At 69.1% G+C, this 57,671-nt stretch carries 45 protein-coding genes and 2 pseudogenes (2 of these 47 only partly in view); 22 read left to right on the forward strand and 25 right to left on the reverse strand.

What is annotated here, in order from left to right; all coding sequences use genetic code 11:
* The 3 genes from AB8810_RS07970 to AB8810_RS07980 all read left to right on the forward strand — a co-directional run.
* Nucleotides 1–56: the 3' portion of an aspartyl/asparaginyl beta-hydroxylase domain-containing protein gene (locus AB8810_RS07970; RefSeq protein WP_369916137.1), read on the forward strand. The gene continues 916 nt to the left of window position 1, outside the view; 56 of the gene's 972 nt are visible here — the last part of the coding sequence; its start codon lies off the left edge, out of view; the stop codon is at nt 54–56.
* 125 nt (nt 57–181) lie between these two features.
* Entirely contained in the window at nt 182–865 is a 684-nt protein-coding gene (locus AB8810_RS07975) for a response regulator transcription factor (RefSeq protein WP_369916642.1), read from the forward strand.
* Entirely contained in the window at nt 862–2,229 is a 1,368-nt protein-coding gene (locus AB8810_RS07980; protein WP_369916139.1) for a sensor histidine kinase, read from the forward strand. The genes AB8810_RS07975 and AB8810_RS07980 overlap by 4 nt, the downstream gene beginning before the upstream one ends.
* Before the next feature lie 77 nt (nt 2,230–2,306).
* Here the strand turns inward: AB8810_RS07980 and AB8810_RS07985 are convergent, their stop codons facing one another.
* On the reverse strand, nt 2,307–2,987 hold the full coding sequence (locus AB8810_RS07985) for a TetR/AcrR family transcriptional regulator (RefSeq protein ID WP_369916141.1): 681 nt from the start codon (nt 2,985–2,987) through the stop codon (nt 2,307–2,309).
* Between the two features lie 211 nt (nt 2,988–3,198).
* Between AB8810_RS07985 and AB8810_RS07990 the strand changes: the two genes are divergently transcribed.
* The 5 genes from AB8810_RS07990 (at nt 3,199) to AB8810_RS08010 (ending at nt 9,186) form a co-directional block, all read left to right on the forward strand.
* Nucleotides 3,199–3,861, forward strand: a complete 663-nt coding sequence (locus AB8810_RS07990; protein WP_369916143.1) for a DUF3313 domain-containing protein — start codon at nt 3,199–3,201, stop codon at nt 3,859–3,861.
* 55 nt (nt 3,862–3,916) lie between these two features.
* A complete protein-coding gene (locus AB8810_RS07995) occupies nt 3,917–4,942 on the forward strand; it encodes a MipA/OmpV family protein (protein ID WP_369916145.1) in 1,026 nt (341 codons plus the stop codon).
* Nucleotides 4,932–6,023, forward strand: a complete 1,092-nt coding sequence (locus tag AB8810_RS08000) for a lipid A deacylase LpxR family protein (RefSeq protein WP_369916147.1) — start codon at nt 4,932–4,934, stop codon at nt 6,021–6,023. Before AB8810_RS07995 ends, AB8810_RS08000 begins: the two co-directional genes overlap by 11 nt.
* 62 nt (nt 6,024–6,085) lie before the next feature.
* Nucleotides 6,086–7,081, forward strand: coding sequence for an NAD-dependent epimerase/dehydratase family protein (locus tag AB8810_RS08005; protein WP_369916149.1), 996 nt, complete (start codon nt 6,086–6,088; stop codon nt 7,079–7,081).
* Nucleotides 7,082–7,251: 170 nt separating this feature from the next.
* Complete coding sequence (locus tag AB8810_RS08010) at nt 7,252–9,186, forward strand: alpha/beta hydrolase family protein (protein WP_369916151.1); 1,935 nt, start codon at nt 7,252–7,254, stop codon at nt 9,184–9,186.
* 93 nt (nt 9,187–9,279) lie between these two features.
* On the opposite strand, the gene AB8810_RS08015 is transcribed toward AB8810_RS08010, so the two are convergent.
* Nucleotides 9,280–9,714: a hypothetical protein gene (locus AB8810_RS08015; protein WP_369916153.1), complete on the reverse strand. Its 435-nt coding sequence runs from the start codon at nt 9,712–9,714 to the stop codon at nt 9,280–9,282.
* A gap of 144 nt (nt 9,715–9,858) precedes the next feature.
* The gene (locus AB8810_RS08020; protein WP_369916155.1) at nt 9,859–11,625 is read right to left on the reverse strand and encodes a peptide MFS transporter; all 1,767 of its coding nucleotides are present in this window, start codon (nt 11,623–11,625) and stop codon (nt 9,859–9,861) included.
* A 706-nt stretch (nt 11,626–12,331) separates the two neighbouring features.
* On the opposite strand from AB8810_RS08020, the gene AB8810_RS08025 reads away from it, so the two are divergent.
* From AB8810_RS08025 to AB8810_RS08035, 3 genes are all read left to right on the forward strand, one after another.
* Entirely contained in the window at nt 12,332–14,296 is a 1,965-nt protein-coding gene (locus AB8810_RS08025) for an OPT family oligopeptide transporter (protein ID WP_179566105.1), read from the forward strand.
* Between the two features lie 206 nt (nt 14,297–14,502).
* Nucleotides 14,503–16,572: a prolyl oligopeptidase family serine peptidase gene (locus AB8810_RS08030; RefSeq protein ID WP_369916157.1), complete on the forward strand. Its 2,070-nt coding sequence runs from the start codon at nt 14,503–14,505 to the stop codon at nt 16,570–16,572.
* 199 nt (nt 16,573–16,771) lie between these two features.
* Entirely contained in the window at nt 16,772–18,016 is a 1,245-nt protein-coding gene (locus AB8810_RS08035; RefSeq protein ID WP_369916159.1) for a DUF819 domain-containing protein, read from the forward strand.
* A 100-nt stretch (nt 18,017–18,116) separates the two neighbouring features.
* On the opposite strand, the gene AB8810_RS08040 is transcribed toward AB8810_RS08035, so the two are convergent.
* Both AB8810_RS08040 and AB8810_RS08045 read right to left on the reverse strand, forming a co-directional pair.
* Complete coding sequence (locus tag AB8810_RS08040) at nt 18,117–19,313, reverse strand: XVIPCD domain-containing protein (protein WP_191825694.1); 1,197 nt, start codon at nt 19,311–19,313, stop codon at nt 18,117–18,119.
* 34 nt (nt 19,314–19,347) lie between these two features.
* Nucleotides 19,348–20,115, reverse strand: coding sequence for an ankyrin repeat domain-containing protein (locus tag AB8810_RS08045; RefSeq protein ID WP_369916161.1), 768 nt, complete (start codon nt 20,113–20,115; stop codon nt 19,348–19,350).
* A 290-nt stretch (nt 20,116–20,405) separates the two neighbouring features.
* On the opposite strand from AB8810_RS08045, the gene AB8810_RS08050 reads away from it, so the two are divergent.
* Nucleotides 20,406–21,092, forward strand: coding sequence for an HAD family hydrolase (locus AB8810_RS08050; protein WP_206229216.1), 687 nt, complete (start codon nt 20,406–20,408; stop codon nt 21,090–21,092).
* Nucleotides 21,093–21,442: 350 nt separating this feature from the next.
* On the opposite strand, the gene AB8810_RS08055 is transcribed toward AB8810_RS08050, so the two are convergent.
* Complete coding sequence (locus AB8810_RS08055) at nt 21,443–21,667, reverse strand: YbdD/YjiX family protein (RefSeq protein WP_064539465.1); 225 nt, start codon at nt 21,665–21,667, stop codon at nt 21,443–21,445.
* Entirely contained in the window at nt 21,667–23,739 is a 2,073-nt protein-coding gene (locus tag AB8810_RS08060) for a carbon starvation CstA family protein (protein WP_191825691.1), read from the reverse strand. The genes AB8810_RS08055 and AB8810_RS08060 overlap by 1 nt, the downstream gene beginning before the upstream one ends.
* Nucleotides 23,740–24,226: 487 nt before the next feature.
* Here AB8810_RS08060 and AB8810_RS08065 point away from each other — a divergent pair, with 487 nt between their 5' ends.
* On the forward strand, nt 24,227–25,087 hold the full coding sequence (locus AB8810_RS08065) for a pirin family protein (RefSeq protein WP_179566095.1): 861 nt from the start codon (nt 24,227–24,229) through the stop codon (nt 25,085–25,087).
* Between the two features lie 120 nt (nt 25,088–25,207).
* Here the strand turns inward: AB8810_RS08065 and AB8810_RS08070 are convergent, their stop codons facing one another.
* Nucleotides 25,208–25,678: a hypothetical protein gene (locus tag AB8810_RS08070; protein WP_179566093.1), complete on the reverse strand. Its 471-nt coding sequence runs from the start codon at nt 25,676–25,678 to the stop codon at nt 25,208–25,210.
* 374 nt (nt 25,679–26,052) lie between these two features.
* Here AB8810_RS08070 and AB8810_RS08075 point away from each other — a divergent pair, with 374 nt between their 5' ends.
* A complete protein-coding gene (locus AB8810_RS08075; protein ID WP_369916165.1) occupies nt 26,053–26,328 on the forward strand; it encodes a hypothetical protein in 276 nt (91 codons plus the stop codon).
* A 204-nt stretch (nt 26,329–26,532) separates the two neighbouring features.
* Here AB8810_RS08075 and AB8810_RS08080 read toward each other — a convergent pair whose 3' ends face one another.
* Complete coding sequence (locus tag AB8810_RS08080) at nt 26,533–27,402, reverse strand: pirin family protein (protein ID WP_369916167.1); 870 nt, start codon at nt 27,400–27,402, stop codon at nt 26,533–26,535.
* Nucleotides 27,403–27,757: 355 nt separating this feature from the next.
* On the opposite strand from AB8810_RS08080, the gene AB8810_RS08085 reads away from it, so the two are divergent.
* On the forward strand, nt 27,758–28,144 hold the full coding sequence (locus AB8810_RS08085; RefSeq protein WP_179566087.1) for a hypothetical protein: 387 nt from the start codon (nt 27,758–27,760) through the stop codon (nt 28,142–28,144).
* A gap of 138 nt (nt 28,145–28,282) precedes the next feature.
* Here AB8810_RS08085 and nfi read toward each other — a convergent pair whose 3' ends face one another.
* Complete coding sequence (gene nfi / locus AB8810_RS08090) at nt 28,283–28,999, reverse strand: deoxyribonuclease V (protein WP_179566085.1); 717 nt, start codon at nt 28,997–28,999, stop codon at nt 28,283–28,285.
* 347 nt (nt 29,000–29,346) lie between these two features.
* Here nfi and gpmA point away from each other — a divergent pair, with 347 nt between their 5' ends.
* Both gpmA and AB8810_RS08100 read left to right on the forward strand, forming a co-directional pair.
* Nucleotides 29,347–30,096 (forward strand): 2,3-diphosphoglycerate-dependent phosphoglycerate mutase, encoded by a 750-nt coding sequence (gpmA, locus tag AB8810_RS08095; protein WP_179566083.1) that lies wholly within the window; start codon nt 29,347–29,349, stop codon nt 30,094–30,096.
* A 63-nt stretch (nt 30,097–30,159) separates the two neighbouring features.
* Entirely contained in the window at nt 30,160–30,393 is a 234-nt protein-coding gene (locus AB8810_RS08100; RefSeq protein WP_372530421.1) for an SHOCT domain-containing protein, read from the forward strand.
* Nucleotides 30,394–30,418: 25 nt separating this feature from the next.
* Here AB8810_RS08100 and AB8810_RS08105 read toward each other — a convergent pair whose 3' ends face one another.
* Together AB8810_RS08105 and AB8810_RS08110 are read right to left on the reverse strand one after the other, a co-directional pair.
* Nucleotides 30,419–32,413, reverse strand: coding sequence for a glycoside hydrolase family 127 protein (locus AB8810_RS08105; RefSeq protein ID WP_369916170.1), 1,995 nt, complete (start codon nt 32,411–32,413; stop codon nt 30,419–30,421).
* 37 nt (nt 32,414–32,450) lie between these two features.
* Complete coding sequence (locus tag AB8810_RS08110; protein WP_191825686.1) at nt 32,451–33,851, reverse strand: MFS transporter; 1,401 nt, start codon at nt 33,849–33,851, stop codon at nt 32,451–32,453.
* A 192-nt stretch (nt 33,852–34,043) separates the two neighbouring features.
* On the opposite strand from AB8810_RS08110, the gene AB8810_RS08115 reads away from it, so the two are divergent.
* Both AB8810_RS08115 and AB8810_RS08120 read left to right on the forward strand, forming a co-directional pair.
* On the forward strand, nt 34,044–34,862 hold the full coding sequence (locus AB8810_RS08115; RefSeq protein WP_206259414.1) for an AraC family transcriptional regulator: 819 nt from the start codon (nt 34,044–34,046) through the stop codon (nt 34,860–34,862).
* Nucleotides 34,863–34,930: 68 nt separating this feature from the next.
* Nucleotides 34,931–36,487 (forward strand): phospholipase D family protein, encoded by a 1,557-nt coding sequence (locus AB8810_RS08120; RefSeq protein ID WP_369916173.1) that lies wholly within the window; start codon nt 34,931–34,933, stop codon nt 36,485–36,487.
* 131 nt (nt 36,488–36,618) lie between these two features.
* Here the strand turns inward: AB8810_RS08120 and AB8810_RS08125 are convergent, their stop codons facing one another.
* The 12 genes and pseudogenes from AB8810_RS08125 to AB8810_RS08180 form a co-directional block, all read right to left on the reverse strand.
* Nucleotides 36,619–37,698: a chemotaxis response regulator protein-glutamate methylesterase gene (locus tag AB8810_RS08125; RefSeq protein WP_191825683.1), complete on the reverse strand. Its 1,080-nt coding sequence runs from the start codon at nt 37,696–37,698 to the stop codon at nt 36,619–36,621.
* A gap of 31 nt (nt 37,699–37,729) precedes the next feature.
* Complete coding sequence (locus AB8810_RS08130; protein ID WP_191825682.1) at nt 37,730–38,536, reverse strand: protein-glutamate O-methyltransferase CheR; 807 nt, start codon at nt 38,534–38,536, stop codon at nt 37,730–37,732.
* Nucleotides 38,537–38,549: 13 nt separating this feature from the next.
* Entirely contained in the window at nt 38,550–39,809 is a 1,260-nt protein-coding gene (locus AB8810_RS08135) for an EAL domain-containing protein (protein ID WP_191825768.1), read from the reverse strand.
* A gap of 55 nt (nt 39,810–39,864) precedes the next feature.
* Entirely contained in the window at nt 39,865–40,398 is a 534-nt protein-coding gene (locus AB8810_RS08140; RefSeq protein WP_191825681.1) for a chemotaxis protein CheW, read from the reverse strand.
* Nucleotides 40,399–40,407: 9 nt separating this feature from the next.
* The gene (locus tag AB8810_RS08145; RefSeq protein ID WP_369916176.1) at nt 40,408–42,351 is read right to left on the reverse strand and encodes a methyl-accepting chemotaxis protein; all 1,944 of its coding nucleotides are present in this window, start codon (nt 42,349–42,351) and stop codon (nt 40,408–40,410) included.
* Between the two features lie 94 nt (nt 42,352–42,445).
* Nucleotides 42,446–44,443, reverse strand: coding sequence for a methyl-accepting chemotaxis protein (locus tag AB8810_RS08150; protein WP_369916178.1), 1,998 nt, complete (start codon nt 44,441–44,443; stop codon nt 42,446–42,448).
* A 70-nt stretch (nt 44,444–44,513) separates the two neighbouring features.
* Nucleotides 44,514–46,466: a methyl-accepting chemotaxis protein gene (locus AB8810_RS08155; protein WP_369916643.1), complete on the reverse strand. Its 1,953-nt coding sequence runs from the start codon at nt 46,464–46,466 to the stop codon at nt 44,514–44,516.
* A gap of 502 nt (nt 46,467–46,968) precedes the next feature.
* Nucleotides 46,969–49,044: a chemotaxis protein CheA gene (locus AB8810_RS08160; protein WP_369916180.1), complete on the reverse strand. Its 2,076-nt coding sequence runs from the start codon at nt 49,042–49,044 to the stop codon at nt 46,969–46,971.
* Between the two features lie 13 nt (nt 49,045–49,057).
* Nucleotides 49,058–49,378 carry a lipid asymmetry maintenance protein MlaB gene (locus AB8810_RS08165; protein WP_179566064.1) on the reverse strand — a complete coding sequence of 107 codons (321 nt, stop codon included), beginning with the start codon at nt 49,376–49,378 and terminating at the stop codon, nt 49,058–49,060.
* 393 nt (nt 49,379–49,771) lie between these two features.
* A pseudogene (mfd, locus tag AB8810_RS08170) lies at nt 49,772–51,946 on the reverse strand (transcription-repair coupling factor); the annotation flags it as partial.
* Nucleotides 51,947–52,123: 177 nt separating this feature from the next.
* A pseudogene (locus AB8810_RS08175) lies at nt 52,124–53,485 on the reverse strand (transcription-repair coupling factor); the annotation flags it as partial.
* A 227-nt stretch (nt 53,486–53,712) separates the two neighbouring features.
* On the reverse strand, nt 53,713–54,255 hold the full coding sequence (locus AB8810_RS08180; RefSeq protein ID WP_145707860.1) for a GNAT family N-acetyltransferase: 543 nt from the start codon (nt 54,253–54,255) through the stop codon (nt 53,713–53,715).
* Between the two features lie 115 nt (nt 54,256–54,370).
* On the opposite strand from AB8810_RS08180, the gene AB8810_RS08185 reads away from it, so the two are divergent.
* Both AB8810_RS08185 and AB8810_RS08190 read left to right on the forward strand, forming a co-directional pair.
* A complete protein-coding gene (locus AB8810_RS08185; protein ID WP_179566061.1) occupies nt 54,371–55,300 on the forward strand; it encodes a cation diffusion facilitator family transporter in 930 nt (309 codons plus the stop codon).
* 46 nt (nt 55,301–55,346) lie between these two features.
* Nucleotides 55,347–56,315: a YwqG family protein gene (locus AB8810_RS08190; RefSeq protein WP_369916183.1), complete on the forward strand. Its 969-nt coding sequence runs from the start codon at nt 55,347–55,349 to the stop codon at nt 56,313–56,315.
* 48 nt (nt 56,316–56,363) lie between these two features.
* Here the strand turns inward: AB8810_RS08190 and AB8810_RS08195 are convergent, their stop codons facing one another.
* The gene (locus AB8810_RS08195) at nt 56,364–57,221 is read right to left on the reverse strand and encodes a 23S rRNA (adenine(2030)-N(6))-methyltransferase RlmJ (protein ID WP_179566057.1); all 858 of its coding nucleotides are present in this window, start codon (nt 57,219–57,221) and stop codon (nt 56,364–56,366) included.
* Between the two features lie 202 nt (nt 57,222–57,423).
* Between AB8810_RS08195 and AB8810_RS08200 the strand changes: the two genes are divergently transcribed.
* A protein-coding gene (locus AB8810_RS08200) for a response regulator transcription factor (protein WP_179566055.1) crosses the window boundary here: on the forward strand, nt 57,424–57,671 show its 5' portion. Its footprint extends 415 nt past the window's final position; 248 of the gene's 663 nt are visible here — the first part of the coding sequence; its start codon is at nt 57,424–57,426; the stop codon falls past the right edge of the window.

Raw genomic sequence — 57,671 nt, forward strand, 5'->3', positions numbered from 1 at the left:
CGCTGGGCGTGCTGGCCGCTGTGCTCGCGGTGGGCGAGTGGTTGCTGCGTGCCTGAGCGGCGCGCCTCACGCGCCTGGTCTGCCAGTGGCCGCGGCGCGTCGAGCACGCGCCGGCTATGATCCTTCAACCCTTGGAAGCCTCCGTCCGATGAACGCCAGTTTCGTGTCCGACGCCCAGGTCCTGCAGGTCCTGATCATCGAGGACAACCGCGCGCTCGCGGCCAACATCTTCGATTACCTGGAGGCCTGCGGGCACAAGCCGGACGCCGCACCCGACGGCCACTCCGGGCTCAACCTGGCCCTGTGCAACCGCTACGACGCGATCGTCCTGGACTGGATGCTGCCCAGGATGGACGGCATGAGCGTGCTGCGTCGGTTGCGCGAGGAACACGGCTGCCGCACGCCGATCATCATGCTCACCGCCAAGGACCAGCTCGAGGGCAAACTGCAGGGGTTCGAGAACGGGGCCGACGACTACCTGGTCAAGCCGGTCGCGCTGCCCGAGCTGGAGATCCGCCTGCGGGTGATGGTGAGCCGCGCCAGGGCCAGCGCCGCGGCCGGCAACGTGCTGCGCGTGGGCGAGTTGAGCTACGACCTGGACAGCCTGCAGGTGACGCGCGGCGGCCGCGCCATCCTGTTGTCCGGCACCTTGCGCAACGTGCTGGAGCTGCTCATGCGCGAATCGCCGCGGATCGTGCGGCGCGATCGTCTGGAGCGCCTGATCTGGGGCGATGCGCAGCCCGAGGGCGACCTGCTGCGCTCGCATATGCATGTGCTGCGCCGCGCGCTGGATCAGGACGGCGAGGACAAGCTGCTGCATACGATCACCGGCGCGGGCTATCGCCTGGGTGGGACGTCCGGGTGAAAGGCAGCCGCTCGCGCAGCCTGCAGTGGCTGATCAGCGCCAGCCTGGTGGTGTCCGCGGCCATGCTCGCCGTTGCGCTCACGGTGCAAGGTCTGCTGAGCCAGGAGCTGATCGAACATCCGATCTGGAGGGAGTTGCTGGTATCGAGCACGCAGAGCGTGCTGCGCTCGCCGCAGCGCGACCTGCGCGACGCGCTGCCCACGGCCGGCGCGGTGAAGGGCTGGGTCGTCGGCGACAGCGCGGCGCCGCCGCCCGACATGCCGGCCCTGCTGGCCTCGCTCGCCCCCGGCTACTACCGCGAGGACCAGCTCGATGCGTACGGCGATTCCTCGCCCTGGGCCGGAGCCGTGTCGATTCTGACCCCGCACTGGGGGCCATTCGCCGGCGATGAGGCCACCCGCGACCGCAGCTATGCCGCGTTGGTCACGGCGATACCGCAGGGGCGACTGGTCATGAGCATCGACATGACCGAGCTGGAGGACAAGCAGAACGGAAGCGTCCAGTTCAGTGTGCTGTTCATGCTGTTGAACCTGGCGATGATCGGCCTGGTGATCTGGTGGCTGACGCTGAGTCTGGCGCGGCCGATCCGCGACCTGGCGCGGCGGATGCGCACGCTGGACCCGTTGCAGCCGCAGCAACGCTTGCCCACCACCTACCGTAAGAGCGAACTCAACACCATCGCCAGCGAGGCCAACGCGCACCTGGAGCGGGTGGAGCGGGCGATCGAGCGCGAGCGCAGGCTGCTGGACCAGGCCAGCCACGAGTTCCGCACGCCGCTGGCGGTCATTTCCGGCGCTGCCGACGTGCTGCACAAGCAGGTCTTGCCCGAGCGCGCGCAGCGGCCGCTGCAGCGCATCGATGAGGCGGTGGCCACCTTGACCCAGATCATGGAGGCGCTGTTGTACCTGTCGCGCGAGCCGACCCCGGCAGAAGGGCGGGAGGTCACGCTGCTGCATGGATTGCTGCCGGACCTGGTGCGCGATCACCTGTACCTGCTCGCCGCAAAGCCGGTGCAATGCGTGGTCGAGACGCTGGAACCGCTCACCTTGCGCGCACCCGAGTCGATGGTGCGCATCGCCGTCGGCAATCTGCTCAGGAACGCCGCCGAGCACACGCACGAGGGCGCGATCAGCGTCTCGCTGGCAGGCGGCAGGCTGTGCATCCGCGACTCGGGCGCAGGCTTCGATACGATCCAGGCCGCGCAGCGCTATACCGAGTCGTTGCAGCAACCGGGCACGCAGGGCGGTGGCTCGGGCCTGGGCCTGTTCCTGACGCGGCGCATCTGCGAACGCTTCGGCTGGCGATTGCAGCTGGAATCCTCGCTCACCGACGGCACCTCGGCGGTCATCGTGTTCGGGCCGTGAGCGTTCGTGCTCCGATGGCGTTGCGCGCTCAGGAGTACATTGCGGTGGCGCCGCAGCGCCGCGCGGCCGCGCAACGATCAGGCGCGGGCGCGCTTGCGCGCCGCGGGTTTGCCGGCCGTGCGCGACGCGGCGCTGGCTGCCTGCCGCGGTGCGGCGCCGAGCAGGAACAGCTCGACCGCGCGTTCCACCATCTTGCGCACCGCCGAGGGCGGCAGCGGCGGCGGATCGCGCTGGTAGATGCGCACTTCCACTTCCGCGGTCAGCAGCGCCAGGAAGTGCAGGGCGGCGATGGTCGGGTCGCTGTTGCGCAGCTCGCCGCGCGCCATCGCCGCTTCCAGCACCGCGGCCACCGCCACCACCGATTCGCTGGGGCCGGCCTGGTAGAACAGCTGCCCGACCTCGGAGCGGCCGGCCTCGGCCACCACCATGCGGTAGACCGCGATGGCGAGCGCATCGTTGGTCACCACCTGCAGCATGCATTCGCCGAAGTGCAGCAGCATCGACTGCAGGTCGGTCTCGCCGGCCAGGGGCGCCTGCAGGCGCCGGATCGCGTCGGATAGATGCGCGGTCGCCGCGGCGCGCACCACCGCGCTGAACAGTTCCTCCTTGGACGCGAAATAGCCGTACAGGGTGGCCTTGGAGCCGCCCAGCCGCTTGGCCAGTTCGTTCATCGAGGCGCGCTCGTAGCCCAGTTCCTGGAACAGTTTCGTCGCCGCCTCGACGATGGCCTCGCGTCGGGCCTCGGTTCGAACCTTCATTGCGCCTCCTAAAGTGAACTCAACTGTACATTTTTCTTGACAGTGGGGAAATTCGCTTCTAATAATAAACCGTACAGTACGGTTTCATTTCGAGGCGACGATGCCTCGGCCAGCGATCGGCGGCGTCGGTCGCGGCGATGCCGCACTGCGATGTTCCGTGCACCACCGCGCGAAGCGGCTGTCCCGTCGAATCTACGAAAAGGGCTCTCCCATGAAACGTTCTTCCTTGCTCTGCCCGCTGGCGCTGGCGATCTGCCTGGGTGCAGTCGGTTGCGCCAGCACGCGTCCGGTCGTCTACAGCGGGCTTGCTTCGTCGCAGCAGTTGCGGCCGAACCTCGGCGACCGCTCCGGCCGGGTTCCGTACGACTACGCGGCCGGCGCCGACTGGCGCGACTACGACAGCGCGGTGATCGAGCCGGTGGCGATCTATCAGGGGCCGGACAGCCAGTTCGACGAAAAGGTGACCGAGCAGGACAAGGCGGAGCTGGCGAATTTCATGCGCGCCACGTTCGGCGAAGCGCTGCAGGCGCGCTTTGCGCTGCTGGACCGGCCGCGGCCGGGTTCGCTGCGCGTGGCGGTGACCCTGACCGGCGCCAAGAAGACGCCGCAGGTGGCCGGCACGGTGACCAAGTTCGATCTGGCTGGCGGCCCGTACAACGTGGTGCAGTCGATCCGCGGCAAGGAAGGCGCCTTGTCCGGTTCGGTCAGCTACGCGGTGGAGATCTACGACGCCGGCAACAACCGCCTGCTCGGCGCCTACGTGTCCAAGCAGTATCCGAACGCGATGAACGTCAAGGCCAGCATCGGTGGCCTGGGCGCGGCGAAGGCGGGGATCCGCAAGGGCGCCGAGGATCTGGTCGCACGGTTGAACTAGTGCCGTCGCGGCAGGCGACAGGCCACGCCGCCGTGTCGCCAACGCCATCGCGCCCATGCAGTGCCGGCCGCCGCGCGCATGCCTGGATGTCGTTGCGGCGGCGGCTGCGTCCACCGTGTCGCCGCACGTTGCGCCGCCTCGCGCACAGCTGCTTTCCGTTCCGCTTCTCTCCGATCAGGACACCCCCATGCGCCCGCGTCGACCCACTCCGCCACGCCTTCCGCATAGCCTGCGTCCGGGATTGCAGGCGCTCTACGATCTTCCCGATATCCCGCCGCGTCGGCGTATGCCGGCGGCGTCGCTGTTCTGGCGCGGCGCGGTCGTGGCGGTCGTCCTGGCCGCGCTGCTGGTGCTGCCGATCCATGCAGCCTGGGCAGCGACGGCCGACGACGACAGCGCGCCGGCACGCGGCTCGCGCTGGGGCCTGGGCATGGCCGCACTGACGGTGCACAAGCCGTACCGCGGGGTCGAGCCGGACCTGATCGCGCTGCCCTTGCTGGTCTACGAGAGCAAATGGTGGAGCGTGTACGGGCCTTCGCTGAGCCTGAATCTGCCGTCGCTGGGGCCGGTGGCGTTGTCGTTGACCACGCGGCTGTCCCACGACGGCTACGAAGCATCCGATTCGCCGTCCCTGGACGGGATGCAGCAGCGCAAGGATCGGCTGTGGCTCGGCGGTTCTGGCACGTGGCGCACCGGCATCGCCAACACGACGCTGGAGTGGATGCACGACGTGTCCGGCTACAGCCGCGGGCAGCGCATCGGCCTTTCGGTCGAGCATGTCTTCGATCTCGGCCTGTTCGAACTGATTCCGCGGCTGGGTGCGGCATGGCTGGATCGCCGCTACGTGGACTATTACTACGGCGTGCGGCCGCAGGAAGCGCGTGCGCAGCGGCTGCCGTATCGCCCCGGCGCCAGCATCAATGTCGAGGCCGGTCTGCGCGCGGCCTACCGCGTCGCGCACCGCGACTCGTTATTCCTCGATGTGGGTGTGGATCGCCTCGGTGCGCAGATCCGCGACAGCCCGCTGGTCGACAGCGCGCTGCAGTCGCGCATCGTGCTGGGCTACGTGCATGTGTTTTGAGCGCGCGCCGCGCTCGGTGCATGCGCTGGATCGTCGGCGACGGCGCGGTGGCAGCTGTTGGCTGTGGCTGGCCGCGGCCTTGGCCGTGCCGGACCTGGCTGCGGCGCAGGCATGCGCGACGCCTGCGGCGCAACGCGGCCCGGCGCTGTTCGATCTGCGCCTGGACAACGATTTCCTCGGCCTGGCGCAGCAGGACCAGGGCTATACCAACGGTGCGGTGGCCAGCGTGGTACTGCCGGATCTGGTCGGCGCGGCGGCCGATCCCTGCCGCGCTCGTGTCGCGCGCTGGCTCAACGCGCGCACCGAGCAGTGGTTCCCCGGCCGCTTCACCCGCCAGCAGCTGACGGTCAGCCTCGGCCAGGGCCTGTTCACGCCGACCGACGGCAAGCGCGCCGATCCGATCCTCGACGATCGTCCGTATGCGGCGGTGGCGATGCTCGGTCTTGGCTACAACCTCGGCGATGCGCGCAGCCTGCGCAGCACGCAGTTGCGCATCGGCATGGTCGGTCCGTCGGCGCGCGGGCGCGAGGTGCAGGACGCGGTGCACGGCGTGTTCGGGCTGCAGCGCTTCCAGGGCTGGGACCGGCAGTTGCGTGATCGGCCGGTGCTGCAGCTGGTGCACGAACGCCTGCAGCGCTGGCCGGGATCGGCGCCGGGCGACGGGTGGGGTTGGGACGGCGTCGGCCATGTCGGCGCCAGCGTCGGCAATTTCGCCCGTTATGCCAACGCCGGATTCGAATGGCGCTGGGGCCGGCGCTTGCCGGACGATTTCGGCAGCGATCCGTTGCGCCCGGCCGGCGGGCACAGTGCGATGGCCGCGGCCGGATGGGCCGCGCGGCCGTGGGCCTGGCATCTGTTCGTCGGCATCGACGCGCGCTGGATGGCCCACGACCTGACGCTGCAGGGGCAGTCCGGGCAGCGCATCGATCCGCGCCCGTGGGTGGGCGATCTCGCCGCCGGCGCGGTGCTGCGGCGCGGCCGTTGGCAGGCGACGCTGGCGCAGTACCGGCGCACGCGCGAGTTCGACCAGCAGCGCGAGCCGGCGGTGTTCGGCAGCCTCAGTATCAGCCGCGCGTTCTAGCCATGGCCACGCTCTGCGATGACGTGACCAGGATGCGTGGGCGGCACCAGGAGTGCGTGCTGGTGACCGACGGTTTCGGCTACCTGGGACGCTGGATCGTCGTCGCGCTGTTGCGCGACGGCTACCGGGTGCGTGCGGCGGTGGCCGATCCGCGCTGGGAAGCGGAGATCCGCGGCGCGATCGCGCTGCACGCGAACGCCGCCGGCCGGTTCGACATCGTCGCCGCCGATGTCCAGTGCGACGCCGGCTGGGAGCGCGCGATCGCCGGTTGCGCGTTCGTGCTGCATAACGCCGCGCCGCTCGTGGCCGGCACGCCGCGGCGCACGGAGCTGGCGCAGCGCGCGCAGCAGGCGACGTGGCGTGTGCTGCACGCGGCCGACCGCGCCGGCGTGCAACGCGTGGTGATGACCGCGCCGGCGCTGGCGGCGCTGCCGCCGTGCGGAGCGACGCGCCATGCCGACGAGAGTTGCTGGACCCGGATGGAGGCGGTGCGGCTGGACGCGCGAACGCAGATGCGGATCCTCGCCGAGCGCGATGCGTGGGCGTTCGTCGAACGCCACCGCAGCCGCATGCAGTTGACCACGCTGCTGGCCGGTTCGGTGCATGGGCCGCTGCTGGGCGCCGACACCCCGGCCTCGGCGCAACTGCTCGCGTGCCTGCTCAACGGCCGCGTGCGGCGGCTGCCGCGGCTGGGGTTCGACGTGGCCGACGCGCGCGATCTGGCCGCGCTGCACCTGCGCGCGATGCGGCATCCGGACGCCGCCGATCAGCGCTTCCTGGCTGTCGGCGAGCATATGCAGATCGACGAGATCGTGACCTTGCTGCGCGCGCGTTTCCCGCAATACGCCGCACGCATGCCCACGCGCGTGGCGTCCGCCCTGAGCGCGTGCCTGGACCGGCTGTTCGACACCGGCGTGCAGCGCCTCGCGCCGGAGTTGTGCCGTTGCCGCGACTACGACACGTCCAAGGCGACGCGGGTGCTCGGCTGGTCGCCGCGTCCTGCGCGCGACAGCCTGATCGACGCGGCCAGGAGCCTGATCCTGGCGGGGCAGGTATAGCGTTGCACTCGGCCATTTTCTTGTCATGTCCGGCGGCGACCGCTTCCGCTACGTGCGCGCCGTATTACACTTCGCCCGCAAGCCAAACCAACACATGGATACAGGGGATAGGGATGAGCGGGAGACTGGGGGCAGTCGCGTTGTGCTGTTTGCTGGGGATGGGGATCGGAATGGGGAGCGCGCAGGCGCAGGTGAATCTGGCGCCGTTCCTGATGAAGGAACAGGTCGTCGAGCTGAAGCTGTCGCCGACCGGCGAGTATTACGCGGCCACCGTGCCGCTGGCGGACCGCACCGCGCTGGCGGTGATGCGCCGCTCCGACAACAAGATCGTCGGCAGTTTCTCGATGGAGAAGAACACCCATGTCGCCGACTTCGAGTGGGTCAACGACACGCGTGTGTTGTTCAGCATGGACATCAAGATCGGGGCGATGGATGAGCCACGTCCCACTGGCGAGCTGTTCGCGATCAATGCCGACGGCAGCGCGGCCGAGCTGCTGGTGGGCCAGCGCGTTACCGGCAGCGGTCCGGGCACGCTGATCCAGACAAAGAAGGTGGAGGACGTCATCGCGCACATGGTCGGCCGATTGCCCGGCGACGACCGCAATGTGGTGATCCAGGTGCGTCCGTTCAGCGTCAACAAGGATCCGTACAGCCGCAGCGAGGTACTGGACGTGTACAGCGGCCGCCGGCGGCCGCTGGTCGGCTCGCCGAAGGTGCGTAGGGCCAAGTTCTACAGCGACGAGCAAGGCAAGGTGCGTTTTGCCTGGGGTGCCGATGCCGACAATGCCAACAAGCTGTTCTACCGCGACGCACAAGGCGGCGACTGGCGGCTGATCAACGACGAGAACCTCAGCCATCACGCCGAATGGCCGATCGGCCTTTCCGAAGACGGGCGCACCGCGTATCTGCAGGTCCAGCAGGACAAGGGCAGCGACGCGATCGTGGCCTGGAACGTGGACAGCAACGAGCGCAAGCAGGTGGCACGCGATGTCCTGGCCGATCCGTTCCGTGTCCTCTATCGCCACGATACCCGTGTCCCGGTGGGGATCCAGGTACTGGGCGACAAGCCGCGCAGCCTGTTCTTCGACCCGGCCTCGCCCGAGGCCAAGACCCAGCGCTCGCTGGAGGCGGCGTTCCCGGGGCAGGCGGTCTACGTGACCTCCAGCACCCGCGATGGCCGGCTCAACCTGGTGCAGGTGCTGTCCGGACGCAATCCCGGCGAGTTTTATCTGTTCGACACCGTGGCGAAGAAGGCGGATTTCGCATTCGCCAGCCGTGCCGCGTTGCAGCCGCCGAAGCTGGCCGAGGTGCGGCCGATCGCATTGCAGGCGCGCGACGGCCTGCCGCTGCACGGCTTCGTGACCCTGCCAGCGGCGGCTGCGGCCGGCAAGGTGCCGATGGTGGTGATGCCGCATGGCGGCCCGTTCGGCGTGTTCGACGACGGCCTGTTCGATCAGGATGCGCAGATCCTGGCCAGCGCCGGTTATGCGGTGCTGCAGGTCAACTACCGCGGTTCGGGCAACTACGGACGCGCCTTCCACCAGGCCGGCGGCGGGCAATGGGGCGGTGCGATGCAGGACGACGTGACCGACGCCACGCGTTGGGCCATCGCTCAGGGCATCGCCGATCCTGCGCGCATCTGCATGTACGGTGCCAGCTATGGTGCCTATGCGTCGCTGATGGGCGTGGCCAAGGAACCGGCGCTGTACCGCTGTGCGGCCGGCTATGTCGGCGTCTACGATTTGCCGATGATGTACGTCAGGGGCGACACCTACCAGAGCGACTCCGATCAGACATTTCTGCGCGAATGGGTGGGATCGAGCGCCGAACTGGCCGCGGTGTCGCCGGTCAATCTCGCCGACAAGATCAAGGTGCCGGTGTTCCTGGCGGCGGGCGGCGAGGACGAACGTGCGCCGATCCAGCATTCGAAGAAGATGGAAGCGGCGCTGAAGAAGGCCGGCGTACCAGTGGAGACGCTGTATGTCCCGACCGAGGGCCACGGCTTCTACACCGAGGAACACCGCCGTGAGTTCTACACCCGGCTGCTGGCGTTCCTGAGCCGCTCGCTGGGCGGTGCACAGGCGGCGCCGGCGCCTGCGCGCTAGTCGTTGCGAGGCTAGCGCTGCCATGCGCAGGCACCCGTAACCGGCGAAGACCGATCCGCGGCCCGACCCCATGGTCGGGCCGCAGGTCGCGCATCACTTCTGACTGGGGTAGGTCAGTGTCACCAGCTGGCACTTGGAGCTCTTGCCGCCATCGTAGTCGTAGATGACGTGCAGGTTGATGCCCTTCGAATTGACGATGGGCAGCACGATCTGCCAACGATTGGGCTTGCCTTCCGGTTCCTCGCGCACCTTCTTCCGGATTTCCGATTCCAGGTCCGACGGCGTGTTGATGCCGTCGGCAGGGCCGCGTTCGCGCACGCGGCTGTAGAAATGGAAACCGTTGTCGGTCCACTGCCGCGGCAGCATCTTGTTCCAGGCCGAATTGGTCACCTGTTTCCACTGCTGATCGATGTTGCCGCTCAGCTGAAACGGATACGGGCACGCGGCCTGCGCCGCCGTGGTGCCCAGGCACAGGGCCAGACAGGCCACTGTCTGCGCGGCGAAAATCTTCCACTTCATGGTCTTCATTGCGGTCCTCCGTTGCGATGCATGTGGTCCATGCGCCCGGCTCGGTGCCCGGCGCCTGCGCAGGCGGTGCCTGCGATCCGCATGACGTGCGCGCGGCCGCGTTGTGAAACGCCGGCACATTGCTGTGCCCGCGCCGGGATCCGCTCAACGCACCCCGTGCATCATCCGCCGCAGCAGCGGCGCGGCCAGGAAGGCCAGCACCGCGCAGCCCACGCCGATCCACAGCATCAGCCAGAACAGGTGCGCGTACTTGGCGGCGGCGTCGGCGACGTTCAGCGCTTCGCCTTCCGGTACGTCGATCGCGGCGAGCTTGCCGAACAGCGCGGCCAGCGCTTCGGAGAACGCCGTGGCCAGGAACCAGGTGCCCATCATCAGGCTGACCACGCGCGGCACCGCGAGCTGGGTCACCGCCGACAGGCCGACCGGCGACAGGCACATCTCGCCGGCTTCCAGCACCAGATAGGCCAGCACCAGCCACCACACGCTGGCCATCTGTCCGCTGGCGCCGACCTGCTGCGCGGCCAGCGCCAGCGGCACGAACGACACCCCGGCCAGCAACAGGCCCATCGCCGACTTGGCCGGCTTGGACGGCTCCAGGCCGCGCCGTTCCAGCCACGCCCACAGCGCGGCGAACAGCGGCGCCAGCAGCACCAGGAACAGCGCCCCCAGGTAGGTCAGCGAACCGGCGGTCTGCGGCAGCACCAGACAGTCGCGGACCAGGAGCAGCAGCATCAGCACGCTGACCGCGACGAACAGCAGGCGCGGCGCGGCCGAGGTCGGGTTGCGGTCGGACAGCGACGCCGCGGCGACGAAGCCCAGCGGCGCCAGCAGCAACGAAGCGATCGACCACGGCAGCGGCGTGCCAGTGCGGATCACCAGCGACGGCACGATGTCCTTGGTCATCAGCCGGTCGGTGAAGGTGACCCAGGAACCGTAGGTCTGCTCGTACAGGGTGAAGTACACCAGCGCCATCGCGATCAGCACCATCAGCGCGATCATCTGCTGGCGCTGTACCGGCGTGCACTGGGTGCCGGTGAACCAGGCGAACCACAGCAGCACGCCGCCGAGCACCACCAGCATCAGCAGCAAGGCCAGCGAGATCTCGCCGCCCAGGCTGAAGGCGCCATTGGCCGCGGCCCACATCAGCCAGGCCACCGGCAGCACGCCGAGCACCGCGACCAGATAGATCGCCCATTCGCGCGGCAGCCCGGCCACGCGCTGGCGCAGCAGCGCCGGTTGCGCCGGCTCGGCATGGCCGTGCAGGTATTTCTGGCCCCACAGGAACATGCCCAGGCCGAGCAGCATGCCGATCCCGGCGGCGCCGAAACCGTAGCGCCAGCCGTAGGCTTCGCCGAGGAAGCCGCACACCAGCGAGGCGAACAGCGCGCCGAGGTTGATGCCGGCATAGAACAGCGAGAAGCCGGAGTCGCGGCGCGGATCGTCCTGGGCGTACAGCTTGCCGACGATGGTGGAGATGTTGGGCTTGAGGAAGCCCACGCCCATGATGATCAGCGCCAGCGACAGGTAGGTCACGCCCAGCGACGCGGTATCGCGGACCACTTCGCCACCGACCCGCGTGGCGGCGTGGCCTTCGAAGGCCATGCCGACGTGGCCGAGCACCAGCAGGATGCCGCCGAATACCACCGCCTTGCGCATGCCCAGCCAGCGGTCGGCGAGCAGGCCCCCGATCACCGGCACGCAGTACACCAGCCCGCCATAGGCGCCGAGCAGGTCGAGCCCGGCCTTGTCGCCGAACAGGTGGTACTTGGTCAGGTACAACAGCAGCAGCGCCTTCATCCCGTAGAAGGAGAAGCGCTCCCACATCTCGGTGAAGAAACAGACGTAGACGCCCTTGGGGTGGCCGAGGAAATCGTCGCGCGCGTCGCGGGCGGGGAGGGCGGTGGCGGACACGGCTGGCCTGGGGCGGGAAGGGCAGCGGCGGAGTATAGGCGTGCCGGCGGCGCTTGGCTGAGTCGCGGCAGCGTGGCGATATTTCCTCCTTCGGGACCATGGCTCTTTTGGGGGAGAAGGTGCCCCGCCGGGGCGGATGAGGGTGCGGGCGCAGCCTCATGGGAGCGAAGCAGTGCGAGGCTTCGCCGCGTACCCTCACCCCAACCCCTCTCCCGATGGGAGAGGGGCGATCGCGGTTCCTTCTCCCGCCGGGACCATGGCCCCCTTTTCGGGGGAAGGTGCCCCGTAGGGGCGGATGAGGGTGCGAGCGCAGCTTCATGGAGGCGAAGCAGTGCGAGGCTTCGCACGGACCCTCACCCCAACCCCTCTCCCGATGGGAGAGGGGCGATCGCGGTTCCTTCTCCCACCGGGACCATGGCCCCCTTTTCGGGGAAGGTGCCCCGTAGGGGCGGATGAGGGTGCGGGCGCAGCTTCATGGGGGCGAAACAGCGCGAGGCTTCGCCCCGTACCCTCACCCCAACCCCTCTCTCGATGGGAGAGGGGCTGCCCATTGGCCGCCGGGGCGCCGCTGCATTTGCAAATCCCCAATCCCCAATCCCAAATCCCCGCCTCCCAGGCATGTGCCACAAGCTGGGCGCCGGGATGCTGGACTTGCCCAGCCCCAGACGCTAGCGTGGAAAACGTTTTTGTCGTTTCAGGGGTAACCATGAACAACGCTGCTGCGCCGCGTCAGCTCACTTTCCGCGCGGTCGTGCTGGCGATCGTGCTGGCCGTCGTGCTGTCGGCCGCCAACGCCTACCTGGGGCTGTTCGCCGGCCTGACCATCGCCACCGCGATCCCGGCGGCGGTGGTGTCGATGGGCGTGCTGCGCCTGCTCGGCGGCGGCACCATCCTGGAGAACAACATCGTGCAGACCGGCGCCTCGGCCGGTTCGTCGATCGCGGCGGGGGTGATCTTCACCATCCCGGCGCTGGTGATCATGGGCTACTGGCCGGACTTCAAGTACTGGTGGGTGCTCGGCATCGCCGGCATGGGCGGCCTGCTCGGGGTGCTGTTCTCGGTGCCGCTGCGGCGCTCGATGATCGTCGAGGATCCGCTGCCGTTCCCCGAGGGCAAGGCCGCGGCCGAAGTGCTCAAGGCCGGCGAGAATCCCGGACCGGGACTGAAGATCCTGGCGCTGTCGGCGACCATCGGCGGACTGGTCAAGCTGGCAGCGGCCAGCGGCCTGAAAGTGATTCCCGACACCTGGGCGCAGGCCACCTACCTGGGCAGCAGCAAGCTGGTCGGCTACGTCGGCACCAACCTGTCGCCGGCGCTGCTCGGGGTCGGCTACATCGTCGGGCTCAACGTCGGCATCGTCGTGCTGTCCGGCTCGATCCTGTCCTGGCACATCGCCATTCCGCTGTACCAGCAGTTCTTCATGGGCTCCGATCCGGCGCTGGCGCAGAGCCTGGCCACCGCGCCGGCGGCCGAGGCCGCGTTCGCCATCTGGGCGGCCAAGGTGCGCTACCTGGGCGTGGGCGCGATGCTGATCGGTGGCGTGTGGACGCTGTTTTCGCTGCGCAAGTCGCTGCTGTCCGGGGTCAAGAGCGGCTTCGCCGCCGCGCGCAAGAGCACCGTCGGCACGGTGGTGGCCGAGACCGACCGCGATCTGCCGATGAAGTGGATGCTGGTCGCCTTGCTGCTGTGCACGCTGCCGCTGCTGGGCCTGTACCAGGCGATCGTCGGCCAGTGGCACGTCAGCATCCCGATGACCTTGATCATGATCGTCGCCGGCTTCCTGTTCGTGTCGGTGTCCGGCTACCTGGCCGGGCTGATCGGCTCGTCGAACAATCCGGTGTCGGGCATCACCATCTCCACCATCCTGTTCGCCTCGGCGGTGCTGGTGCTGCTGCTCGGGCGCGACTCGCCGATCGGCGCGGTCGCCGCGATCATGATCGGCGCAGTGGTGTGCTGCGCTGCAGCGGTAGGCGGCGACAACCTGCAGGATCTGAAGGCCGGTTACCTGGTCGGCGCCACGCCGTGGAAGCAGCAGCTGATGCTGGCCATCGGCGCATTCTCCTGCGCGCTGATCATGGCCCCGGTGCTGAACCTGTTGGCGCAGGCCTACGGCATCGGCGCGGCGACGCCGGAGCATCCGAACTCGTTGGCCGCGCCGCAGGCGACGCTGATGGCCTCGGTGGCCAAGGGCCTGTTCGGCGGCGAGCTGCCGTGGACGATGATCGCCATCGGCGCCGGCGTCGGCGCGGCGATCATCGCCCTGGACGAATGGCTCAAGCGCACCGGCAAGCGTTTCCGCGTGCCGGTGCTGGCCGCGGCGATCGGCATCTACCTGCCGCTGGAACTGATGGTGCCGATCTTCCTCGGCGGGCTGATCACCTACCTGGTCGAGCGCTTCCACAAGATCCGCGCCGACGACGAGGAAGGCCGCGACCGCGTGCACCGTCCGGGCACGCTGTTCGCCGCCGGCCTGATCACCGGCGAGGCGCTGATGGGCATCGCCATCGCGGTGCCGATCGTGGTCTCCGGCCACGCCGACGTGCTGGCGCTGCCTGCCGGCTTCCATCTCAACCAGTGGTACGGCCTGGTCCTGCTCGCCTTCGTCGGCTGGCTGCTGTACCGCACCGGCAAGAAGGGCGAGCCGACCGCACCGCTGCCGCCGTCGGCGTAAGCATCAGCACCCTCGGCAAGACACGAAGCCCGGCCTGCGCCGGGCTTCGTGTTTGTGGCGAGCGCCCCCAAGCGCAACACGCAGTCCGCTCCCGCGAATCCCCAATCCCGAATCCCCAATCCCGGCCCCTCCATGACTTCATGCCTTTGCACCACGTCCACCCGCGCGCCTACCATCGACGTTTTGCCGTGTTCCGGAGACGCCCGATGACCTTGCGCTACGCCTTGCTGCCCCTGTGCCTGCTGACCGCGCTGCCTGCGCTGGCGGCGACCCGCGGTTTCGATGTCCGCGACATGGTGGCGCTGGACCGGGTGTCCTCGCCGCTGCTGACGCCCGACGGCGGCACGGTGATCTTCGCCAAGCGGCAGGTGGACAAGGCCAGCGACAAGGCCAGCACCGGGCTGTGGCTGCGCAATCTGCGCACCCGCGACGCGGCGCCGCCGAAGCGGCTGACCCCGGACGGCTGGAACGTCAATTCGCCGGAACTGTCGGCCGACGGCAAGACCGTGTACTTCCTCAGCGCCAAGTCCGGCCGCCAGCAGCTGTACGCGCTGCCGCTGGCCGGCGGCGCGCCGCGCCAGCTCACCGACTTCGCGCTGGACGTGGACAGCTACCGCGTCGCGCCGCAGGGCGACCGCGTCGCCTTCAGCGCCGGCGTTTTCCAGGACTGCGGTTCCGACCTGGGCTGCACGCAGAAGCGCCTGGACGCGAAGAAGAACGCCAAGGCCAGCGGCGTGGTGTTCGACCAGTTGTTCGTGCGCCACTGGGACACCTGGAACGATGGCCGCCGCAACAGCCTGTTCGTGGCGCCGCTGCCCGGCGACGCCAAGGCCAAGCCGGTGGTCGGCGCCTCGGCGATCAGCGTGACCCTGGCCGGCGACATTCCGTCCAAGCCGTTCGGCGGCAGCGAGGACTACACCTGGGCGCCGGACGGGCAGTCGCTGGTGGCCAGCGTGCGCGTGGCCGGGCGCGAGGAGCCGTGGTCGACCAACTTCGACCTGTACCGGCTGGATGCGGCGGGCAAGGCCGCGCCGGTCAACCTGACCGCGGCCAACCCGGCCTGGGACGCCGGCCCGGTGTTCTCCGCCGACGGCAAGACCCTGTACTACCGCGCCATGAAGCGCCCCGGTTTCGAAGCCGACCGCTTCGGCCTGATGGCGATGGACGTGGCCAGCGGCAAGACCCGCGAGATCGCGCCGCAGTGGGACCGCTCGGCCGGCGAGATCGTGCCCTCGGCCGACGGCGCCACCGTGTACACCACCGCCGACGACCTCGGCCAGCATCCGCTGTTCGCGGTGGATACCGCCAGCGGCAAGGTCCGCACCGTGGCCGATGGCGGCAGCGTCGGCGCGCCGGTGCTGGCCGGCAGCACGCTCGCGTTCACCCGCAACAGCCTCAAGAGCGGCGACCAGGTGTTCGTCGCCGACGCCGACGGCCAGCATCCGCGCGCGATCACCGCCAGCGCCGGCGAACAGCTGCCGGACGTGGCCTTCGGCGACTACGAGCAGTTCCAGTTCAAGGGCTGGAACGACGAGACCGTGCACGGTTACGTGGTCAAGCCGTACAACTACCAGCCCGGCAAGACCTATCCGGTCGCGTTCCTGATCCACGGCGGCCCGCAGGGCAGCTTCGGCAACGGCTGGAGCAACCGCTGGAATCCGCAGACCTATGCCGGCCAGGGCTACGCGGTGGTGATGATCGATTTCCACGGCTCCACCGGCTACGGCCAGGCGTTCACCGATGCGATCAGCCAGCACTGGGGCGACCGCCCGCTGGAAGACCTGCAGAAGGGCTGGGCCGCGGCGCAGCAGCAGTACAAATTCCTCGATGGCGACAAGGCCTGCGCGCTCGGCGCCAGCTACGGCGGCTACATGGTGTACTGGATGGCCGGCAACTGGAACCAGCCGTGGAAGTGCCTGGTCGACCACGACGGCGTGTTCGACAACCGCACCATGGGCTACGCCACCGAGGAACTGTGGTTCAGCGAGTGGGAGAACGGCGGCACGCCGTGGCAGAACCCGGCCGGCTACGAGAAGTTCAACCCGGTGCTGCACGTGGACAAGTGGAAGGTGCCGATGCTGGTGATCCACGGTCAGCAGGATTTCCGCATCCCGGTGGAGCAGGGCCTGGCCGCGTTCAGCGCGCTGCAGCGCAAGGGCATCGCCTCCAAGTTCCTGTATTTCCCGGACGAAAATCACTGGGTGCTGAAGCCGCAGAACAGCATCCTGTGGCACGACACGGTCAATGGCTGGTTGAAGCAGCATATCGGGCAGTGATGCGCCGGGATTCGGGATTGGGGATTCGGGATGACCAGCCATTCGGCTTTGGAAAGCCGGGATTCGTAACGGCGCAGGCGTTGGCTGAGTCTGCGTCCACACGTTGCCTGACGATCGCGGTGGGCGAGCCTGCGCGATCGAGCTCTGCTTTTCCGATTCCCCGTTCCCGATTCTCCATTCCCGGCCTGCCGAGAACCTGATGCCCACAGATGCCCTGATCCACAACGACATCGTCATCTTCGGCCTGATCGCCGCCACGCTCGGGGCGGTGTTCTGGACCGCCGCGCGGCCGCATGGATTCTGGAAGCGCTTCTACAGCGTCGTGCCGGCGCTGCTGCTGTGCTACCTGATTCCCGGCATCTACAACACCGTCGGGTTGATCGACGGGCAGCACAACCGCCTGTACGACCCGGTCGCGCGCGACGTGCTGCTGCCGGCGGCGCTGGTGCTGCTGACGCTTACCGTCGACCTGAAAGGCATCCTGCGCTTGGGGCCGAAGCTGGTGGCGATGTACCTGGGCGCCTCCTTCAGCATCATGCTCGGCGCGGTGGTCGCGTTCCAACTGATGAAGTGGCTGCATCCGGCCACGGTGGCCGGCGATACCTGGGCCGGCATGGCCGCATTGGCCGGCAGCTGGATCGGCGGCGGCGCCAACATGCTGGCGATGCGCGAAGTGTTCAACGTCGATGCCACCACCTTCGGCCAGTTCGCGGTGGTCGATGTCGGCGTCGGTTACGTGTGGATGGCCTTGCTGATCTTCCTCGCCCCGCGCGCGGCGGCGATCGATGCGCGCAGCGGCGCCGACACCAGCGGCATCGACGATCTCAAGCAGCGTATCGCGCAGTTCCAGGCGCAGCACGAACGCGTCGCCAGCCTGACCGACCTGATGCTGATCGTCGGCCTCGCGTTCGGTGCGGTCGGCCTGGCGCATGCGATCGCGGTGCCGACCGCGGCGTGGTTCGCGGCCAACGTCGCCTGGGCCAAGCAGTTCAGCCTCGGCTCGCCGTTCGTGTGGGTGGTGGTGCTGTCGACCACGATCGGCCTGCTGCTCAGCTTCACCCGCGCACGCACCCTGGAAGGCGCCGGCGCCTCGCGCATCGGCTCGCTGCTGCTGTATTTCCTGATCGCCTGCATCGGCATGCAGATGGACCTGCTGGCGCTGTTCGACCGCCCGTGGATCTTCCTGCTCGGGCTGATCTGGCTGTGCGTGCACATCCTGCTGTTGCTGGCGCTGGGCAAATTGCTGCGGGTGCCGTTCTTCTATTTCGCGATCGGCTCGCAGAGCAACGTCGGCGGCCCGGCCTCGGCACCGGTGGTGGCGGCCGCGTTCCATCCGGCGCTGGCGCCGGTCGGCGTGCTGCTGGGCACGATGGGCTATGCCACCGGCACCTACCTGGCATACCTGGTCGGGATCACCTTGCGCGCGATGGCGGGCGCGGGATAGCGCACCGTCATGACCCTGTAGGAGCGGCTTCAGCCGCGACGGGCTTTACCGATACGTTCTGTCGCGGCTGAAGCCGCTCCTACAGGGGATTTGCGGCGGCCTACTGCTGCAGCGCGACCCGGCGCTGCTGCTCTTCCTGCTGCGGCACGTTCGCCTGCAGATTCTGCTGCTGCAGCTGGCCGACGTTGGCCTGCGCCGGTTCGCTGGCCGCCGCCGCGGTCTGCACCTGGCTGCGCAGATGCGCCGGGTCGTCGGCGCGGCCCTGCACCGCGAACAGGCGGTCGCCGTCGCGGCTGGGCACCAGCTGGTCGATCTGTTTGAGGCCGTCCTGTCCGGCATGCGCGGCGACGCTGGCGGCGGTGTTGAGGAACTGCGCGTCGTCGCGCAGGCCGAGCCGCTCGCGCTGCCCGTCCAGTTGCACCACCGCGTCGTTGAACAGGCGGCTGCCGGTGGGCAGCGCGCGTTCCTGGGTCTGCGCGTGGCTCTGCGATTCCAGTTCCTGCGCCTTGATCACCGAATCGATGCCGTGCAGGTCCAGCCGATGCTTGAGCATCATCCCCGGCACCAGGCGCTGGCCGAACGACAGCGGATCCGGGTCCGGCAACTGGATCTGGTGGCCGGCGGCGTCGGGCATCGCCCATTTCAGCGGGATGCTGTCTTCCTGCAGGTGGGTCAGCAGTTCGTTCTTGACGTGGTAGCCGCGGATCAATCCATCGGCGGCGTAGTCCTTGGCGGCGGACGCGTCCAGACCTTCGCGCTCCAGGGTGCGGTCGTTGACCCCGGCGGCGTTGTAGGTGACCGCCGGCACGTCGTTGACCATCGCCGAGGCCGCGGCCAGGCCGCCGCCGAGCGAATGCCCGGAGATCATCAGGTCCTGGCCGAACGCCTGCTTGGCCTGGCTGCCGAGCTGGATCGCCGAGGCGTACTGCGCGTCGGCGAAGCCCAGGCCCTGGCCGATGTTGTGCTTCCAGTCCTTGCCTTCGTCGGTGCCGCAGAACGCCAGCACCACGTTGCCCTGTTCGTTGCGGTAGAACGCGGCATCGAAGCCGCTCTTGGCATCGTGCAGCATGCCCGGATCGATGCCGGCGCGCTGCACGGCGCCATCGTCCAGGCGGGTCCAGCCGTCGGGCAGCGCCGCGAAGCTTTCCGCGCCGCCGGCGCGGCGCTGGGCGGCCGTGCCGTAGAGATCCTGCAGCAAGGTGGGAAGTTGCGTGTCCACCGCCTGCGGCTGCTGGCCGCGAACGGCTTCGGCGAACGGGGCGGACGCGTCGGTATTGGAAAGATCGTTCTGGCTCATGCGCGGCTCCTTGCGTGTGCTGCGAACAGCCGCCTCAGCGGGCCGCTTCCAGGGGGATGTCGTGGGCGCTCAACCGGTCGCGTACCGCGGCGCGGGTCTGCTGCGCGGTGCTGTTGAGCAGGCGCTCGGGCGTGGTGAAGAAATACGCCTGGAAGGTCTTCTGCTGCGCGTTGCGCAGGCCCGGATCGACCCCGGCCTGCAGCAGTTTCAGCACCCACGGGTTGCCGGCGCTGCTCTGCGCGGCCAGGTGCAGCAGCGAGTTGCCGCTGGCATCGACCCGGTGCGGATCGGCGCCGGCCTGCAGCAGCAGCTGGATCTGTTCGTCGCGCTTGCTCTGCAGCGCGCGGAACAGCGGCGTCCAGTTGCCGCGCGCGCTGACCGGATCCACCGGCGCGCCATGCTGCAGCAGGATCTTCAGGTATTGCGGGTCCTTGGCCATCGCGGCCATGTGCACCACGGTTTCCTGGTCCATGCCCGGTTCCGCCGGATTCGCGCCAGCGTCCAGCAAGGCACTGAGCGCGCGCGGCTGTTCGTTCCAGATCGCGTATTCGAGCAGGGTGACGTTCTGGTCGCCGTGCGCGGACAGGTCCACGCCGGGCGCCAGTGCGGCGATGCGCGCCGCGTCGCCGCGCGCGACGGCGGCGGCGATGTCGGCGAGGTGGGGATCGCGGAACGCGACCGAGTGATCCTGCAGCGTGGCTGACATGGCAGAGTGCTCCTTGGCGCCGGGCGGGGCGGCGCATGAGACCGAGATGGACATCGAGGTCGCAAGCGCGATCAGGACGGGGAACTGCTTGCGCATGGAGGGCTCCTTTTCCTGTTCGCGTTCCTGTTGCCGGTGGCGACGTTCCTTGCCACCGTGACCGATGCTAGCAGCTGTCCGGCGCCGGTTCGGTAAGGTTTTGTTACAGCGCTGGCGCGCTCTGCATGGGGTGGTATGCGCGGTGGAGCGCATATCGACCCGGACGAATGTTTGTGCCGGGGGCGGAGAATGGCCCGATTGCGGCGCAATGCACCCGCCGGCGCTGCCGCACGCAGGTGGCGTACATGCGCAACTTGGCATAATGCGGGTTTTCCGCCGAGGCCCTTGCGATGACCGCGACCCCCTTCGACCTGCTGATCAGCGATTGCGACGGCGTGCTCGTCGACAGCGAGGTGCTGGCCGACCGGGTCATGTTCGACGCGCTGGGCGCCTACGTGCCGCGGGCCGAGCTGGAGGCCTACCTCGCCGGCAGTTTCGGCCAGACCGCGCACGAGATCGTGGAGCGGGTGCAGCGGCATTTCGCGGTGACCCTGCCGCCGGGCCTGTTCGAGGAAATCCGGGAACGTTCGGAAGCGTTGATCGCCGCCGAGGTGCAACCGATCGACGGCGTCCGCGAGGCGCTGCTGGCGTTGCCGCTGCCGCTGGCGGTCGCCTCCAACAGCCTGCGCCACAGCGTGGTGGCGTCGGTGGCGCGTGCCGGGCTGACCGAGCGGGTGAACGGCCACATCTTCAGCGCCGACATGGTGGCGCGGCCGAAGCCGGCGCCGGACGTCTACCTGCTGGCCGCACACACCCTGGGCGCGGCGCCGCCGCGGTGCCTGGTGATCGAGGACAGCGTCACCGGCGCCAGCGCGGCGCTGGCCGCAGGCATGACCGTGATCGGTTTCACCGGCGCAGCGCACATCCCGCCAGGCCACGCCGACACCCTGCGTCACCTCGGCGTGGCCGCGGTGATGGAGCACATGCGGCAGTTGCCGCAGGTCTACGCCGAATTGGTGCGCGCGGCGGCGGCGTAGTGTCGATCGAGAGGCCGCGCTGCCGGGTGGCGGCGACGCACAAACGCGGAGTCGGGTCTGTCCGCTCGCTGTGGCCTTGCCGCGGAGCGTGGCGGACGGAAAGAGCGTCTCCGGACAGCATCGCGCCATCCGTGGTGTGTGTCTTCTCCGGGCTGCCTGTCGCGGCTGAAGCCGCTCCTACACGGGGTGGCGCGTGTTCAAAGCATGTCGGAGTGCGCGCTTATGCATCGGAAGCGTCATGGCGTGTCTTCCGCATCCGCGATGCCCTCAGGCACCGCGCTCCCGCCGTTGCCAATCCCGGCTTTCCACAGCCGAATGGCTGGTCATCCCCAATCCCGAATCCCGGCACCTCAACAACAACGAAACCCGCTCTTGCCGCCATAGCGCGCTTCCTGGCGCTCGCGGAAGAAGGTCTTGTAGTCCATCGGTTGCCGGTCGGGATGTTTCTCCAGCACGTGGCGCACGTAGTTGTCGTAGTCGGGAATGCCGCAGCACAGCCGCGCGGTCTGCACCAGGCGCCGCCACAGTCGGCGGTGCGCCTGGTATTGCCCGACCGGAACCAGGTCGTTGCTCATCACACGTCCGCCATCTGGTGCGGCTGCAGCGCCACGTACGCGGTTTCCTTGTCGCTGCGCTGCGGGTTGCGGCGCGCGGCGAGGATGGTCTTGACCGAGTAGATCAGGATCGAGAACACCACGAACAGGAACAGCGCGGTCAACCCGGTGTTGACGTAGGCGTTGGTGACGATCTGCTGCATCTGCGGCACGGTCTTGGCCGGTGCGGTGATGGTGCCGCTGGCGATCGCCTCCTGGAACTTGTGCGCCTGCGCCAGGAAGCCCTGCGCCGGGTTGGGGTCGAAGATCTTGATCAGCCCGGCGTAGGTGGTGCAGATCAGCAGCCACAGCGCCGGCACGATGGTGACCCAGGCGTAGCGGTCGCGCTTCATCTTGAACAGCACCACGGTGCCCAGCATCAGCGCGATGCCGGCGAGCATCTGGTTGGAGATGCCGAACAGCGGCCACAGCGTGCGGATGCCGCCGTACGGATCCTTGACCCCGGTGTAGAGCAGGTAGCCCCACAGCGCCACGCAGCCGCCGGTGGCGACGATGTTGGCGCCCCACGATTCGGTCCGCTTCAGCGCCGGCACGAAGTTGCCGAGCAGGTCCTGCAGCATGAAGCGCCCGGCGCGGGTGCCGGCGTCGACCGCGGTGAGGATGAACAGCGCCTCGAACAGGATCGCGAAGTGGTACCAGAACGCCATCATGTCCTCGCCCGGCAACAGCTGGTGCAGGATCTGCGCGATGCCCACCGCCAGGGTCGGCGCGCCGCCGGCGCGGGCCAGGATGGTGGTCTCGCCGATGTCGCGGGCAGTGGCTTCGAGCACTTCAGGAGTGATCGCGAAGCCCCATTCGCTGACCTTGGCCGCGACCGCGACGACGTCGCTGCCCACCATCGAGGCCGGCGCGTTCATCGCGAAATACACGCCCGGCTCGATGATCGAGGCGGCGACCAGCGCCATCACCGCGACGAACGATTCCATCAGCATGCCGCCGTAGCCGATGTAGCGCATGTGGCCTTCGTTGGCGAGCAGCTTGGGGGTGGTGCCTGAGGAGATCAGCGCATGGAAGCCGGACACCGCGCCGCAGGCGATGGTGATGAACAGGAACGGGAAGATGCCGCCGGTCCACACCGGGCCCATGCCGTTGTGCGCGTACTGGGTCAGCGCCGGCATCTTCAGGTCGGGCATGACCACCAGGATGCCGATGGCCAGGGCGATGATGGTGCCGATCTTGAGGAAGGTGGACAGGTAGTCGCGCGGCGCCAGCAGCAGCCATACCGGCAGCACCGAGGCGACGAAGCCGTAGCCGATCAGCATCCAGGTGATCTGCACGTCGGTGAAGGTGAAGGCCGGGCCCCAGGTCGGATCGGCGGCGACCTTGCCGCCGAACCAGATCGCGGCCAGCAGCAGGATCAGCCCCACCACCGAGATCTCGCCGATCTTGCCGGGGCGGATGTAGCGCATGTACACGCCCATCATGATCGCGATCGGCATCGTCGCGATCACCGTGAACATGCCCCACGGACTCTCCGCCAGCGCCTTGACCACCACCATCGCCAGCACCGCCAGGATGATGATCATGATCAGGAACGCGCCGAACAGGGCGATGGTGCCGGGCACCTGGCCCATCTCCTCGCGCACCAGGTCGCCGAGCGAGCGGCCGTTGCGGCGGCTGGACAGGAACAGCACCACGAAGTCCTGCACCGCGCCGGCGAACACCACGCCGACCACCAGCCACAGCAGGCCGGGCAGGTAGCCCATCTGCGCGGCGAGCACCGGGCCGACCAGCGGTCCGGCGCCGGCGATGGCGGCGAAGTGGTGGCCGAACAGCACGTGCTTGTTGGTCGGCACGTAGTCCAGGCCGTCGTTGTTGAGCACGGCGGGCGTGGCCCGGGTGGGGTCCAGCTGCATCACCTTGGTGGCGATGAACAGGCTGTAGAAGCGATACGCGATCAGGTAGATCGAGACCGCGGCGACCACGATCCACAGCGCGTTGATGTGTTCGCCGCGGCGCAGGGCGATGGTGCCCAGGCAGAACGCCGCCAGCACCGCGAGCGCGGCCCAGGCCAGTTTGGAAAACCCTTTCATGCAGATCGCTCCCCCACAAGATTCCCGCAAGGGTCGCCCCGATGGCCTGGGGGGTCAATGCCGGGACAGACGATGGCCCTAGTACTTTGGTCGTAGTCGGCGCCGTATTCGACGATCGCGCGGGTCGCGGGGACGCATGCCAGGCCGTGGCGATGGGGAAGGCGGTGGGTCGAGACGGACTTTGCCTGATCGCTAGGCATCGCGCGGAGCATCGGGTGCAAGAGCGCGGCTGCGGGATAGGCGGGCTTGGCTGCAGTCGGGACTGAAGTCCCTCCCACAAGAGCGTTATGGCCGGCACGCGCACCGGCATCGGCATCGGCACCCGCATCGCGCCCAAACGCGCCGCGCCGACACTCCCGGCGTAGCCGGTGCACCCGGCGCGAGGCTGGCCGGCGCCCCTGCGATGGAACGATGGGTTGCGCCGATCGCGATTGGCCGCCGACGGCGGCGCGCCCATATACGGTGCTTCACCAGGAGATCGCCCGCCATGACCGACACCCTCACCGCCGCGCCCGCGCGCATCGCGCGCACCATCCGTGGCCGCGCCACCGCCGACGGCGACGGGGTCAGGCTGACCCGCGTCATCGGCGGCGGCGAACTGCCCGAACTGGACCCGTTCCTGCTGCTCGACGAATTCGGCACCGACCGCGCCGAGGACTACATCGGCGGTTTCCCCAGCCATCCGCACCGCGGCTTCGAGACCGTCACCTACATGCTCGACGGGCGCATGCGGCACAAGGACAACCACGGCAACGAAGGCCTGCTGACCCCGGGCAGCGTGCAGTGGATGACCGCCGGCCGCGGCCTGGTGCATTCGGAGATGCCGGAGCAAGAGTCCGGGCGCATGCGCGGCTTCCAGCTGTGGGTGAACCTGCCGGCGCGCGACAAGATGACCGCGCCGCGCTACCAGGAATTCGCGCCCGAGCGCATCCCGCTGGCGCAGCCGGCGCCGGGGGTGACGGTCAAGGTGATCGCCGGGCAGGTCGGCGACGTGCACGGGCCGATCGTGCAGCCAGCCACCGATCCGCTGTATCTGGACATCGCGCTGGACGCCGACGCGCGCTGGGACCACCTGTTGCCGGCCGGGCACAACGCGTTCGCCTACGCCTACGAGGGTGCCGCGCTGCTGGGCGAGGGCGAGGCCGCGCGCGAACTGCCGGCGCAGACCCTGGCCGTGCTCGGCGGCGGCGACCTGCTGCAGTTGCGGGCGGGCGCGGCGGGCGCGCGGCTGATCCTGGTCGCCGGCCGGCCGTTGCGCGAGCCGGTGGCGCGGCACGGGCCGTTCGTGATGAACACGCGCGAAGAACTGATGCAGGCCTTCGTCGATTTCCAGGAAGGGCGGTTCTAGCGGCCCGGGATGGCGATCGGCACGCCATGAAACCCTGTAGGAGCGGCTTCAGCCGCGACAGGTCCTACCCGGAGGGATTCTGTCGCGGCTGAAGCCGCTCCTACAGGGGCGTCGCCAGGTTCAGCGATCCAGCGCCACACTGGTCGGACGCATATCCAGTCCCTGTACCAGCGACTGCAGCGATTGCAGCTCCTGCACGTCGCCGGCATCGATCCAGACCTGGGCGTAGTGGTCCTTGCCCAGCTCGACCACGGTGACCCGGCGCGAGGCCAGGCCCGGCGCATCGACTCCGCCCAGATCCGGCCGGTACCAATGCACGCTCTCGCCGGCGATGCTGCCTTTCTCTTCGCGCAGGTTGCGCGCCAGCGGGATGTTCGGATCGCGCGAGGTCAGCATCATGCCGAGCACCTGGCGGCCGTCGGCGGCCGTCGCGCGGCACACGATGAAGCCCTTGTCGCTGCGCTCGCTCCACTGCAGGTTGGACTGCGGCGGCAGTTGCGGACAGTTCTGCGCCTGTTGCGCCATGGCCGTGGCCGCCGCCAGCACGGCAGGCAGGACCGACAGACCGGTGAGCCAGTTTGCAACCCTCATTCGCGATGTCCCCATGCACCGCCGCGTTGCGACGGTATCGATCTTCAGCGCACGCCGACGCAGGCGCACGGCACGTCACCCTCATTCCTTTGCGGGATCCGCGTGCAGTGCATACCCCTACGCAATGCGTGTCCCGGTGTGCGGCCGCCATTTCCCCGCCGCTGCCCGAACCATAGCCCAGCGAGCGGCACTTGACAATTGGAATGCGGGTCGAAAACCCGCGCGCCGGCACCGGCGTGGGGCGGCGCTCGCCTGAATGCAGTCAGTGGGCGGTGGCCGCTGCGGCGCCCGCGCCGCGTTGAAGCAGGGGATGCCGCCGCGCCAGCAGGCGCATTGCGGTGTCGTCCTTCCATCCCTGTAAAGGAGTACAGCCCATGCCCAGCATCGATCCGCGCAGATTCGTCATCGTCGCCAGCTACCTGTCGCCCGGCGTCGCCGTCGGTGGCGGCGGTTTCGTCATCGTCGGCGGCAAGGTGATCAAGGTGCCGCCCAAGGGCCTGCGCCAGCTGCAGGCGGTCTACACCCTGCTCGAGGCCAGCGACGGCGTAAGCAACAAGACCCTGGCGCAACAGCTGCAGCAGCTTGCGGTGGACTTGGTCGACGACGCGGTGCCGGCAAAGGGCCGCGTCGCGGCCGCTGCGGCGCGCTAGCGCGTTTCGCGATCCGCTTTTGACGCACTGGGAAAGCGACTCCGGGTGGCCTCGCTCATCGGTCGCGACGGGCCTGACCGATGGTGCCCGCGGCGACGGGCGACACCGGGCCGCCCGGCGTCGCTCCCTCGGGTCGCGGCGTCCTGGTCGACATGCCGCGATGCGCGGCGCCGCGCCCGAATCGAGCCGGTCGCGCCGGCCGCCTTACTTGCCCGGTTCGGGCAGCGGAATGAATTCCTGGTCGTCGCCGGGGATCAGCCCGAAGCGGCCCTCGCGCCAGTCCCGCTTGGCCTGCTCGATGCGCTCGGTGGAGCTGGACACGAAGTTCCACCACAGGTGGCGCGGCCCGTCCAGCGGCTCGCCGCCAATCAGCATCGCCTTCAGCGGGGTCTTGGCGCGCAAGCGTCCGCGCGCGCCGGCTTCCGGCAGCACCAGGTACCGCGCGGGGATGTCCACGCCGTCCAGCTGCGCCTCGCCTTCCAGCACGTACAGCGAGCGCTGCACGTGGCCCGTGTCCAGGTCGATCTCCGCGTCCGCGTCCAGGTCCAGCGCCACGTTGAGCGTGTCGGCGAACACCTTGACCGGCGATTCCTCGCCGTAGGCGCGGCCGGCGATCACCCGCAGCCACACCCCGTCGCGGCGCTGCTGCGGCAGGCTGGCGGCGGCATGGTGGTAGAACGCCGGCGCGGTTTCCTCGGCCGATTTCGGCAGCGCCACCCAGGTCTGCATGCCGTGCAGCGGATGCGGCTGCGCGCGCAGCGATGTAGGCGTGCGCTCGGAATGGGCGATGCCGCGGCCGGCGGTCATCCAGTTGACGTCGCCGGCGCGGATCACCTGGTCCGAGCCGAGCGTGTCGCGGTGGCCGATCTCGCCGGACCACAGGAAGGTCACCGTGGCCAGGCCGATATGCGGATGCGGGCGCACGTCCACGCCGTGGCCGGGTTCGAAGATCGCCGGGCCCATGTGGTCGATGAACACGAACGGGCCGACGCTGCGCGCCTGCAGGCTGGGCACCGAACGGCGCACTTCGAAACCGCCGATGTCGTGGACGCGGGGAGCGATCAGGGTGGGCATGCGCGGCCTCGCGGACGTGGGAACAAGGGGCACGAGCTTCGCATGCGCGATGGCCGAAGTGGGAGCGTTGCGGCAAGACGGACTGTCCCGGGCCGCAGTGTTTACTGTGTCGCATGGGGCGAGTCCTCCCAAGGCTGGGTCGGCGTTGCGCCGCGATTGGCATGCGTGTCGGCATGCCAGACTAGCGAAATCGCATAATGCTGAAGGGCGCGCGTTTTTTGTCTGCAAATTTGTAACTTTGGGTGATGTTATCGACGGCGAACCGGAATAATCGGGCGCTGCCGGCCGGGGCCGTCCCGGCCTGCAGCGTTGCAGCGTGCTCGCTGCATTCCTTCCCCAACTCGAGAGCATCCTGATGATCCGTTCGTCGAAATCCAGCAATACCGTCACCGCCGTGCTGTCGATCGCGATGGCGCTGGCGGCGTTTGCCGCCGTGCCGGCACAGGCGCAAAGCGCCGACATCAATGTCCCCACCGTGATCATCAACAACCTGTGGAACGCCAAGGCGTTGCTGGTGGCGGGCGGGCAGGGCGGCGGATGCTATCCGGTCAACAACGGCGGCCGCGTCGCCGGCCCGACGCTGCGTACCAATATTCGTTACACCGCGATCGGCATGAGCTCGGCCAATTGCGCCGGCGGAACCGGCCTGGCCAGCGTCAACCTGCAGTTCTTCGCGCGCCCGCGCCCGGCCGGCATGTACATCCAGATCGTCAACGGCGGGATCAACATCGGCAACCGGTAGTCGCCAGCGATGCCCGCCGCCGGCCATGCGCGATCGACGCGTGGCCGGCGGCATCGCATCGCGCTGCTGCAGGCCGTGCTTGCCGCCGCCGCGCACCGCGCAGGCGGCACCCGACGCATCGATGCGTAGCGGCTGGATTCAGAACAACTGCCCGCTCTCGGCCGCCTGCATCGTGACCTCGCCGCGGCGCGAGGCCAGCCGGTCGGCCAGGCGGGTCGGCTCCGGCAGCCGGTAGCCGCGCAGGTAGCGTTGGGTCCAGTCCAGCGCGCTGTCCACCGCGACGCGGTGGCCGGGCGAGACGATCAGCGGATTGCAGCGCGGCTTGCTGCGCAGCGCCCAGCCGACGGTGTCGCCGCGGTGCACGATGGGGCTGCGGTCGCCTGCCTGCGGCCCGGGTTCGTCATAGCGTCCGGCCAGCAGTTTCTTGGCCACGCCGATGCTGGGCAGGCCGGTGACCACGCCGAAGTGCGCGGCGATGCCGAGCCGGCGCGGATGGGCGATGCCCTGGCCGTCGACGAACACCAGGTCCGGACGCTGCCGCAACAGGGCCAGCGCGGCCAGCAGCGCCGGCAGTTCGCGGAAGCTCAGCAGTCCCGGCACGTAGGGCATCGAGGTCGGCACGCGGGCGATCTCGGCCTGCTGCGGCTGCAGGGTGTCGGCGTCGATGAGCACGGCGGCGGCGCGGGTGATGCGGCCCTCGTCCTCGAAGCCGACGTCGAATCCGGCCAGCCAGCGCGGCGGGTCCGGCACTTCGTCGTGCAGCCGCACCTGCTTGGCCAGCGTGGCCTGCAGCGCCCGCGCCTGCACGATGCTGCCGTCCCAGTCGCCGAAGACCTTGTGCGAAGAAGTGTCCATTTGCGAATGATCGCGCCGCATTCGTGGCCGTGGCGTGGAGGAGCTGGGAATGGGGAAACGAGAATGGGGAATCGTCGAAGCATGCTCCTGATCGATGTCTGGCGACGAGAGGCCACGGTCTCGACGAGAGGGTGACGGTCGTCGGCGCCGATCCGCTTGCGTTCCAGCGCAGCGTTAGCCCGGCGTGCCCTTTGTAGGAGCGGCTTCAGCCGCGACAGATCGCCAGACGGCAAAGCGCGCCGGAACGCCAAGCCGTTTCCATTCCCCATTCCCGACTCCCCATTCCCAGCCACCGGCTACAATCCAGGACCGCACGACCCACGCATCCCCCAACGGAGACCGTCGCAGTGACCCGCAAACTCGTACTGTTGCGCCATGGCCAGAGCCAGTGGAACCTGGATAACCGCTTCACCGGCTGGGTGGACGTGGATCTCACCGAGCAAGGCCGCCAGGAAGCCGCCGCCGCCGGTCGCCTGCTGCGCGAGGAGGGGCTGCAGTTCGACGTGGCGCACACCTCGGTGCTCAAGCGCGCCATCCACACCCTGCAGGGCGCGCTGAAGGAACTGGACCAGGACTGGCTGCCGGTACACAAGAGCTGGCGCCTCAACGAACGCCACTACGGCGGCCTGCAGGGCCTGGACAAGGCCGAGACCGCGGCCAAGCACGGCGAGGAGCAGGTCAAGATCTGGCGCCGTTCCTACGACATCCCGCCGCCGCCGATGGAGGCCGACGATCCGGGCCATCCGCTGCACGACCGCCGCTACGCCACGCTCGACCGCAACGCGTTGCCGGCCACCGAGTCGCTGGCGACCACGCTCGAGCGCGTGCTGCCGTACTGGCACGACGCGATCGCGCCGCAGCTGAAGGCCGGACAGACCGTGCTGGTCACCGCGCACGGCAACTCGTTGCGCGCGCTGTACAAGTATTTGAACGGCGTCTCGCGCGAGGAAATCCTGGAACTCAACATCCCCACCGGCATCCCGCTGCTGTTCGAGCTTGACGACGAGTTGAAGGTGCAGTCCTACCGCTATCTCGGCGATCCGGAAGCGGCGAAGAAGGCGGCCGAAGCGGTGGCCAACCAGGGCAAGGCGAAGTAACACCCGCGCGGCACGCGCCGCATCAAGGAGGATGGGATGGGTGGATTCAGCATTTGGCACTTCGTGATTCTGTTCGTCGTACTGGCGCTGCCGGTGCTGGTCTTTGCGGCGGTATGGCTGGCCATGCGTCGCGACCAGCGTGCGCAAGCATCCCAGCGCGCTGCTTCGCCGCCGCCGTTGCCACCGGCGGCATCGGTGGAAGCGCGGCTGCGCGCGCTCGAAGCATTGCGCGCGCAGGGTCTGATCGACCAGGCGGAGTACGAACGCCGGCGCCAGCAGATCCTCGCCGAGTTGTGAGCGCGCCGCGCGGCGGCGCGCGGGCTCAGTCGTCGCCGCTCGCGTCCACCCACACCCGCATCTCGCCTTCGCCGCGGTTGGCCCAGGCGAAGTAGGGCACGAAGGTCAGGGTCTGCGTCTGCCGCGACGGCGGCGGCGCGTCGTAGCGGTACAGCGGCGAGGCGTCGGCCTGCGCGTCGTCGTGGCCGTGCAGGCGTTCGCCTTCGGCCTGCAGCAGCACCTGGCCGGCCAGCGTGCCGCTGCCGGGTTCGCTGCGGATCGCCGCGTCGGCGGGCAGGCGCAGCTGGTGCAGCTGCGTGCCGTTGTCGGCCTGCTCCAGGCAGTAGACCAGCGGCCCGCGCTGCAGCGCGACCTTGCCGGCCAGATGGCGCACGCGCGGATGGCCGCTGACCCGCATCGGCGGCATCGGCAGGTGCAGGTGCAGGGTGTCGCCGCGCTGCCAGCGCCGGCGCAGCACGCAGTAGCCGTGCTGCAGATGCGCCTCGATCGCCACCGCTTCGCCGTTGAGTTGCAGTTGCGGCGCACGGCACCAGTCAGGCAGGCGCAACGCCAATGCAGCTTCGATCGGCGCCTCGCAATCCACGCTCAGTTCCACCTGTTCCTGCCACGGGTACTCGCCACGCTGGCGCAGGGTCAAGGTCTGCCCGTCCACGTCGAACGCGGCGTCGCTGCCGACGTACAGATTCACGTAGAGCGTGTCGTCGCGGCGGGTGTAGATGTAGTGGCCGAGCGAGGTCAGCACGCGGGCGATGTTCGGCGGACAGCAGGCGCAGCCGAACCAGCGCTGGCGCACCGGCTTGACGTGGTCGAAGCCGTGGTTGCCGTGCACGGTGGGCGGATGCACTTCCAGCGGATTGACGTAGAAGAAGTGGCGCCCGTCCAGCGCCATGCCGGCCAGCACCGTGTTGTACAGCGCCCGCTCCATCACGTCGGCATAGCGGCTGTCCGGCGCCAGCTGCAGCATGCGGTTGGCGAACATCATCAGCCCGATCGAGGCGCAACTCTCGTTGTAGGCGGTGTCGTTGGGCAGGTCGTAGTCGACGCTGAAGGCTTCGCCGTAGCTCTGCGCGCCGATCGCGCCGGTGAGGTACAGCTGCCGCTGCGTGGTGTTCTCCCACAGCCGCTCGCAGGTCGCGCGCAGTTCGGCGTCGCCGCTGTGCCGCGCCAGGTGCGCCACGCCGGCGTACAGGTAGACGAAGCGCACTGCGTGGCCGACCGCGGTGGTCTGCAGCGCGACCGGCACGTGCGCCTGGCTGTAGGCCTTGTCCTCGATCATCCACGCCGGCCCATGGCCGCCCCAGAAGAAGCTGCGCCCGCGCTTTTCGTATTCTTCGTCGTAGTAGTGCGGCGCGGTGCCGCGCTGCTCGACGAAGTAGCGGGTCAGCGCCAGGTAGCGCGGCTCGCTGGTGGCTTCGTACAGGCGCATCAGCGCCAGTTCGATCTCCGGATGCCCGGGATAGCCGTGCAGCTGCGCGGGGCCGGGGCCGAAGGTGGCGTCGATGTGGTCGGCGAGCCGGCACACGATGTCCAGCAGCGCGCGCTTGCCGGTGGCCTGGTGGTAGGCGACGCCGGCCTCGATCATGTGACCGGCGCAGTACAGCTCGTGGCATTCGGCCAGGTTGGTCCAGCGCTGCTCCGGCGCCTTCACCGTGAAATAGGTGTTGAGGTAGCCGTCGGCCTGTTGCGCGGCGCCGATCAGTTCGATGGTGGCGTCGGCATCGCGCTCCAGCGCCGGATCGGGATGCTGCGCGAGCAGGTAGGCCACCGCTTCCAGCCACTTGGCCACGTCGCTGTCCTGGAACACCATGCCGTAGAACGCGCCGTCGCTGCGCCCGGCGGCGATGCGGAAGTTCTCGATCGCGTGGCTGGGTTCGGCATCGGCGACGTTGTCGTTGAGCGCATCCCATTGGTACGGCAGCACCACGTCCTGCACCAGGCGTTGGTAGCGCTGCCAGAACGGGTCGGCGATGCGCAGGCGGTCGAGCGGGAGTTCGGGCGGCGGGGCGAGCGAGTGCGGCATGGAGGCGGCGATCCTGTGGGGAGGAGGAGGGGAGCGGTCAGTGCACCGGGCGCGCGGCCAGATCGGCACCGATCTCGGCCAGCAGCGGCCGGCGCAGGCGGCAGCGGTAGATCACCGCGGCCAGCAGCAGGTGCAGCGCGGCGGGAATCAGCGTTTCCAGCAGGGTGATCGCCTGCAGCGAGGCGGCGGTCTGGTGCTCGGCGCCGGCGCGGTAGCCCACGCGCACGAACAGGTAGCTGATCACCACCGCGCTCGAGGCCCAGGCCAGCTTGATGCAGAACAGGTTGAAGGCGAAGTTGATGCCGGAGGAACGGATGCGGTTCTTCCACGCGCCGTAGTCGTCGGCGAAGGCCATGATCGAGAAGTGCAGCGGCAGCGCGAAGCCCAGCACCAGGCAGTTGACGAAGATCAGCCCCAGCCACAGCGTCTGCTGCGCCGGCCCGGTGGGCATGCACCACTGCAGCACGCCCAGCGCGGCCAGCGCCAGGTTGGTGTGCAGGTACAGGGCCAGCGGATCGAAGCGGCGGCACAGCGCGTTGACCACGAGCGCGCCGAGCACCGTGGCCAGCGCCACCATCGCGAAGAACAGCGAGGTGTAGCCGGCGCCGCCGCCGAGCACGTAGTTGATGAAATACAGATAGCCGCCGCCGCGGATGTTGAACACGTTGATCAGCAGGAACGACATCAGCAGCACCAACCGCATCTGGTCGTTGCGCAGCAGCCCGCGCAGGTGTTCGCCGATGCCGGCCTCGCCCAGCAGGCTCACCGGCACGCGCTCGCGCACGGCGAAGAAGCAGCACAGGAACATCGCCACCGCCAGCCCGCTGAGCACGCCCACGCCGAGCTGGTAGCCGTGCGCGGCATCGCCATTGCCGAGCACCCGCACCAGCCACGGCAGCCCGACCGAGACCAGGAAGCCGGCGATGCCGCACAGCACGAAGCGCCACGACTGCGCCGACACCACTTCGCGGTGGTCGCCGGTCATGCTGTTGATCAGCGCGCAATACGGCACGTTGATCGCGGTGTAGCACAGCGACAGCAGGAAATAGCTGGCGAAGGCGTAGGCGACCTTTGCTGCGTAGCTCAGCTGCGGGGTGCTGAAGGTCAGCACGCAGGCGATGCCGATCGGCAAGGCGATCCACAGCTGCCAGCCGCGGAAGCGGCCCCAGCGGCTGCGGGTGCGGTCGGCGAGCAGGCCCATCAGCGGATCGGACACCGCATCGGCGATGCGCAGCACGGTGAACAGCGTCCCGACCAGCGCCGGGGTCAGGCCGAACACGTCGGTGTAGAAGAACGTGAGGAAGTTGGCGATCAGGCAGGTGACGATGGTGCCGCCGGCATCGCCCAGGCCATAGCCGAACTTTTCCAGGCGCGAGAGTCGGTGCGTGGCGGCCTGTTCGGCGCCTGCGGCAACGGGGCCAACGGCGGTCGCATTCAACGGGACGGTTCCTGGCGGGCGCGGGAGGCGGCGCCACCGCAAAGTCGCATGCCGCCGGCATCGGAACAAGAGCCGGCGCGGTATAAAAACGGTACGATTCCGACCTGCATGGCTGCAGTGGCGCTCGCGGCGATGCCGTGCGTTATTTGCTGCAGTGCAGCGTGCCATTCTCGCCGGGGAGACGCTTCCGACATGCTCGAACTCGCAGTCGCCTATCCGATCCGGGTCCAGAACGGCGGCCTGTTCATTTCCCGCGGGGTCGGCGCGCACCCGACCCGGGTGATCCAGTCCTACGAGCTGATCTTCGTCGAGCGCGGCACCTTGTCGATCCGCGAACAGGACGACGACTTCCACATCGGCCCCGGCGAGACCCTGATCCTGTGGCCGGGCCGCGAACATGCCGGCCTGGGCCGCTTCTCCGACGAACTGCGCTTCTACTGGGTGCATTTCGAACTGGCGCCGACCGCCGTCGCCGCGGACGAGGCGACGCTGCTGTCGATGCCGCAACGCAGCGCGATCCGCGACCCGGAGCGTTTCGTCGGCCTGTTCCGCTGGTTCCTCAGCGAGCAGGAAGAACGGCGCACGCTGCCGATGCTGGAGCCGATCGTGCTGTCGATGCTGCAATGCGTGGCCGGCGCCTGGCCCGACCCGCACGACTCCGACCGTGCCGGCGTGGCGCTGGCGTACCGCGCCAAGCAACTGATCGGCACCCAGTTCCACACCGCGCTCACCGCGTCCACGCTGGCCGCGCAGCTGCATTGCAACCCGGACTACCTGGGCCGCATCTACCGCCGCGCGTTCGGCACCACGCTGACCGAGGCGATCCATCGCCAGCGCATCGCCTTTGCCGAGAAGCTGCTGCTGGTGAACACCTGCACCGTCGACGAAGTCGCGCAGCGCGCCGGCTTCAGCGACGGCGGTTATTTCCGCCGCATCTTCCGCCAACGCCTGGGCATGACCCCGACCGCGTATCGGCGGCTGTACTGCAAGGAGCACATCAACTCGGGGTGAGCGCGTTCGCGCAGCGGCCTACACAGGGCATTGCCTACACTGCGCCGATGTCATGGAGAGTCCGCAAGATGAAGAAGGCGCTGAAATGGAGCGGCATCGCCCTGGCCGCGTTCGTGCTGGCCTCGCTGGCGGCGCTGTACGGCTACGGCCGCTTCGCCGACCGCGCACAGGGGCCGGCCAGCCACGCCCTGCCGGCGACCGCACTGCAGACCCCGATCGACCGGGTGGTGGCGCCACTGACCGCCGCGCATCCCGGGCACAGCGGCATGGTGATCCTGCCCGACAACGTCGAAGCGTTCGCGGTGCGCGCGGCGGCCGCGCGCGCGGCCGGGCGCAGCCTGGACCTGCAGTACTACATCTGGCATGCGGATTTCACCGGCAACCTGCTCTACAACGAGCTGTTGCGCGCCGCCGACCGCGGCGTGCGCGTGCGCCTGCTGCTGGACGACATGAATGTGCACGGCAGCAATTCGGTGCTGGCCGCGCTGGATCGCCATCCGCTGATCGAGGTGCGGCTGTTCAACCCGACCCGCGCCCGCGAGGGCACGCTGATGCGCGGCGTGGAGCTGGTGCTGCGGTTCTTCAGCGTCAACCGGCGCATGCACAACAAGGCCTGGATCGCCGACGGGCGCATGGCGGTGGTGGGCGGGCGCAACGTCGGCGACGAATACTTCGACGCGGCGCGCGACACCAATTTCATGGATACCGATGTCGCGGTGGTCGGGCCGGCGGTGGCGCAGGCCGCGCAGATCTTCGACGCGTACTGGAACAGCCGCACGGCGGTGCCGCTCGGTGCGCTGGTGCAGGCCGAGCCGGAGGCGCTGCCCAGGCTGCGCGCCAGCATCGATGCCGGCCTGGGCTCGGCGCGCGCGCATCCCTACGTGCAGCGCCTGCGGCAGGCGCCCAGCGTGCGCAACCTGGTCGAGGGCGAGCGCCCGCTCCACTGGAGCGCCGAGGCGTCGATCGTGTCCGACCCGCCGGAGAAGGCCGAAAGCGCGCCGCCGCGCGCGGACTGGATGACGCCGCGGCTGGTCGGCGAGATGGCGCGCGCGCAACGCGAGCTGGCGCTGATCTCGCCGTACTTCGTGCCGGGCGAGGAGGGCATGCGCTGGATCGGCCAGCTGCGCCAGCGCGGCGTCGCGGTGGGCGTGCTGACCAACTCGCTGGCGGCCAACGACGTGGTCGCGGTGCATGGCGGCTATGCCGGCTACCGGCTGCCGCTGCTGCGCCAGGGCGTGGCGTTGTTCGAGCTCAAGCCGCAGGGCGATCCGGGCGGCAGCCTGTTCGGCTCCAGCGGCGCCAGCCTGCACACCAAGGCGTTCGTGGTCGATGGGCGCGAAGGCTTCATCGGCTCGTTCAATCTCGACCCGCGCTCGATGAATCTCAATACCGAGATGGGCTTGCTGTTCCGCGATCGCGCGGCGGCGGCCGAACTCGAGCGGCTGTACCGGACCAAGGTGTCGGCGCCGGTCAGCTACCGGTTGGCGCTGCAGGATGGGGCCGTGCGCTGGCACGATGCCGCGGTGCGGCCGCCGCAGACCTGGGACCGCGAGCCGGAGGCGGGGTTCTGGCGGCGTGCCGCGGCGCGGGTGATCGGCTGGTTGCCGGTGGAGTCGCAGCTGTAGCGGCACCGACCGTCGCGAAATTGCAGGAGCGGCTTCAGCCGCGACAGGTTCCATCAACCGCGACAGGTCCATCGATGATGCCCGTCGCGGCTGAAGCCGCTCCTACAGGAGCTAGCGACCGCGGAGCGGCGTTAGCCGAGCTGCTGCACGATCTCGCGCGCCATCGATCCCAGCGGCAGGATCTTCTCCGCGCCGCCGCGCTTGATCGCTTCCTTGGGCATGCCGAACACCACGCTGCTCTGTTCGTCCTGGGCCACGGTGCGCGCGCCGGCCTGGCGCATCTCCAGCAGGCCGACCGCGCCGTCGTCGCCCATGCCGGTCATGATGATGCCCAGCGCATTGCCGCCGGCGGCGCGCGCGGCGGAGCGGAACAGCACGTCCACCGACGGCCGGTGCCGGTTCACCGGCGGCCCGTCCACCACCTCGACGAAATACTGCGCGCCGCTGCGGCGCAGCAGCATGTGCTTGCCGCCGGGCGCGATCAGCGCGCGGCCCGGGACCACGCGGTCGTTGTTGGCCGCTTCCTTCACCGCGATCTGGCACAGGCTGTCCAGGCGCGCGGCGAACGCGGCGGTGAACTTCTCCGGCATGTGCTGGACGATGACGATGCCGGGACTGACCCGCGGCAGCGCGGTCAGCACTTCCTCCAGCGCCTGGGTGCCGCCGGTGGAGGTGCCGATCGCGATCACCCGCTCGGTGGTCTGCGCCAGCGGGCGCCCGCCCTGCGCCGGCAGGATCACGTCGGCGTTGTGCTTGACCTCCGCTTCCACCGGCGGCGCGGCGCTGCGCGCGGCCAGGCGCTTGACGTTGGCACGCGCGGCGGTGCGCACCGTGGCGACGAGTTCGTCGGCCGAGTCGGTGAGGAACTGTTTCAGGCCGAGCTTGGGCTTGGTCACCACCGCCACCGCGCCGGCGGCCAGCGCGTCCATGGTCACCCGCGCGCCCTTCTCGGTGAGGGTGGAGCAGATCACCACCGGGGTGGGGCGCTCGCTCATGATCTTGCGCAGGAAGGTGATGCCGTCCATCTTCGGCATTTCCACGTCCAGCACGATCACGTCCGGCCATTGCTGGCGCATCTTGTCCATCGCCAGCAGCGGATCGGCGGCCGCGGCGATCACCTCGATGCCGGGCGCCTCGTTGAGCACCGCCACCAGCACCTGGCGCACTACCGCCGAATCGTCGACCACCATGGCCTTGATCGTCGTCGTCATCGGTCGTTCCTTTGAGTAGCGGCAGCGGTGTTCATGGCTTGCGGTACACCGACGGCGCCACCTGCACGACCTCGTTGTTGACGTCGTTGAGGCTTTCCGAGTGGCCGATGCAGAAGATGCCGCCGCGCTTGAGCACGGAAAGCACCCGCGCGACCACTTCGCGCTTGGTCTGGCCGTTGAAGTAGATCATCACGTTGCGCAGGAAGATCACGTCGAACTGGCCGAGGTTGGGCAGCGATGCGTTGAGGTTGGCGTGCAGGAAGCGCACGTTGTCGCGCAGCTTGCGGTCGATCAGCAGGCTGCCTTCGTATTCGCCGCGGCCTTTCAGGCAGTAGCGCTTGAGCAGCGCCGGCGGCATGTGCTCGATGCGCTGCAGCGGATAGTGGCCGGTGCGCGCCTTGGCCAGCACGCGGGTGCTGATGTCGGTGCCGACCACTTCGTAGGGGCGTCCCTGCAGCGTGTCGTCCAGCACCATCGCCATGCTGTAGGCCTCCTCGCCGGTGGAACTGGCCGCGCTCCAGATGCGGAACGGCGCGTTGCCCTTGTGCTCGCTCGCCAGCTTGCGCAGCAGTTCGAAATGCTTTGGCTCGCGGAAGAAGTAGGTCTCGTTGGTGGTCAGCAGGTCGATTGCGGTCTGCACCTCGCCGCTGCCTTCGCGGCTTTCCAGCAGCTTCAGGTACTGGGTGTAGGTCTGCAGCGAGTGCGCCTTCAGGCGCTTGCCCAGGCGCCCGCACAGCATCGCCTTCTTGGCCGGGGAAATGGTGATGCCGGCCGCGTCGAAGATGAAGCGCTGGAACTTGCCGAATTCCTGCTCGGTGATGGTGTCGGTGCTGGTCATGATGGTCCGGGAGTCAGTGATGCGGCGCTTGCGCCGCGGTGGGGCCGTGTTCCTGCAGCCGGGTCTGGTGCTCGAGCAGCCAGGTGGTCAGTGCGCCGCCGCCCATCGGCCGCGCCAGCAGATAGCCCTGGCCCAGGTCGCAGCCCAGTTCCTGCAGCAGTTGCCAGTCCTCGACCGTTTCGATGCCTTCGGCGACGGTGCTCAGGCCCAGCCGTTGCGCCATGCCCAGCGCCGATTCCAGCACGGTGCGCAAATTGCGGCTGCGGTGCGCGTCGTGCACGAAGATGCGGTCGATCTTTAGCTCGGTGAAGGGAATGCGGGTCAGCTGTTGCAGCGAGGAGAAACCGGTGCCGTAGTCGTCCAGCGACAGGCCGAAGCCCTGCAGCCGCAGCCGCGCCAGCATGCCCAGCGCGCTGGCCTCGACCAGCGAGCTTTCGGTGATCTCCAGGATCACGTCGGCCGGCACCAGCCCGTGGCGGCGCAGTTGGCTATGCAGTTCGTCGAGCAGTCCCGGGTCCTGCAGCAGGCACGGCGACAGGTTGATCGCCAGGCTCAGGCGGAAGCCGGACTGCTTCCAGGTCGCCAGCCGCGCCATCGCCTGGTCGGCGACGCTGGCGGTCAGCGCGTGGATCAGGCCTTCGCGTTCGGCCAGGGCGATGAAGCGGTCCGGCGCGATCTGCCCGTTCTGCGGATGCCGCCAGCGCGCCAGCGCTTCCACGCCGCTGACCTGGCCGCTGCGCATGTCCACCTTGGGCTGGTACGCCACTTCGATGTCGCCGCGGCGCAGCGCTTCTTGCAGCATCGCCGCGTCGGTGGGGTCGCCGGCGCCGGCGTCGTGGCGCGCGGCCGGCAGCGGCTGCGGGTGCGCCTGCAACGCCGCATCGAGCTCGGCCGCGCGCAGCGGTTTTTCCAGGCCGGCCAGTACCTGCAGGCCGTTGGCGCGGCCGACCTGCAGCACCGAGTCGATCAGCGCCGCGCCGCGTTGCGAGGCGACCACGATCGGCACGCGCACGCTGCAGCGGGCCAGCGCATCAAGCAGCTGCACGCCGTCCATGCCGGGCATTTCCAGGTCCACGATCAGCAGCCCCGGCGCCGGTCCCTGGCTGACCCGCGCCAGTGCCGCATGGCCGTCCGGCACGCCCTCCACCGCCACCGCGCCCAGCCGCAGGCACAGCGCCAGTGCATGCTCGCGCTGCACATGGCTGTCGTCGACGACCAGGACCGTACCGAATTGGCTGAGCGTGGCGATTTCGGGGACGAGCGACATGCGGATTCCGTCGATGGGCGAGGGCTGGGCGCGGCGCCAGGCGCCACGCCGCGAGGGCAACTCAGGCGGCCATGCCTTCCTCGACACCCGACTCGACGCCGGCCATGGCGACGAACTCCTGGGTGGACAGCGCCGCATCGGCATCGAGCAGGATCACGAAGCGCTCGCCGACCTTGCCCATGCCGTGGATGAAATCGCGGCGGATGCCGGCGCCGAACGCGGGGGCCGGGGCGATGTCGGCGGCGGCGATCTCCAGCACTTCGCTGACCGCGTCCACCAGCAGCCCCAGCACCTGGCGCTCGTTGCCGTTGGCGACTTCGACGATGACGATGCAGGTGCGCTTGGTGACCTCGCTGGCGGCGCGGCCGAAGCGTTGCTGCAGATCCACCACCGGCACCACCGCGCCGCGCAGGTTGATCACCCCGCGCAACGCCGGCGGCATCATCGGCACGTCGGTCGGCGTGCGGTATTCGATGATTTCCTTGATGCCGAGGATGCCGACGCCGAACATCTCCTTGCCGAGCAGGAAGGTCAGGAACTGGTCGGGAGCGAGATCGGTGCCGCCGAACGGTACGGGCGATGGGTGAGCGGTCATGGCCGGTCCTCAGAAAGTATCGAATTGGGCTTCGTCCGGCGTATCGCCGGCCAGCGCGAGCTGGCTGTCGGCGAAACGCACGAACGGCTTGCGGGCCGCGGCACGCGCGGGCGGCTGCTGCGGCTTGCGCGCGGTCGCGGGCGCGGCCGCGGCGCGGCGTGCCTGCGCCACGCCGGCGAGCTTGAAGAAACTCATCAGCTGCTGCAGTTGCTCGGCCTGGCCGCTCATTTCCTCGGCGGTGGCGGCCAGTTCTTCGGAATTGGACGCCGCCTGCTGGGTGGTCTGGTTGAGCTGGCCGATCGCGGTGTTGATCTGGTTGACGCCCGAGGCCTGTTCTTCGGAGGCGGCGGTGATTTCCTGCACCAGGTCGGAGGTGCGCTTGATCGACGGCACCATCTGGTCGAGCAGCTTGCCGGCGTTCTCGGCCAGTTCGACGCTGGAGCTGGCGACGTCGCCGATCTCCTGCGCGGCGATTTGGGCGCGCTCGGCCAGCTTGCGCACTTCCGCGGCGACCACCGCGAAGCCCTTGCCGTGTTCGCCGGCGCGCGCCGCTTCGATCGCGGCGTTGAGCGCGAGCAGGTTGGTCTGGTAGGCGATGTCGTCGATGATGCCGATCTTCTGCGCGATCTGCTTCATCGCCTGCACCGTGGCGCGGACCGACTCGCCGCCGTCCATGGCCTGGCTGGAAGCCTTGCTGGCCATGCCGTCGGTGACCTTGGCGTTCTCGGTGTTCTGCCCGATCGAGGCGGTCATCTGCTCGATCGCGGCGCTGGTCTCTTCCACGCCCGCGGCCTGTTCGCTGGCCGCCTGGCTCAGCGACTGCGCGGTGGCGCTGACTTCCTCCGAGGCGCTGGCCAGCGCCTCGGCATTGCCGTTGACCTCGCCGACCACCTGCGACAGGCGCGCGATGGTGTCGTTGACGTAGTTCTTCATCTCCGCATAGGCGCCATCGTAATTCTTGTCGATGCTCCTGGTCAGGTCGCCGTCGGCCATCGCGCCCATCACCCGCACCACGTCCTGGATGCTGTCGCCGGTGGTCTGCACCAGATCGTTCAGGCCCTGGCCCATCTCGCGCTGGAAGCCGGCCAGACCGTCGAGAGCGATGCGCTCGGAGAAATCGCCGCGGTTGGCGGCCTGGACCACGCGGCGCTGGCCGTCGATGACCAGCTTCAGCCGCTCGACCATGCTGCGCATCGCATACAGCGCGCTGCCGTTGTCGTTGGCGCGGACCTTGACGTCCAGCGCCAGGTCGCCCTGCGCCACCTTGTTGGCGATCTCGGCCACGTAGGCCGGCTCGCCGCCGAGCAGGCGCATCAGCCCGCGCACGATGAACACCGAGATGCCCGCGCCGAGCAGCACGCACACCGCGATCACCGCGATGATCCAGCTGCGCGCGCTGGCGTACAGCGAATCGCCCTGCGCGCTGGCGGCTTCGCCGCCCTTGACGTTGATGTCGACCAGTTTGTCCAGCAGGTTGGAGGAGTCGTCGAACAGTTTCTGCTGTTCGCCATTGAGCAGGGCCATCGCCTCGCTGGTCTTGAGTCCTCGCGACAGCTCCAGCACGCGCTTGTGCAGCACCAGGTACTGATCGAACTTGCGCGAGAAATCTTCGTAGTCGGCCTTTTCTTCCGGCGATGAAATCAGCTTGACGTAGTGGTCGCGATTGCTCGCGTACTGCCCCAGTACCTCGTCCATCACCTGCTCGAGCTTGGCCATTTCCTGCGGGCTCTCGCTGATCACATGCTGCAGCTCGGCCACGCGCAGGTCGGAGGTGTTGGTGTTCATCTGCTGGATGTAGCGGATGCTGGGCATCCAGTTCTCGGCCATGTCGGTCGAGGACTGGTTGACCTGGGCCAGCTTGTCGGTGGCGAACAGGCCCATGCCGAGCATTAGCAGCAGCACTGCGGCGAAGCCGAGTCCGATTCTTGTACCGATCTTCATATTTGCGAACACGGGTGTGATCTCTGTTGATTGACTGGAGAGCGTGGCGTTGTCCGGGCAGCGGACGGCGATTGTCGGCAACTGCGGGACTGGACGTGGCGTCGGATCAGAAACTGTCGAAGTGCACTTCGTCCGGCGACGTCACCAGCGCCAGCCCGCCCTCGCCGTAGCTGAAGGTGCGTGTCCGCGCAGGCGCCGTTTTCTTGCTGGCGCGCGGTACCGCGACCGGCCGCCGCGGCGCCGTCACCTGGTTGGTGCGGAAGAAGCTCATCAGCTGCTGCAGCTGCTCGGCCTGGCTGCTCATCTCCTCGGCGGTGGCGGCCAACTCCTCGGAATTGGAGGCGGCCTGCTGGGTGGTCTGGTTGAGCTGGCCGACCGCCGCGTTGATCTGGCCGACGCCGGAGGTCTGTTCCTCGGACGCGGCGGTGATCTCCTGCACCAGGTCGGAGGTGCGCTTGATCGACGGCACCATCTGGTCGAGCAGCTTGCCGGCGTTCTCGGCCAGCTCGACGCTGGAGGTGGCGACGTCGCCGATCTCCTGCGCGGCGATCTGGCTGCGCTCGGCCAGCTTGCGCACTTCCGCGGCCACGACGGCGAAGCCCTTGCCGTGCTCGCCGGCGCGCGCGGCCTCGATCGCCGCGTTCAGCGCCAGCAGGTTGGTCTGGTAGGCGATGTCGTCGATGATGCCGATCTTCTGCGCGATCTGCTTCATCGCCGCGACCGTGGAGCGCACCGCTTCGCCGCCCTCGATGGCTTCGCGCGCGGCCTTGGCGGCCATGCCGTCGGTGATCTTGGCGTTCTCGGTGTTCTGCGCGATCGAGGCGGTCATCTGCTCCAGCGACGCGCTGGTTTCCTCCACGCCCGCGGCCTGCTCGCTGGCCGCCTGGCTCAGCGACTGCGCGGTGGCGCTGACTTCCTCCGAGGCGCTGGCCAGCGCTTCGGCGTTGATGTTGACCTCGCCGACCACCTGCGCCAGGCGCGCGACGGTGCCGTTGATGCTGTCGCACAGTTCCTTCAGCTGGCCCTGGCACGGCACGTTGGCGGTGCGGGTCAGGTCGCCATCCTCGATCGCCTTGAGCACCAGGCGCGCTTCGTTCAGCGGGCCGATCACCGCGTCCAGGGTCTGGTTGATGCCGTCGACGATGCGGCGGAAATCGCCGTGGTGCTGGCCGGCCTCGGCGCGCACGTCCAGGCGCCCGGCGCCGGCGGCGTCGACCAGCAGATTGGTGTCGCGGATCAGCGCGCGCAGGTTCCCGCGCACCTGTTCGATGGTGTCGTTGATGAACGCTTTCTTGCCGGGCAGCTGCGCCAGCGGCGCATCGAAGTTGCCGCGGCCGAATTCGGCGACCACGCCCATCGCCAGCTTCTTGACCGCGATGTGGCCCACGACCATGCGGTTGATGCCGTCGGCCATGCTGCGGAAATCGCCTTCGAAGCGCTGGCTGTCGATGGTCACGTCGATGTCGCCGGCGTCGTGTTCGGCGGACATGTGGTTCATCTGCGCGATCAGCCCCAGCAGGTTGCGGCGCACCTGTTCGATGGTGTCGTTGATGAACGCCTTCTTGCCGGGGAAGCTCTCCAGCGGCGCCTGGAAGTTGCCGCGGCCGAATTCGGCGATGCAGGCCATGGCCTTCTTCTTGGTCGCGATGTGGTCGCCGACCATGCGGTTGATGCCTTCGGCGATGGCGCGGAAGTCGCCTTCGAAGCGCTGGCCGTCGATGACCACGTCGATGTCGCCGGCATCGTGCTCGCGCGTCATGCGCCCGATCTCGTCGCCGATCTGGCGCACGCCGGACTGCACTTCGCGCAGCGCCAGCAGGATCTCGCAGGCCTGGTCGTTGCGCACCGTCGGCATCACCACCTCGAAATTGCCGCGGGCGAAGCGGGTCAGGGTGGTGGTGGCGATCCGCAGCGAGCGGGAGATCGCATGCGCGGCGTAGGCGAGCGCCGCGCCGCCCAGGACCGCCGCGGCGACGGCCAGCGCCAGGATCTGGCCCGGCGGCAGCGCCAGCGCGAAGCCGGCCGCGCTGGCTGCCAACGGCAGCAGCACGGCGATGCAGGAGCCAGTCCATAGCTTGGTGGAGAGTGAGATGGCGTTGGACATGACGGTGTACCTATGGATGTTGGGGTGGCGCACCCGGCCTTGCGGCCGGTACCGGTGGGCTGTTGCGGGGTCAGAAGGTTTCGAAGGCGGTTTCGTCCAGTCGCGCCGCCGCCGGGACGCTGCCGGCGAAGGCGCGCAGGCGCGGCGCCCGCGCTGCCGGTGCCGGCGCGCGCCGCGGCAACGGGGTCGGGGCGGACGCGGCGGCGCTGGGATTGGTCTTGAAGAAGTTCATGAGCATCTGCAGTTGTTCGGCCTGGCTGCTTACTTCTTCGGCCGTGGCGGCCAATTCTTCAGCGTTGGCGGCGGATTGCTGCGTGGTCTGGTTGAGCTGGACCACCGCGCAGTTGATCTGGCCCACCCCGGAGGTCTGTTCCTCGGAGGCGGCGCTGATCTCCTGCACCAGGTCGGAGGTGCGGCGGATCGACGGCACCATTCCGTCGAGCAGGCGCCCGGCGCTTTCCGCCAGGTCCACGCTGGATCCGGCCACGTCGCCGATCTCGTGCGCGGCGACCTGGCTGCGTTCGGCCAGCTTGCGCACCTCCGCGGCGACCACGGCGAAGCCCTTGCCGTGCTCGCCGGCGCGCGCGGCCTCGATCGCGGCGTTGAGCGCGAGCAGATTGGTCTGGTAGGCGATGTCGTCGATGATGCTGATCTTCCGGGCGATCTCCTTCATCGCCGCAACTGTGGCGCGCACCGCCTCGCCGCTCTCGGCGGCTTCGCGCGAGGCCTTGGCGGCCATGCCGTCGGTGACCTTGGCGTTGTCCGAATTCTGCGAGATCGAGGCGGTCATCTGCTCCAGCGACGCGCTGGTCTCCTCCACGCCGGCCGCCTGTTCGCTGGCCGCCTGGCTCAGCGACTGCGCGGTGGCCGACAACTGCTCGGAGGCGCTGGCCAGGGTCGCGGCGTTGCCGTTGACCTCGTTGACGATGCCGGTGAGCTTGTCGATGGTGGCGTTGACGTAGCGCTGCATGTCGGCGAACGCGCCCTCGTAGCGGCCCTGCACCTTGCAGCTGAGGTCGCCGTCGGCGACCGCGCCCATCACCTTGATCACGTCGCCGACGCTGCGCAGGTTGCCGCGCGCCTGCTCGATGGTGTCGTTGATGAAGGCCTTCTTGCCGGGCAGCTGCGCCAGCGGCGCGTCGAAATTGCCGCGACCGAACTCGGCGACCACGCCCATCGCCAGCTTCTTGACCGCGATGTGCGCGGCCACCATCTGGTTGATGCCGTTGCCCATCGCGCCGAAGTCGCCTTCGAACTTGGCGGTGTCGATGACCACGTCGATGTCGCCCTTGTCGTGCTCGGCGGACATGCGGTTGATCTCGGCGATCAGGTGCTTGAAATTGCCGCGTACGTGCTCGACGGTGTCGTTGATGAAGGCCTTCTTGCCGGGCAGCTGCGCCAGCGGCGCGTCGAAGTTACCGCGGCCGAACTCGGCGACCACGCCCATCGCCAGTTTCTTGACCGCGATGTGCGCGGCCACCATCTGGTTGATGCCGTCGCCCATGGCGCGGAAATCGCCTTCGAGCTTGGCCGTGTCGATGATCACCTCGATGTCGCCCCTGTCGTGCTCGGCGGACATGCGGTTGATCTCGGCGATCAGCTGCTTGAAGTTGCCGCGCACGCGCTCGATGGTGTCGTTGATGAAGGCCTTCTTGCCGGGCAGCTGCGCCAGCGGCGCGTCGAAGTTGCCGCGGCCGAACTCGGCGACCACGCCCATCGCCAGCTTCTTGACCGCGATGTGCCCGCCGACCATGCGGTTGATGCCGTCGGCCATGCCGCGGAAATCGCCCTGGAACTGCGCGCTGTCGATGATCGCGTCGATCTCGCCGGCCTCGTGCTGGTCGGACATGCGCCGCATTTCCGCGTTCAGGCCGGTCAAGTTGCGGCGCACCTGCTCGATGGTGTCGTTGATGAAGGCCTTCTTGCCCGGGAACGCGGCCAGCGGCGCGGCGAAGTTGCCGCGGCCGAATTCGGCCACGCAGTCGATCGCCTGCTTGTTCACGCCGATGTGCCCGGCGACCATCTTGTTGATGTTGTCGGCCAGGTCGCGGTGGGTCCCGGGCCAGCGCGCCAGGTCCAGCGCCACCTCGCACTCGCCGGCGGCATGCGCGCTGGCCATGTGGACGACGTCGGTGTGGAACTGGCGCAGGTCGGTCTGCGCGGTGCGCAGCAGTTGCGTCACTTCGTTTTCGGTGGCGCCGGCCGCCGGCACGATGCGCTCCAGGTCGCCGCGCACCAGCGCGTCCAGCCCGGCGGTGGCCACATTCAGCGTGCGCGCCGCGGCGAGCGCGGCCCAGCCCAGCGCGCCGGCGCAGGCCAGCGTCGCGGCCGCGACCAGGGCCAGCGCGGTGCCCTGCGCGAGCGGCAGCAGCAGCGCCGTGGCGGCGGCAGCGGCGGGCAGGGCGACGGCGATGGCCGTCGTGGTCAACAAGGTGGTCGCGATCCGTGAGCGATGAGACATGGCAGCGGTTCCTGGCTAGCGTCTATGAGTGGCGTGGGTGCGCAAGCGCACCCGCGGGGCGGCGTCAGGCCGCCAGCGAATCGGTGGAAGGTTCGACTTGCGACAGCAGCGAGGGCACGTCCAGGATCAGCGCGACACCGCCGCTGCCGAGGATGCTCGACCCGCTGATGCCCTTGACCCCGGCGAACACCTTGGCCAGCGGCTTGATCACGGTCTGCCATTCGCCCAGCAGCGTGTCCACGACCAGGCCGAAGCGCTGCGCGCCCTGGCGGATCACCACGATGCTCTCGCGCGCCGGTGGCGCGCCGGCAATGCCGAACAGCGAACGCAGGCGCACGTACGGCAGCACCCCGCCGCGCAGGTCGATGTAGTCGCTCTGGTAGTTCGGTGCGAATTCCACGCATTCCTCGACCACGTCCAGCGGCACCACGAACACCGACTTGCCGACGCCGACCTGGAAGCCGTTGATGATCGCCAGGGTCAGCGGCAGGCGCACCGAGATGGTGGTGCCCACGTCCTGCTGGCTGCTGATGTCGACGCTGCCGCGCAGCGCGGCGATGTTGCGCTTGACCACGTCCATGCCGACGCCGCGGCCGGACAGGTTGGTGACCTTCTCGGCGGTGGAGAAGCCCGGCTCGAAGATCAGCGCGAACACCTCGCGGTCGGACAGGCTGCGGCCGGGCTCGATCAACCCGCGCTCCAGCGCCTTGGCCAGGATCCTGTCGCGGTTCAGGCCGCCGCCGTCGTCGCTGATCTGGATCACCACGCTGCCCGAATCGTGGAACGCGTTGAGCCGTACCGTGCCGCGCACCGGCTTGCCGCGCGCCTGGCGCAGTTCGGCCGGCTCGATGCCGTGGTCCATCGCGTTGCGCACCAGGTGGGTCAACGGATCGGCGATCTTCTCCACCACCGACTTGTCCAGCTCGGTGTCCTCGCCGTTGACCACCAGCACGATGTCCTTGCCCAGTTCGCGCGCCACGTCGTGGACCACGCGGTGGAAGCGGCTGAAGGTGCCGCCGATCTTGACCATGCGCAGCTGCAGCGCGCTCTCGCGCACTTCCTCGACCAGCCCGGCCAGGATCGAGGTGGATTCGAGCAGTTGCGCGTCGCCGGTGCGCTGCGCGTTGGCGCCGGTGCTGGCGACGGCGATGATCAGTTCGCCGACCAGGTCGATCATGCGGTCGAGCTTGTCGGCATCGACGCGGATCGAGCCGCCCTCGCTGCGTGCGGCGGCGGGTGCCGCGGGTGCCGCGGCGGCCTTGGCCGGCGGCGCCGGCGCGGGAGCAGCCGCGGGTGCGGGTGCGGCCGGCACCGCCGCCGGCTCCGGGCTGCCGAAGTTGGCGAAGTCGTCGGCGTGGCCGTGGCCGCCGGCCTCGGCGACCAGCAGCGGCAGCTCCAGATTGGCGGCATCGCCGTGCGGATCCACCGCCAGCACCTGCAGGTCGCAGTCGTCGCGGACGAATTCGAAGATGTCCTCGATCGCCGATTGCTGCGCGTCGGAGCGCAGCAGGATGTCGAAGCCCAGGTAGCAGGCTTCCGGATCCAGTTCCGGCAGCGCCGGCACGCGTTCGTGGCGGGTGCGGACCGCCTCCAGCGTGCCCAGGCTGCGCAGGCAGCGGATCAGGTGCAGCGGCGAGTTGCCGAAGCGCAGCGCATCGCTGAACAGCTGCAGCGAGATCCGCCAGTAGCCGGTCTGCGCCGCGGTGGTGGCCACGGCTGCTGCTGCGGCGGCGGCGGCCGGCGCGGCGGCCGGCTGCAGATAGGTCTGCAGCCGCGCCAGCAGCGGCTCGCCCTCGGCGGCGAGCACCGCTTCGTCGGCCTCGGCACCGGCCGCCGCTTCCACCAGTGCGCGGATGTGGTCGCAGCAGGCCAGCATCAACTGGATCAGCTCCGAATCCAGCGCCACCGCGTTCTCGCGCACCAGGTCCAGCACGCTCTCCACGACGTGGGTGAAGCCCACCAGTTGCGCCAGGTCGAACAGTCCGCCGGAGCCCTTGATGGTGTGCGCGGCGCGGAAGATGGCGTTGACCGCGTCCGGGCCGGCTTCGCCGCGTTCGGCTTCCAGCAGGTTGCGTTCCATGTCCTCGAGCAGGTCGCGGCTCTCGGCGATGAAGGTCTGCAGCAGTTGAGCGAAATTCATGAGCTGGCGCCGATCAGTGGAAGGTGTCGCTGGCGCCGGGCGCGAGCGTGTCGCGCAGGCCGAGCAGGTCGAGCGCGTCGTTGACCGGCGCGCTGCAGCCGTCGAGCTGGAACGGCCGGCCCAGCGCGCGCAACGCGGCCTGGGTGGCGAGCAGCAGCTGGATGCCGGTGGCGTCGATTTCGGTGACCGCCTGCAACTGCAACTGCAGGCCGCCGGGGTGTTCCAGCGCCGGCAACAGCAGCGGCTTCAGTTCGCCGGCGCGGCGGATGGTCATGTCGCCGTCCAGGCTCAGTTGCAGCGGCGGGGGCGGGGAGTCCGGGAGTTTCGAGCGCATGGCATGTCTCCGATTCGAGCAGGGGAACGTCGCGAAATCCCGGCCGCGGCGCGGGTGCGAACAAGCCGGTCGGGCTTGCTGTAAGCAGATATCGGCGCCTTTTCGGAATATTTAGGCCGAAAGACGCATTTGTCTCGCAAATCCTTGACACGGATGAGCGGTTCAGGCTGGTGAGCGGTAACCCATTCCAGTTGTGGGCGAGCGCCATCCGCTGACACGCAACGGATGCATGCGCCGTGCCAACGTTGCGGTAGCGCTACCACAACAGGAAACGGCCGGGAAAAACCGGCCGTTTTGGGAACGTTCGCATTGTGCGCAGCCTCGGCGCGCGACCGGCTGGAGGGCATGCCGCCCTTGGCGCAGGCGCCCTGCGCGCAGCTCAGGGCCTGGCGGTCAGCGCGGCGACAGCGCCGCCAGCAGGCCGCGCGCGGCGTTGAAGCGGTCCGCCGCTTCCGGCAGCGGCAGCTTCACCTTCAGCTTGTCCGGGCCGTCCATCGCGTACAGCTTGGGCTGCTTCTGGATCATCTGGATGATGGTCATCGGATCGACGTCGGGCTTGGCCTCGAACACGATGCGGCCGCCGTTCTCGCCCAGTTCCAGCTTGCGGATGCCCAGCGTGTTGGCCTGCAGCTTGAGCTCGGCGATCGCGAACAGGTGCTTCACCGCATCCGGCAGCAGGCCGAAGCGGTCGATCATCTCCACCTGCAGTTCGCGCAGCTGGTCGCTGTCGCGCGCGCTGGAGATGCGCTTGTACAGGGTCAGGCGGGTGTGCACGTCGGGCAGGTAGTCGTCCGGGATCAGCGCCGGCACGTGCAGTTCCACCTCGGCGCCGCGCGCTTCCTCGCCGGCGTCCAGGTCCGGCAGCTTGCCCTGGCGGATGCTGCGCACCGCGCGTTCCAGCAGCTCGGTGTACAGGCTGAAACCGACCTCGGCCATCTGTCCGCTCTGGTCCTCGCCGAGCAGTTCGCCGGCGCCGCGGATTTCCAGGTCGTGGGTGGCCAGGGTGAAGCCGGCGCCGAGTTCGTCCATCGAGGCGATCGCGTCCAGCCGCTTCTGTGCATCGCCGGTGATGCTGCGCCGGTCCGGCACCAGCAGGTAGGCGTAGGCGCGGTGGTGCGAGCGGCCGACGCGGCCGCGCAGCTGGTGAAGCTGGGCCAGGCCGAAGCGGTCGGCGCGGTTGATGACGATGGTGTTGGCGTTGGGGATGTCGATGCCCGATTCGATGATCGTGGTCGACAGCAGCACGTTGAAGCGCTGCTTCTGGAAATCCAGCATCACCCGTTCCAGCTCGCGTTCGGGCATCTGTCCGTGGGCGATGCCGATGCGCGCTTCGGGCACCAGCTCGCTGAGCTCGCGCTGCATGCGGCCGATGCTTTCCACGTCGTTGTGCAGGAAGTACAGCTGGCCGCCGCGCGCCAGCTCGCGCTGGAACGCCTCGCGCAGCAGCGCGTTGTCCCAGGCGGTGACGAAGGTCTGTACCGCCAGCCGGTTCGGCGGTGGGGTGGCGATGATCGACAGGTCGCGCAGCCCGGCCATGGCCATGTTCAGCGTGCGCGGGATCGGCGTGGCGGTGAGGGTGAGCAGATGCACGTTGGCGCGCAGCGCCTTCAGCGCTTCCTTCTGACGCACGCCGAAGCGCTGTTCTTCGTCGACCACGACCAGGCCCAGGTCCTTGAACTTCACGTCCGGCTGCAGCAGGCGGTGGGTGCCGATGATCACGTCGATGCCGCCGTCGGCGACCTTCTCCAGCTCGGCCTTGATCTCCTTGGCGCTCTTGAAGCGCGACAGCACTTCCACGCGCAGCGGCCAGTCGGCGAAGCGGTCGCGGAAGTTGCGGTAGTGCTGTTCGGCCAGCAGCGTGGTCGGCACCAGCACCGCCACCTGCTTGCCGGCGCTGGCCGCGGCGAACGCGGCGCGCACCGCGACCTCGGTCTTGCCGAAGCCGACGTCGCCGCAGACCACGCGGTCCATCGGCTGGCTGCTGCCCAGGTCGCGCAGGGTGGCCTCGATCGCGGCCAGCTGGTCGGTGGTTTCCTCGAACGGGAAGCCGGCGGCGAACGGTTCGTACATCGCCCGGTCCACCTGCAAGGCCAGGCCGGCGCGGGCGCGGCGCCGCGCCTGGATCTCCAGCAGTTCGGCGGCCACGTCGCACACTTTCTCTGCGGCGCGGCGCTTGGCCTTGGTCCATTGCTCGCCGCCCAGCGAATGCAGCGGCGCGGTTTCGGCCGAGGCGCCGGAGTAGCGGCTGATCAGGTGCAGCTGCGCGACCGGCACATACAGGCGGTCGCCCTTGGCGTATTCGATCTCCAGGAACTCGCCGGGCATGCCGCCGGCATCGAGCACGATCAGCCCGCGGTAGCGGCCGACGCCGTGATCCTCGTGCACGATCGGCGCGCCTTCGGTCAGTTCGCCGAGGTCGCGGATGATCGCTTCCGGCTCGCGCCCGGCGCGACGCGTGCGCCGCGGCTGGCCGGCGCGTTCGGGGAACAGCTGGCGCTCGGTGAGCACCGCGATGTGCGGCTCGTCGAGGGCGAAGCCGTCGTCCAGTGGCGCCACGGCGATGGCGAATGCTGCCGGCGCAACATCGAGTCCACCGAAGCCGCCGAGCCCCTCTCCCCCCGGCGACCGAAGGGAGTCCCCGTGGGAGAGAGGGGTTGGGGGGAGGGTACGGCCGCTCGCGGTCTGCTTCCGCGCGGCTGTGGAGGACGCGGACGAAGCAGCAGCCTTTTTCGATGGGGATGGCGCGCGCGCCGTCCCCTCATCCGGCGCTTCGCGCCACCTTCTCCCGGTGGGAGAAGGGAGGAATGCCGCGAAATTGGGGATCACCTCGGGCTTCAGCCCCGCCGCGGCCAGCACTTCCAGCAGCGCTTCGCGGCGGCCCGGCGAATCGGCCGCGATCAGTACCCGGCCCGGGTAGCTGCCGAGGAAGCTCTTCAGCGCCTCGGCCGGGGCGGCGTCCTTGGCCGCCACCGGCAGCGGCGGCAGCGGCTGGTCGCCCAGCGCCTGCGCCTCGTCGATGCGCGCATGGTCGGCGGCCCACACCTCGATGCGCGGCAGGCCGTTGAGCTTTTCGCGCAGCGTGTCCGGCGCCTGGTACAGCTCCTCGGGCGCCAGCAGCGGGCGCTCCACGTCGTGGCGGCGCTGCTCGTAGCGGTTTTGGGTCTGCGCCCAGAACGCATCGGCGGCGGCGCCCACGCCCGGCGCGAGCAGCGGCAGCACCGACTCGCCCAGATAGTCGAACAGGGTGGCGGTGGCATCGCGCGCCGCGGCGCCGGCGCCGCGCGCTTCCTGGAAGAACAGCGGCAGGTAGTATTCGATGCCCGACGGCGCCAGCCGCGCCTTCAGGTCCTGGTACAGCGCGCTGCGCCGGGTGTCCACGTCGAAGCGTTCGCGCAGCGTGGCCAGCACCCGCTCCACGCTGGCATCGTCCATCGGCACTTCGCGGCCGGGCAGCATCTTCACCGCCTGCACGTGGTCCAGCGAGCGCTGCGATTCCGGGTCGAAGGCGCGGATCGAGTCGATGTCCTCGTCCAGCAGTTCGATCCGCAACGGCGTGTCCGAGCCCATCGGGTACACGTCGAGCAGGCCGCCGCGCACGGCGAAATCGCCCGGGTCCATCACCTGCGGCACGTTGCGGTAGCCGGCGCTTTCCAGGCGGCGCTTTTCCGCCTCCAGGTCCAGGCGCTGGCCCACGTGCAGGTCGAAACTGCCGCCGACGATGTAGCGCAACGGCGCCACCCGCTGCATCAGCGTCTGCACCGGCACCACCACGATGCCTTGTTGCAGCGTCGGCAGCCGGTGCAGCGCCGACAGACGCTGGCTGACGATGTCCGGGTGCGGGCTGAACTGGTCGTAGGGCAGGGTTTCCCAATCCGGGAACGGCACCACCGGCAGGCTGTCGTCGCCGGCCAGCAGCGTGTGCAGGTCGGCCTCGATCTGGTGCGCGCTCTGGTTGTCGCGCGCGACGACCAGCAGCGGCCCGCGATGCGCCGCGGCGGCGCAGGCGATGTGCCAGGCCAGTGCGGTCGGGGACGCAGGGGCGCGCCAGAAGGCGCGGAGCTGGCCGGATTTGGGCAGCGGCGGAACGGGGAAGGAAAGAGGCGCCATTGACCGCTTAGTCTAGCAAGCCGGGATTGGGGAGTTGGGATTGGGGAGTGGCTGCAAGCCTGCGCGCGGTGTGACGCGTCGCATGGCCTGGCGGGGAAGGCCGGCGGGGCAGGCTGTTGATGTCCCCGCTGCGCTGCGCAAGCCGCCGGGCATTGCGCACCTGCGGCGGTTCGCGGTGCGCCGCTCGGGCTTGCGCCGCGCCGCAGTCCGCGCGCGGCCGGCTTCGCTCAGTTGCCCAGTTCCAGCACCACGCGCACCAGCCCCGGGGTGTCCGGATGCGGCATCGGCTGGAAGCCCAGCGATTCGGCCAGCTGCAGCATCGGCAGATTGCTTTCGAGCACGTCGCCGTACAACCGGTCCAGGTACTTGCGCCGCGCCCACTTCACCAGCTTGCGCATCAGCTGCCGGCCCAGGCCCTGGCCGGCGACGAAGCTGCTGACCAGGATCGCGTATTCGGCCTCGCGGGTGCCGGGCGTGATCGCCGCGCGCGCCACCGCGCCGACCACCGCTTCGCCCGGCGGCAACGGTTCGGCCGCGACCAGGGTCAGTTCGGTCTTTGGATTGGGATGGGTCAGGCGCTGCGCCATGTCCTCGGTCAGTTCCTGCACCGAATGCAGGAACCGCTCGCGGATCTCGGTCGGCCCTAGCAGGCTGAAGGCGCCTTGCAGCGGCGCACTGTCTTCCGGCCGGATCGGCCGGATCAGCAGCTCGCGGCCGCTGGGCAAGGTGAAGTTTTCATGCCACGGAGGCATGCGGTTGCGGGTAGCCATGGCCGGATGATCCTCGACGAAGCCTCGATTCTCGCATTACCTGGGGCCGCTGCCGTGAACGCTGCGCTCACCGCGTTTGCCTACGCTAGGCGACGGTTTTCGATCAGGAGAGGCCATGTCCGGCAGCGGCGATTCGCGACGCGCCATTTTCTTCGCGCTGGGCGCCAACCTGGCCATCGCCCTGGCCAAGGGCGCGGCCGCGCTGGCCACCGGCTCGGGCGCGATGCTCGCCGAGACCGTGCACTCGCTGGCCGACTGCGGCAACCAACTGCTTCTGCTGCTGGGCATGCGCCAGGCCAAGCGCCCGGCCAGCGCCGAGTATCCGCTGGGCTACGGCCGCGCGATCTACTTCTGGTCGTTCCTGGTAGCGGTGATGCTGTTCTGCATCGGCGGCATGTTCTCGGTGTACGAAGGCGTGCACAAGCTGCTGCAGCCCGAGCCGCTGAGCAGCTGGGGCTGGGCGGTGGGCGTGCTGGGGTTCGCGCTGGTCGCCGAGGGCGTGTCGCTGCGCACCTGCCTGCAGGAGATCGCAAAGGTCCGCGGCGGGCGTTCGCTGTGGACCTGGTTCCGCGAAAGCCGCCAGGCCGAGCTGATCGTGATCTTCGGCGAGGACCTGGCGGCGTTGCTCGGCCTGGCGCTGGCACTGGCCGCGGTGCTGCTGACGGTGCTGACCGGCAACCCGCTGTGGGACGCGCTGGGCACCATCGCCATCGGCGCGCTGCTGATCGTGGTCGCGGTGCTGGTGGCGATCGAGATCAAGGCGATGCTGATCGGGCAGAGCGTGGACCCGGCGCTGCAGCGGCAGTTGCATGCGTTCTTCCAGGGGCAGCCGGAGATCGAGCGGGTGATCCACCTGATCGCGGTGCAGCTCGGCGAGGACGTGATGGTGTCAGTGCAGGCGACGCTGCGTCAGAAGCACGACGCGGCGGCGTTGCTCGCCGATATCACCCGCATCGAGCGTGGCCTGAAGCAGCAGTTCCCGGCGGTGCGCTGGAGCTTCTTCGAGCCGGAGGCGGGCGCCGCCGCCGTCGCTTCCGGCAACTGAGCGGCATTGCTACAGTGGCGCCCGGTCCATCGCGGGCGACAACGGAATGAAGACCTCGAACGCTGTGCTGCTGTCCACCGTGATCACCCTGGCGCTGGTCGCGGTGCTGGGCGGGCTGGTGCTGGGCGGCGGCTGGTGGCTAGAGCGCAATGCGCAGGTGTCGCTGCCGCCGGTCGCGCCATCGCCCCACGCAGCGCCCGCCGCGAAGGCGGAGGTGAAGGCCGACGCGGTACTGGCGCCCTACCGGCAACGCCTGGAGGCCACGCGCAGGCCGGTGGCGCAGTTGCGCTTGCAGCCGATGGCGCAGGACGATCGCCTGGCCAGCAAGGTCGGCGGCCGCCCGTACTGGACCGCGGACAAGGCATACCCGCAAGACGCCCATGGCCAGCCGCTGGCGCTGCTGGCGCAGGTCGACCTGGCCAAGATGCCGCCGCTGCAGGGCTATCCCACGCACGGCATGCTGCAGTTCTTCATCGGCAGCGACGATTTCTATGGCGCCAACCTCGACGGCGCCACCGACCTGGCCGCCTTGAGCGTGCAACGCAATTTCCGCGTCGTGTACTGGCCGCGGCCCGAGGCCTCGGCGCGGCAGGTCGAGGTGCCGTTGCCGGCCGCCGACACGCTGCCGTTCGATCCGGCGCATCCGCGGGCGATGCATTTCGCTGTCGGCGAAGAAACCATCGGCAGCAGCGACGTGCACTTCGAACAGGCGCTTGGCCGGCCATTGGACGAGGTTACCGCCGCCTACGCCGGCCGCCATGCGCTGCCGCAGGACGACGTGGACGAGGCGCTGTACGACGCATTGAATCGCAGCGGGCACAAGCTCGGCGGCTACCCGGAGTTCACCCAGGAGGATCCGCGCAAGCCGCAGGATCGGCAGGTGCTGCTGCTGCAGCTGGACAGCGACGACGACATGATGTGGGGCGACAGCGGCATCGCCAACTTCTTCATCGATCCGGCCGACCTGCAGCGCGGCGATTTCAGCAGGGTCGCCTACAACTGGGATTGCTATTGACCCAGCGCGGTGCGCGTTTGCCAGGTGGCGTGAGCCCCACGCGCCGCCTTACTCCTCGCGCTTGAGCCACTCCAGGCGCGTCGATGCGCCCGCTTCGCCCAGGTGCGTCTTCAGCGCCGGCAACGCGCTCGCCAAGGCCTGCTCGAACTGCCATGGCGGATTGAGCAGCAGCATGCCGCTGCCGTTGAGCCGCAGCGGCGAATCGTCGGGGCGCACCTGCAGTTCGGCCAGCAGCACCGACTTGGCCGGCATCGCCGCGGCCTTGCGGAAGAACGGCTGCAGGCTGCGGCGCTGCTTGATCGGATACCACACCGCGCACATCGCCTGCGGCCAGCGGGTCAGGGTCTCGCGCAGCGCCGCGGCGATCAGCGGGTACTCGGCGTCCTGCGATTCGTAGGGCGGATCGATCAGCACCAGGCCGCGGCCGATCTTGGCCGCGCCGGCCTTGGGCGGCACGAACGCCTTGATCGCCGCATAGCCGTCGCCGGCATGCACCTGCACGCGGCGGTCGCTGGCGAACAGCGCCTTCAGTTCGGCCGCTTCCTCCGGCTGCAGTTCGCAGGCGGCGAGCCGGTCCTGTTCGCGCATGGCCTGGGCGACCAGCAGCGGCGAGCCGGGGTAGGCGAGCAGCGCGCCCACCGGGTTGTCGGCCTGCACCGCGCGCAGGTAGCGCTCCAGCACTTCGGGCAAGGTGGGTTGGCCCATCAGCTTCAGCACCCCGGCCGCGGCCTCGCCGGTCTTGCGCGCCTCGCTGCCGGCGAACAGGTAGCGGCCGCGCCCGGCATGGGTGTCGAGCACGAAGAACGGGCTGTCCTTGCGCTTGAGCGCATCGATCAGCGCAAGCAGCACGGTGTGCTTGAGTGCGTCGGCATGGTTGCCGGCATGGTAGGCGTGGCGATAGTTCATCGGCGCAGTGTACGGGGCGCATCGGCGCGGAGCCATGCCGGCACGCGCCGGGCGCTGCGGCGGTCGAGCTGGCATGGCGGGTGTCGGTCCGCCAGGAACGCGCCGCGGCTCGCCTGCGCGGGTCCTCGCGGCAGCACCGCCGCGCATCGCGTATGGTCGCGGCCATCAGATTCCCTTAAGCCCGGCCCGCTATTTTTCCCCGATGCGCATCCTCCTGGTAGAAGACGATCTCTCGCTCGGCGACACCCTGCGCGCGTGGCTGAAGCTGGACGGCTACACCGTGGACTGGCTGACCCGCGGCGACGAGGCGCGCACCGCGCTGCAGGCGCAGCCCTACCAGTGCGTGCTGCTCGACCGCGGCCTGCCCGGGCTCGACGGCGACGCCCTGCTGCGCACTCTGCGCGCGGCGCGGGTGACCACGCCGGTGCTGATGATCACCGCGCGCGATGC

The organism is Xanthomonas sp. NCPPB 3005 (genome assembly GCF_041228095.2).
GTDB classification, from domain to species: Bacteria; Pseudomonadota; Gammaproteobacteria; order Xanthomonadales; family Xanthomonadaceae; genus Xanthomonas_A; species Xanthomonas_A bonasiae.

What these genes read in the sequence shown, in the direction of transcription:
- AB8810_RS08070 (WP_179566093.1), bottom strand. Translation starts at nt 25,678, where the DNA reads ATGAGGGTTGCAAACTGGCTCACCGGTCTGTCGGTCCTGCCTGCCGTG.
- AB8810_RS08035 (WP_369916159.1), top strand. Translation starts at nt 16,772, where the DNA reads ATGCCCACAGATGCCCTGATCCACAACGACATCGTCATCTTCGGCCTG.
- nfi (WP_179566085.1), bottom strand. Translation starts at nt 28,999, where the DNA reads ATGGACACTTCTTCGCACAAGGTCTTCGGCGACTGGGACGGCAGCATC.
- AB8810_RS08195 (WP_179566057.1), bottom strand. Translation starts at nt 57,221, where the DNA reads ATGAACTATCGCCACGCCTACCATGCCGGCAACCATGCCGACGCACTC.
- AB8810_RS08140 (WP_191825681.1), bottom strand. Translation starts at nt 40,398, where the DNA reads ATGACCGCTCACCCATCGCCCGTACCGTTCGGCGGCACCGATCTCGCT.
- AB8810_RS08125 (WP_191825683.1), bottom strand. Translation starts at nt 37,698, where the DNA reads ATGACGACGACGATCAAGGCCATGGTGGTCGACGATTCGGCGGTAGTG.
- AB8810_RS08105 (WP_369916170.1), bottom strand. Translation starts at nt 32,413, where the DNA reads ATGCCGCACTCGCTCGCCCCGCCGCCCGAACTCCCGCTCGACCGCCTG.
- AB8810_RS08050 (WP_206229216.1), top strand. Translation starts at nt 20,406, where the DNA reads ATGACCGCGACCCCCTTCGACCTGCTGATCAGCGATTGCGACGGCGTG.
- AB8810_RS08190 (WP_369916183.1), top strand. Translation starts at nt 55,347, where the DNA reads ATGAAGACCTCGAACGCTGTGCTGCTGTCCACCGTGATCACCCTGGCG.
- AB8810_RS08160 (WP_369916180.1), bottom strand. Translation starts at nt 49,044, where the DNA reads ATGAATTTCGCTCAACTGCTGCAGACCTTCATCGCCGAGAGCCGCGAC.
- AB8810_RS08055 (WP_064539465.1), bottom strand. Translation starts at nt 21,667, where the DNA reads ATGAGCAACGACCTGGTTCCGGTCGGGCAATACCAGGCGCACCGCCGA.
- AB8810_RS08155 (WP_369916643.1), bottom strand. Translation starts at nt 46,466, where the DNA reads ATGGTCGCCGGGCACATCGGCGTGAACAAGCAGGCGATCGACTGCGTG.
- AB8810_RS08015 (WP_369916153.1), bottom strand. Translation starts at nt 9,714, where the DNA reads ATGAAGACCATGAAGTGGAAGATTTTCGCCGCGCAGACAGTGGCCTGT.
- AB8810_RS08185 (WP_179566061.1), top strand. Translation starts at nt 54,371, where the DNA reads ATGTCCGGCAGCGGCGATTCGCGACGCGCCATTTTCTTCGCGCTGGGC.
- AB8810_RS08030 (WP_369916157.1), top strand. Translation starts at nt 14,503, where the DNA reads ATGACCTTGCGCTACGCCTTGCTGCCCCTGTGCCTGCTGACCGCGCTG.
- AB8810_RS08115 (WP_206259414.1), top strand. Translation starts at nt 34,044, where the DNA reads ATGCTCGAACTCGCAGTCGCCTATCCGATCCGGGTCCAGAACGGCGGC.
- AB8810_RS08025 (WP_179566105.1), top strand. Translation starts at nt 12,332, where the DNA reads ATGAACAACGCTGCTGCGCCGCGTCAGCTCACTTTCCGCGCGGTCGTG.
- AB8810_RS08080 (WP_369916167.1), bottom strand. Translation starts at nt 27,402, where the DNA reads ATGCCCACCCTGATCGCTCCCCGCGTCCACGACATCGGCGGTTTCGAA.
- AB8810_RS07985 (WP_369916141.1), bottom strand. Translation starts at nt 2,987, where the DNA reads ATGAAGGTTCGAACCGAGGCCCGACGCGAGGCCATCGTCGAGGCGGCG.
- AB8810_RS08085 (WP_179566087.1), top strand. Translation starts at nt 27,758, where the DNA reads ATGATCCGTTCGTCGAAATCCAGCAATACCGTCACCGCCGTGCTGTCG.
- AB8810_RS08150 (WP_369916178.1), bottom strand. Translation starts at nt 44,443, where the DNA reads ATGTCCAACGCCATCTCACTCTCCACCAAGCTATGGACTGGCTCCTGC.
- AB8810_RS08165 (WP_179566064.1), bottom strand. Translation starts at nt 49,378, where the DNA reads ATGCGCTCGAAACTCCCGGACTCCCCGCCCCCGCCGCTGCAACTGAGC.
- AB8810_RS08130 (WP_191825682.1), bottom strand. Translation starts at nt 38,536, where the DNA reads ATGACCAGCACCGACACCATCACCGAGCAGGAATTCGGCAAGTTCCAG.
- AB8810_RS07995 (WP_369916145.1), top strand. Translation starts at nt 3,917, where the DNA reads ATGCAGTGCCGGCCGCCGCGCGCATGCCTGGATGTCGTTGCGGCGGCG.
- AB8810_RS08180 (WP_145707860.1), bottom strand. Translation starts at nt 54,255, where the DNA reads ATGGCTACCCGCAACCGCATGCCTCCGTGGCATGAAAACTTCACCTTG.
- AB8810_RS07990 (WP_369916143.1), top strand. Translation starts at nt 3,199, where the DNA reads ATGAAACGTTCTTCCTTGCTCTGCCCGCTGGCGCTGGCGATCTGCCTG.
- AB8810_RS08000 (WP_369916147.1), top strand. Translation starts at nt 4,932, where the DNA reads ATGTGTTTTGAGCGCGCGCCGCGCTCGGTGCATGCGCTGGATCGTCGG.
- AB8810_RS08060 (WP_191825691.1), bottom strand. Translation starts at nt 23,739, where the DNA reads ATGAAAGGGTTTTCCAAACTGGCCTGGGCCGCGCTCGCGGTGCTGGCG.
- AB8810_RS08045 (WP_369916161.1), bottom strand. Translation starts at nt 20,115, where the DNA reads ATGCGCAAGCAGTTCCCCGTCCTGATCGCGCTTGCGACCTCGATGTCC.
- AB8810_RS08010 (WP_369916151.1), top strand. Translation starts at nt 7,252, where the DNA reads ATGGGGAGCGCGCAGGCGCAGGTGAATCTGGCGCCGTTCCTGATGAAG.
- AB8810_RS08065 (WP_179566095.1), top strand. Translation starts at nt 24,227, where the DNA reads ATGACCGACACCCTCACCGCCGCGCCCGCGCGCATCGCGCGCACCATC.
- AB8810_RS08120 (WP_369916173.1), top strand. Translation starts at nt 34,931, where the DNA reads ATGAAGAAGGCGCTGAAATGGAGCGGCATCGCCCTGGCCGCGTTCGTG.
- AB8810_RS08040 (WP_191825694.1), bottom strand. Translation starts at nt 19,313, where the DNA reads ATGAGCCAGAACGATCTTTCCAATACCGACGCGTCCGCCCCGTTCGCC.
- AB8810_RS08075 (WP_369916165.1), top strand. Translation starts at nt 26,053, where the DNA reads ATGCCCAGCATCGATCCGCGCAGATTCGTCATCGTCGCCAGCTACCTG.